Genomic DNA, 57,671 nt, shown 5'->3' on the forward strand with positions numbered 1-57,671 from the left:
TGCTCCATGACGCTGCACGTGCTGATGCCGTTACGCAACGCTCTCATTAACTAAAGACTAATAAAGTTAGCCTTCTTCAAGCACATGAGGACCCGCATAGTTATCAAAGCGTGAAAACTTACCTTGGTATGTTAACGCTACTCTGCCCGGTAATGGATTGCTCCATGACGCTGCACGTGCTGATGCCGTTACGCAACGCTCTCATTAACTAAAGACTAATAAAGTTAGCCTTCTTCAAGCACATGAGGACCCGCATAGTTATCAAAGCGTGAAAACTTACCTTGGAATGTTAACGGTACTCTACCAATTGGTCCATTACGTTGCTTACCAATAATAATTTCTGCCATGCCTTTAAATTCACTGTCATCGTGGTAAACCTCGTCACGATAAATAAACATAATTAAATCGGCATCTTGCTCAATTGAACCTGATTCACGTAAATCTGAGTTAATTGGGCGTTTGTCACTACGTTGCTCCAAACCACGGTTTAGCTGAGAAAGTGCCACTACTGGCACTTGTAACTCTTTCGCTAAGGCTTTTAATGAGCGCGATATTTCAGCAATTTCTAGCGTACGGTTATCTGAAAATTGTGGTGCGCGCATTAGTTGTAAGTAATCAATCATAATCATTGAAATACCACCATGGTCACGGTGAATACGTCTTGCTCTTGAGCGCACTTCTGTTGGCGTTAAGCCTGCCGCATCATCAATAAACATTTTACCATTTTCAATTAACAAGCCCATGGTTGACGATAAACGGGCCCAATCTTCATCGTCTAACTGTCCTGTTCTAATTTTAGTTTGGTCAATGCGCCCTAATGAAGCGAGCATTCTCATCATAATTTGATCGGCCGGCATTTCTAAACTGAAAATTAATGCTGGGTATTCTTGAGTCATGGCAGCGTGCTCTGCCAAGTTCATTGCAAATGTTGTTTTACCCATTGACGGACGTGCGGCAACAATAATTAAATCTGATTTTTGTAAACCTGCAGTCATCTTGTCTAAATCGGCAAAGCCACTAGGTACCCCAGTAACACCACCGGTGTCAGTTGAGCAAAGCTTTTCAATTCTATCAACGGTTTTTTCTAACACAGAATGCAGGCTTTCTGGCCCTTCTGATTTATTCGCGCGCTTTTCTGCGATGGCAAAAACTTTGGTTTCAGCAAAATCGAGTAAGTCAGCACTAGAGCGCCCTTGTGTGTCGTAGCCCGCTTCTGCTAATTCATTTGCCACACTGATCATTTCACGTGTTACCGCACGTTCGCGCACAATGTCTGCATAAGCGGTAATATTAGCCGCACTTGGCGTGTTTTTCATCATCTCGGCGAGATAAACAAAGCCCCCTGCGTCATCAAGCTTTTGGTCGTTTTCTAATGCTTCTGACAGTGTTATTAGATCAACGGGCTCGCCTAACTCAATAAGTGCGCCAATAGTTTCAAAGATAAGCCGGTGTGAGCGGCTATAAAAATCTCCCGCCACCGCTTTTTCTGACACGCGATCCCAGGTTTCATTATCAAGTAATAAGCCGCCAAGTACTGACTGCTCTGCTTCTAATGAATGTGGTGGGGTTTTTAATGCGTCAATTTGTTTATCTTTAATAAATTGCTTTTCTTTAGCAAACTTACCCGGCTTTCTCTCTGCCATTTATTGCGCCTTAACTTTTAAATATATAATGATTTTCTAGGGTGGTTAATGTAGCAGAAACGCCACAAAAAATAGAGCAATAAAGCGAAATTTTCGCTTTATAAAAAATACACGATGGGGAGAAATAAAAAAAGCGCCTTTCGGCGCTTTTTTCGATGCTGCTTTTCTTTATTAACCATAAAGAAGCTAAAAAAGTAATAATTACTTCTTAGTAAGTGCACCAAAACGTTTGTTGAATTTATCAACACGACCACCACTTTCAGCAGCTTTTTGCTTACCAGTGTAAAAAGGGTGACACTCTGAACATACGTCTAAATGCACGTCTTTGCCAGCAGTTGAACGAGTTGTAATAACATTGCCACAAGAACAAGTTGCTTTAAACTCAACATAATTAGGATGAATTCCGTCTTTCATGGGGACCTCTATATCTCTTACGAGAAATTGGGCGTATCGCCACTTAGCCATTTTTGTTATGTTAACTTAAAATGCCAAGCACCATACGGTGTAAAAAAATTAATGGTGGCGAATGATAAATGATCACCGTGCTGACTGCAAGTTAAAGTAAGGTGAAAAAAGACTTATTAATAAATGCTTTCTTTTGCGTTAATATAAGCTGTTAATTTTCATTACCTGTAATAAACCATTCGTGTCTGAGCAATATGTACAAGTAGCAGTGCCCGTTCCTATCCGTCAACTGTTCACTTACCAAGTACCTAAAGCAATGCAAATACCACCAATAAAAATTGGTGAGCGTGTTGCCGTGTCTTTTGGTGCCAGAAAAGTGATCGCTATTGTTATTACGGTAGATAAAACCTGCGATATAGAATCTAAAGTAAAACCTATTTCGCAACGCCTGCATGACAGCTTTCACTTAAGTGATGCTTTAGTGAACTACCTAAAACTGTGCGCTAAATATTACCACCACCCTATTGGTGATGTTTTTCAACAAGCATTACCAAAATTATTGCGCCAAGTAAAAAAGGTTAACTTACAACCACCAATGGTTTGGCAAGCAGTAGACATTGGTACTAATGAACAACAACAAACGCTAAACAAGGTTGAAAGCAAGGCTCCTAAGCAATTTGCGCTTTACCAACTTATTGCAAGAAATAAAGGGCTTAGCTGGGCTGAATTACGCACTTTACACTACAGCAAGGCACAGTTAAATGCCTTAGTTAGCAAAGCCTTAGTTAAGGAAGTTCAGCAGCAGCCGCGGCTATTTACCTGGCAAGATAATAACTTAACCGAGGAAAATAAACAGGTATTATCAACCGAGCAAGCTTTAGTTGTTGCCGCAATCAATCAGTCTTTAGAGCGCTTTGTTTGTCACTTAATTGAGGGGGTTACCGGCAGTGGCAAAACTGAAGTTTACCTACAGGCCATGGAAGGTGTATTAGCCAACAGCCAACAAGTACTGGTTATTGTGCCTGAAATAGGCTTAACACCACAAACCTTGCTGCGTTTTGAGCAGCGCTTTAATGTGCCTATTTGTTTGCATCATTCAAACCTTAATGACACTGAGCGCTTAGAAACATGGTTAAGTGCCCAGCAAGGTAATGCGGCTATTGTTATTGGTACACGATCTGCTATTTTTTCGCCCTTGCATAAGCTTGGCATGATCATTGTTGATGAAGAACACGACAGTTCTTTAAAACAGCAAGACACTTTTCGCTACCATGGTCGCGATATTGCTATTTTGCGTGCAAGGCAACTTAATATTCCAATTATTTTAGGCAGTGCTACCCCAAGCTTTGAGTCATTGCAAAATGCCTTGTCAGAAAAATACCAATATCACGAGTTACGTCAGCGAGCAGGTAAAAGCAGTAAAGCTAAAATAGCACTCATTGATGTTGCCCAACAGCAAATGGAGTTTGGCTTATCGGGTACGTTAAAGCATGAAATAAAACAAACACTTGCACGGGGCGAACAAGCCTTGATATTTTTGAATCGTCGGGGTTATGCACCTGCAATAAACTGTCAAGAATGCCATTGGCTTTGTGACTGTCAGCGTTGTGACAAACCTTATACGTATCATCAAAAGCAACAGTTATTGATTTGTCATCATTGTGGTAGCCAAAAGCGTGTGCCAAAACAGTGCCCAAGCTGTGGTAGTGTTCGCATTGCCCCTATTGGCCAAGGAACTGAGCAATTAGAGCAGCGCATCAGTGAGCTATTTCCTAAGGTTAGTGTGGTAAGAATAGACAGAGACAGTACACGTAAAAAGGGTGAGTTGGCTAAATTATTACAGGAAATAACCGACAAAAAACATCAATTACTTATTGGTACGCAAATGCTGGCTAAAGGCCACCATTTTCCTGATGTTACTTTAGTTGCCGTACTGAATGGCGACGGCGCTTTATTTAGTTTTGATTTTCGCGCCAGTGAACAAATGGCACAACTACTTATTCAAGTTGCGGGCCGTGCTGGCCGTGCGAGTAAACCAGGTAAAGTGTTAGTACAAACAAGCTACCCTGACCATCCGTTACTACAAGATTTAGTCCACAATGGCTATCAGCATTTTGCCCAACAAGCGTTAATTGAACGCCAACAAGCTTTGCTGCCGCCCTTTAGTTATCAAGCGCTATTTCGCGCCGAAGCAAATTATCCTAGCTACCCTGAAAAATTCTTGCGCTTGCTAACTGAAGTTGGCGTCAGGCATTGCCAATTTGCTGGCCCTGTTCCCGCCGCCATGGAGAAGAAAGCCGGTAAGTTTCGATATCATTTAATTTTACAGGCAAAGTCTAGAAAAGTTCTCCACCTTGGGGTTTTCCAATTATTAGCTTCCATCCCCAATAATGAATGGCTAAATAAGGTGCGCTGGAGTGTGGATATAGATCCAATAGACTTAAACTGGTAATTATACCTAACGCCTTAAAAATCTCATTGGCGTAGGCTTGTATTTAGAAATCACTTAAGTATAAAATAGCCTACGTTCTCCGCTTTTTCTCTGTAGTTCATGTCAAATCAAGATTATGTTGCTCGTTCGCGCAACAAAAAGAATAAAAATAGTCCTTATAAAAATAAATCTACCACGAAATCTTCGGTAAAACCTAAGATAGTTGTATTACTTATTATCTTATTAGTAGCTGCTTTTGCTTACGCTTTATGGTTTTTAAAAACAGATGAGGCCACTAAAGTGCCTATGCAAACGCCAGCCAAAGTGAGCGTAAAAAAAGAACAGACATTACCCACCCCACCAAAAGAAAAATGGACGTATGTCGAAAACTTAAAAACCAAAGAAATTGAAGTGGGTCAATACGAAGTTAAAAACGGCGGCCCTTATAAAATGCAATGTGGCTCGTTTAAAACTCGCACTCAAGCTGAATCGCTTAAAGCTTCAATCGCTTTTACGGGTTTAGAAAGTCAAATTCAAACTGCACAAGGGAAAAACAACACTTGGTATAAAGTTGTGCTAGGCCCTTATGAGCGAAAACGTGCTGCTGAGCAAGATAAACACAAATTACGTAATAATAGAATTAATGGCTGTCAAATTTGGCTTTGGCAGTAAATGGTATTATACACACTTCAGCCTTGAAAACTGATTCAATAACCCCAACTTTGTTTACAACATAATTAAATAAATTGGAGTTAACGTGACTACTATTGTTTCAGTAAGACGTAATGGAAAAGTAGCGATTGGTGGCGATGGCCAAGTATCGTTGGGCAACACCGTAATGAAGGGTAACGCTAAAAAAGTACGGCGCTTATACAACAATAAAGTATTGGCTGGTTTTGCTGGGGGTACTGCCGATGCTTTTACCTTGTTCGAACGCTTTGAAAGTAAACTAGAGCAGCACCAAGGCCACTTAACAAAAGCTGCAGTAGAATTAGCCAAAGACTGGCGCAGTGACCGTGCTTTAAGAAAGTTAGAAGCCTTATTGGCAGTGGCCGACGAAACAGCCTCGTTAATCATTACCGGTAATGGTGATGTAGTACAACCTGAACACGACTTAATTGCAATTGGTAGTGGCGGAAATTTTGCCCAATCTGCCGCAATTGCTCTACTGGAAAATACCGATTTAAGTGCCAAAGAAATTGTTGAGAAGTCTTTAACTATTGCGGGTGAAATTTGCGTATTTACCAACCTATCTCAAACGATAGATGAATTATAATACCCATTTTAATTGTTAATATTTTCTAACAAAGTATGTGCCTTAAATAAAAGTATGTTGCCGTAAATACAGTATACTTTCTACATAGATTACCGTCTTGCGCACCGACCAAGACGAAACGAGGATTAAAACATGTCAGATATGACTCCCCGCGAAATTGTCCATGAATTAGACACGCATATAATCGGCCAAAGTGAGGCTAAGCGTGCTGTTGCCATAGCCTTACGTAATCGTTGGCGCCGAATGCAACTGAACGAAGACTTACGCAATGAAGTAACACCCAAAAATATTTTAATGATAGGCCCAACAGGTGTGGGTAAAACAGAAGTTGCTCGTCGTTTAGCAAAGCTTGCACATGCTCCTTTTATTAAAGTGGAAGCAACAAAGTTCACCGAAGTAGGTTATGTTGGCAAAGAAGTAGAAAGCATTATTCGTGATCTTGCCGATATGGCAATAAAAATGGTGAAAGAAGACGAAATGAATCGCGTTCAGCATTTAGCTGAAGAAGCAGCAGAAGAGCGCATTTTAGATATTTTACTCCCCCCTGCCCGCGATAGTTATGGCAATATCGAAAAAGACAGCAGTGAAAATGAGAAAAGCAGCACACGCCAGATATTTCGCAAAAAATTACGCGAAGGTAAGCTAGACGACAAAGAAATTGAACTCGACTTAGCTGCACAACAAGTGGGTGTTGAAATTATGGCACCTCCTGGCATGGAAGACATGACTTCACAATTGCAAAGCATGTTTCAAAGTATGTCGAGTGATAAAAAAAGTAAGCGTAAGTTAAAAATTAAAGCCGCTTTAAAAGCACTTCAAGAGGAAGAAGCGTCTAAAATTATTAACCACGAAGACATTAAGCAAAAAGCCATTGATGCCGTTGAGCAAAAAGGTATTGTTTTTCTTGATGAAATTGACAAGATTTGTAAACGTGCCGACAGTAATAGCGGCGGCGATGTTTCGCGTGAAGGCGTACAGCGTGACTTACTGCCTTTAGTGGAAGGCTCTACCGTCAGTACAAAGCATGGCATGATTAAAACCGATCATATACTTTTTGTTGCTTCTGGCGCTTTTCAAATGTCTAAGCCATCTGACTTAATTCCTGAATTACAGGGGCGTTTACCGATTCGCGTTGAACTAAAGGCGCTAACAGCGGAAGACTTTGTGCGCATCTTAACCGAACCATTCGCTTCACTTACCGAGCAATATATCGCTTTACTCGCCACAGAAGGTGTTAAAATTGAGTTTAGTGATGACGGCATCAGTGCCATAGCGCACGCCGCGTGGCAAGTTAACGAAACAACCGAAAACATTGGTGCGCGTCGTTTACATACTATGATGGAGCGATTAACTGAAGCGTTATCTTTCAATGCGAATGAGCGTTCTGGGGAAACAATCCTTATTGATAAAAGCTATGTTAATAAAGTATTGAGTGATGTTGTTCAAAATGAAGATTTAAGCCGTTTTATTCTTTAACGACTTTTTTATTTATCTAACAATGTGGTTTACAGGCAGTTATGAATATTAAACGTTTTTTAATTAATACCCATAAAAAAAATATCACTATTGATTTTATCAAGGGTGAGTCTGCCTGTTTAACGTTTGAATATTTACGTGTTTTTACCCCAGCAGCTAACCGCTCATCAAAGCAGCAAGCATTAGTGACCCATAAAAAGGCGGTGATGTTAACTACGGTAGAAAGTGTTGGCAAACATGGTTATCGGTTTATTTTTGATGACGAACACAGTGCTATTTATTCTGCTGAATATCTTGCCTTATTAGCAGCAGAGCAGGCACAACGCTGGGCGCTCTATTTAGCTGAATTAAAGGCATCAGGACATTCCCGTGAGGCTATGATCAATATTACTCAACTATAAACTAATATTACTCAACTCGAAGTAACCCTACTTAACACCTACAGGGATAGCTAATCAAAGGTGTTTTCAATAAACTTTTTCATATTAATCACTAGTTAAATTTATTTTTTTTCTGGAAAACCCATGATAAAACGTTCATCTTATTTGCTGGTGCTCATTGTGTCTTTACTTGTATTAGCCATGGCCTTAATTGAAACTTACGAGCTATACAGTACTAAATTAGTTACGTTAGACGTTAGGCTAAAAGAGGTTTCTGGTATTGAATTCGACAAAGCCGGTAACTTATGGGCAATTAATGATGGTGGTAACTCCCCCCAAATACATCAGGTTCAAAGTGATGGTAAAATTAGTAAGTCAGTCACGATTACTAACGCAAGAAACTTAGATTGGGAAGACATGACCCAAGATGACTTTGGTCACTTCTTTATTGGCGATTTTGGCAATAATGAAAACATGCGCAAATGGCTTACCGTCTATAAGATAGAAAACCCAATTGACATTAAAGGCACGGAAACTGAAGCAGAAATAATTAAATTCACCTTCCCAGAACATCGCCACTTTCCGCCAAAAGCGTCAGAAAAGAACTTTGATTTAGAAGCCTTTGTTTTTTACAAGAGGCACTTATATTTATTTTCAAAAAACAGAACAAAACCGTTTGATGGTGACACCAACTTATATAAAATTGGCGATCACGCTGATAATTATCAAGCCAGTTTTATTAGCAACTTTAATACCTGTACCACACATCAAAAACTGTGCTGGATAACCTCAGCTGCATTAAGTCCAGACAGAACTAAGTTAGTACTATTAGACTCAGAGCGATTATGGCTATTTGAAAATTGGCAAGGTGATGACTTTTTCTCAGGTGATGCCTATAAAATTGATTTGGGCATAGTCACCCAAAAAGAAGCGGTAACTTTTTCTGACAATAATACCATTGTTTTTACCGATGAAGAGTTTTATGGCATAGGCCGAAACTCCTACATGATAAAACTCGACCAGGTTACCAAACATCATATACAAACGAGTGCCAGCAAAACTAAAAATGACTAAGTGCTAAATAGCGACTAAGCGAAAGTTATCATGACTCCCACTAAGTCGCTATAATCAAGGAGCTTAGGCTAAAGCTAGCCTAAGTTTTTATTTTTTTGCTTTTGTACTGCTTAGTTACTCGTGTTCAAAGTAAAATTTAGCGCGTTTATTATCATAGTGCCCTATTTCATCCATGGTGTGTGCATTATATAAACGACCGTTAATCATAGTGTAAGTCACTTTATCGCTATGACGTATGTCTTGGCTAATGTCACCTTCAACAACAATTAAGTCTGCTAATTTACCCACTTTAATTGAGCCCAGTTGTTCAGCTAATCCTAAGGTTTGTGCTGGTGCAATAGTCGCTGTTTTTAAGGCTTGTAATGGTGTCATTCCGCCTTGCGCCATCATCCACATTTCCCAGTGCATCGCTAAACCTTCACGTTGCCCATGACCACCCGCATTCACTTTAATGCCTAAATCTTGTAATTCTTTAGCACCTTTGGCGACATTAAAATGGTTATAATGATGCAAGGGCGCTTTAGGTCTGCGCATAGATCTAGGTTGTAAAAATTCGCTGGGTACATATTTGCTTAAGCGTGGATGTAACCAAACATCGGTTTGATCATACCAATAGTTTTCGCCCCAAATACCCCCATAAGCAACCACTAAGGTAGGTGTATATGCCATGTCGGAAGCTGACCATAACTGCTTTATGTCGTCGTAAACATTCGCAACAGGAATTGAGTGCTCTAAAGTTGTATGGCCATCAACTAGCATAGTTAAATTGTGTTGTAATAAAGAGCCGCCTTCAGGCACAACCAACATATTCAATTCACGTGCTGCTTGAATAAATTGTTGACGTTGGTTTCGTCTAGGTTGATTGTAACTTTTCACACTAAAAGCGCCTGCTTTTTTCAAGCGTTCTACATGAAATTTGGCATCTTCTAAACTGTCTACATGCGCAGTGTAACCTGCGGCATTCGCGCCATAAAGAATTTTGCCTGTTGAAAACAAACGCGCTGCCACAATTTTTCCTGCTTTTTGCATTTCGCTGGCAGCAAAAAATTCATTGGTGTTATTAGATGGATCATGGATACTGGTAACACCTAACGCTAAGCCGGCATAGTTTTTCCAGTTTTGCTGTGGAATAATTTGGTTGCTGCCTTGTGGACCATGGGCGTGCGCATCAATTAATCCAGGCATAATACTTTTACCCGTTATATCTATAACAAGTGCAGCCGCAGGTATACTAACCTTATTTTTTGTTCCTATGGCTTTAATGGTATTGTCTTCAACTAACACAACACCATTTTCAATCACTTGATCATTTTCCATGGTGATTATTTTACCCCCAACAAAAGCAATTAAACCCGATGGTTTATCAAGACTACTTTTATAACCTAGGTACGTTTGTATTATTTTAGTTTGGTCGGTATGGCTTAATGGTTGATCAAGCGCAGTACCGCTATTATCACCCTGTGCTAGGGCGAATAAGTCAGTAATATCTACTTGGTATAAATCAGCTCCTAAGCTCCAGTACAATTGGCTTGAGTCGCCATGCCAACTCAGCCCTTCCCCTGCACGAACTGATAGTTGCTTAACGGGCAGGTTGTCGCCTTTTGGCCCAATCGTTATTACATCACCTCGTTCTACAAATGGCGTTACAAACACTTTAAATCGTTCAGCAAAGGCGAGATATTGCCCATTAGGTGATACGCTATACTCAGTGGCAAACTCTCCTTGATATAGTATTTTTTCATTTGCACCGTCAATATTTATCGCTGCTAGCTTTGGCTTTGATCCCATGTCTCGTACTAAATAAAGTGTATCATTACGGCTACCAAAATGTGGTTTCTCTCCTTTTGTGGTAATTAAGGTCGCTTGACTTCCTTTACGCTCACCTTTAGCAGTTACCGCATAAATACCAGTAGCTAGATCCCACGTTGGTTTAGTAATATAACCGCCAGCGACTTTACGATACACAACCGTTTTACCGTCTGGTGAAAACGTGGGCTCTATATATTTCCCTGGTGTGGTTAATAACGCTTTGCTTTTACCACCTCGGCTTGAAATGACGCGAATTTGTCCTTGTTTTTCATCATGCCAAGTTGCATAAACTATTTTTTTGCCGTCACGAGAAAAGCTTGGGTTTAATTCAAAGTGATCTTTTTGTTTGGTTAATCGTTTAGGCTTACCTTGAGCTTTACCATTATCAATACTGCGTGTGTAAATATGCCCCATGGATTCAAAAACAACTTTTTTACCATCTGGCGATATTTCAACATCACGTAGCATTTTCACGGTAAAATTATCTTGGGGTAGCGTTTGCGTAAATTGCAGCGCTGATTGGATCTTTTTAATGGTTTTAACATGAAAATCAATCACTGATGATTTTTTAGTGGCTATATTTAAACGATTAATTTTTCCCCCGCTCCAAAAAACTAAACTATCACTGTTTGGTGTCCATGCCATATTAGGGTAAACCCCATGAATTGCCCAAGTTTCTTGTAAGTCGCGCTCTAAATTTTCATAAACTTTCGTTTTTTTGCCGCTGGCTAAATTATAGAGATAGAGATCAGATGAAAAATCGTCACGGCTAATAAAGGCAATATATTTACCGTCTGGTGAAGGCGTTGGGCGAATGGCGCCGCCTTTCCCACTGATAATGGTGGTAATTTCACCTGTTGCTAGCGCCAAACGCTTTATTTTATAGATACCTTTGACTGAGTCTTTTGAGTAATGAAAGGTTTTGCCTGGTGTTGCATCTTGAGAAAAATAAACATACTTACCATCAGCAGAATAAGCAGGTTCTCCTAAGTCTTTTTGCTCATTTGGCCTTTTGGTCAGCATAACGCCGCTGCCACCCGTTTTATGATAAAGCCATACTTCACCTGCACCCAAAGAGCGTGTGCTTGAGTAATGTTTACGCGCAATTAAATAATTACCGTCTGGAGACCATGCTGGACTATTTAGTAAGCGAAATTGCTCGGTTGAAACGGCTTTTTTATTACTGCCATCACGATTCATGATCCATAGATTATCGCCACCATCTTCATCTGACGTAAATGCGATGTACTTGCCGTTAGGACTAAAGCGTGGCTGCATTTGCCATGCTATATCTGTCATTAAAGGGGTTGCTGCGCCACCCGTTATTGGCATGGTATAAATATCACCCAACAGGTCAAACACTACGGTTTTGCCGTCTGGGCTGACATCAAGATTCATCCAGGTACCTGAGGTGACATCTATCGGGACATTTTCAAATTGACCTTGAGGAGCGTTTACTGACCATGTGGCCTTTTTGTCGGTTGACTCTATAGTTTGTGCATTAGCACTGACGATTATTATTGACATTGTTAACGCTATGCCAACAATAATAATTTTCTGTAAATATTGGTACATATTACAGCCCTTTTGTTGAGTTTTTTATAGGCCTAAACGCCTAACAAGGTAGTTAGCTAAGCGGCTGAGCATAAGAGAGTGTTCAAGCAACGCTTGATTGCATACAATATAATACAATCAAGCACTAAATGATAATTGTTAAATGACTAGTCACCATGTTGCTAGTAACCGTATTAATAGTCACTGTGTTGGTAGTCACTATGTATGCGAAACAAATATTATACTGAGGGAGGTCGTTTCGTTACCTATTTTTTAGGCTAAAGCTTTGAGTAATTTCTCATGAATGGCACCAAATGAGCCGTTGCTCATTACCACAATACTGTCACCAGGCTGTGCATAGTCGGTAATTTTAGCGACTAGCTGGTTAATATCTTCTTCGACAATACAAGGTTGCTGGCAATTAGCAATTAAATCACTAACCGACCATTTAAGTGCTTTGTCTTGAAAAATAAACACTTGATCGGCTTGCACTAAAGACTGCGGCAAGGTGTCTTTATGTACACCCGACTTCATCGTGTTTGAACGAGGCTCTAATACCGCAATTACTCGACCTTGCATTTTATTGCTATCAACCTGTGCTCTAACACCTGCTAACGTTTTAGCAATAGCGGTCGGGTGATGAGCAAAGTCATCATAAACCTTGACCTGATTAACGCTACCGCGTAATTCTAACCGGCGTTTAGTATTAATAAACTCGCCTAATGCTTCAATAGCAATGTGGCTAGGAACACCAGCATGGCGTGCTGCCGCTATCGCCATTAATGCATTATCAATATTAAAATCGCCAATTAATCCCCACGTCACTGTGCCTTGTACTACCCCCTTAAAAGTGACGATAAACTCGCTACCATCAGCCACTGTTTTCTTGGCTTGCCAACCTTGTGTGCTGACACTTTGCTCTGTTGGCGTCCAGCATCCCATGGCCAGGGTTTCGTTTATCGCGGTTTCATTTTGTGGCGATAAAATTAAACCATTACTAGGCACCATGCGAATAAGGTGGTGAAATTGTCGTTGAATGTCGGACAGATCATCAAATATATCACCATGATCAAACTCTAAGTTATTAATCACCAAGGTTCTAGGGCGGTAGTGAACAAACTTCGAGCGTTTATCAAAAAATGCTGTGTCGTACTCATCGGCTTCAATAACAAAGAAAGGGGCATTGCCTAGGCGCGCTGAACAATCAAAGTTCTGTGGTACTCCACCGATTAAAAAACCGGGTGATAATTGCGCATATTCTAAAATCCACGTGAGCATACTGCTGGTGGTAGTTTTTCCATGTGTGCCTGATACAGCAAGCACCCAGCAGTTCTTCAATACATTGTCTAGCAACCATTGCGGGCCTGAAACATAAGGAATATTACGATCAAGCATGTATTCCACCATCACATTGCCACGAGACATCGCATTACCAACAATCACTAAATCTGGTTCATCAGTGAAGTGCTCTGTGGTATACCCTTGCATTAATTCAATACCCAGTTGCTCTAACTGTGTACTCATAGGCGGATAAACTTGGGCATCACACCCTGTGACACGAAAACCAAGCTCTTTCGCTAATGCTGCAATACCACCCATAAAGGTGCCGCAAATACCAAGAATATGTAAGTGTTGAGTTTTATTTGTCATAAATAAGAAAAAATACTGAAATAAGGGGGAATATTATTTACCTTATACTATATACCGTATCAACTTATAACAAATAAAAACATCAGCGAATGAAAAGAAGTAATATAAAAGACAGGGTTTATGATCGGCTACTGAACATAATAGTAACTTATTCCGTATAATTGACAGCTGACATAAGAAAAACACAGCCAAACACAATCAACATTAGCTAAGGATATTATGGTTTCATCAACAAATAAAACGCTAACCATTACTTTTGAAAAGTGGCAAAAAAGCTGCCGGATTTCAACTTCGACACCACGAACCAAGGATAAAGCAAAAACATTGCTAGAAAACGGCGAAGACGCTGGCTTAATTTTACCTTATTCTTGCCGAGCAGGCATGTGTGGTCGCTGTAAGGCCAAGCTGATGAGTGGTGAAGTAAGACCGGTATCAACCGATGATACCGGCGGTTTAACCGAGCAAGAAAAACAAGCCGGCTATATTTTATGCTGTTCGACACTAGCCATAAGTGATGTTGTTATTAAACACAGCTAGTGGTGTAGACGCATGAAACCTAGAAAAATACCGTCAAACCTTGACGTAAGTCAACATAGCGCTGCTATTAAATAAGTAGCTCTTATAACTTGATTAGAATCAAGTTTTCAAGTCAAGCAGAGTGACAAAATTGTCCCTAGTAAGTACTCAATATAATGAACAATAACTAAATAGTACTTGTACCTATTTTTACTAAAATATAAAACTGGAATATTACCATGAAGATAACACATATTAATCGATGCACCCTCTCGTTACTTACTGCTGCCATTCTAGCAACGCCCGCTGTTTTTGCCGACAGCTCAAGCCATAGTCAAGGGGTTACAACAGCCTTAACGGCCAGTAAAGTAGACTTATCACTTCGTGCTCGCTATGAAGCGGTTGATCAAGACGGCATAGACAATAACGCCAGTGCATTAACACTAAAAAGTCGCCTTAGCATTAACACAGGGAACTACCATAACTTTTCTCTTGGGCTAGAAGTCGATAACGTTAGCGCCTTGATAGAAGATTACAATAATACCACCAATGGCAAGTCTCATTACCCGGTTGTTGCCGACCCTACGGGTACTGACGTAAACCAAGGCTATATAAAATATGCCAATGATGGCTTGAGTGTTATTGTTGGCCGACAAGGTATTTTACATAATAATCAACGTTTTGTTGGCGGTGTTGGCTGGCGTCAAAACGAACAAACTTACGACGGTGTACGTATACAATACCAAAAAAACGCCGTGGCTATAGATTACAGTTACCTTAATAATGTCAACAATATTGTTGGTAAAAATGATACTGGCGATTTCCACCTAGCTAATTTTGGCTACACAGTAAACAAACAACACAAGATTAGTGCATTTGCCTACATGTTAGACTTTAATCATGCGATAACAAATTCCAGCAGTACTTATGGCGCGTTATACAATGGCAAATTTGGCGCTGTTATTGTAAACGCAAGCGCAGCAAGCCAACGTGATTATGGTGACAATCCCAATAGCTATACCGCAACTTATTTAAATGCTGAAGTAGGATCTACCTTAGGCGCTGTTACTGTGTTAGCAGGTTATGAGTTACTAGGCAGTGATAATGGTGTCGCTTTTAATACACCACTGGCGACCAAGCACAAGTTTCAAGGTTGGGCTGATAAGTTTTTAGGCACCCCAGGTGATGGTGTTGAAGATATTTATGTCACCGTTAAAGGCGCTGTTTCTGGTGTTAAGCTTGCAGCGACCTTTCATAATTTAACCTCTGATGTAAACGGCATTGATTACGGTAATGAGCTCGATTTAGTGGCTAATTATCAAGTAAGCCAAAACTATGCAGTTTTAGCTAAATTTGCCGCTTATAGTGCAGACGAATATACAACCGACACAAACAAACTGTGGCTGCAGCTTGCCGCTAAATTTTAACTAAGATCGAATGCCTTAAATGGTATAACAACTCTAAACAGGCAGTACTAAGTGAGGCTTTATCATAATACTAATAGCCTCACTTTTTTACCGCGGGTATGAATACCCTCCAAACTATTACATTACTTAGCGTGACTTTCTCACTTCCAACTTCGACTCAAAACTATTAGAATAGCCTCGTTTTTTCTTGGTTAGGCTTATCAATTTTGTTATTAATGATCGACAACTACGACTCATTTACCTTTAATTTAGTCCATTACTTTCAAGCATTAGGCCAAGAAGTAAAGGTGTTTCGTCACGATGAAATTAGCACAGATGACATCATTCAACTTAATCCTGATTATTTAGTGATATCACCGGGACCTTGTGACCCCAATAATGCAGGAATATCGCTCGCTGTCGTTGAAAACTTTGCGGGAAAAGTTCCCTTACTTGGTGTTTGTTTAGGGCATCAGTGCATTGCCCAACATTATGGTGCTAATATCATAAAAGCCAAAAAGTTAATGCATGGCAAAACCAGTGTTATAGAACATAACGGCACGGGGTTATTTACCCAAATAAAACCGGCTTTACAGGTAACTCGCTACCATTCACTTATCGTTGAACAAGCTTCTTTACCAAGTGAGCTTGTTGTTACCGCTTGGAGTCTTGATGCACAAGGCAAACAAGAAGAAATTATGGCTTTGCAACACAAAACGCTTGCGGTTTGCAGCGTGCAATTTCACCCTGAGTCGGTATTAACTGAGCAAGGCCAAGCACTTTTGAAAAACTTTTTAACTATGTATCCTGCAAAACCTGAAAATAAGGTAAGATAACAATTCAAAACAGGTTAGCGCTGCCTAAATCATACGTTGCAACCTACAGCAAGAACACTATTACCCATTAATCTAAGTGATTACTCACTTTGTATAATTATTTACACCGTGCTTTTTAATAACAAGCCAATGACAATATAAACATAAGACTCTATGCAATTCTTTGATCATAATGACAAAATATCTAACATTTACCAACAAGCGATTAGCTTGTCTATCAGTAAAAGTTTTGCTGAGCAGCGTCATGGCAAAATTAATTTGGTCAACTTTCAAGGTGGTGAGCAACACAATAGCCGTAGAGAGTTATTATCTGTTGAGGTTAAAGCACGACAAGAAAAAATTGTAGCAGCCCATGGTGAAGAGCATTTTCGCCAACAAGTCATGGCTACATTCTTCGCCCGCGTTAATGAACAGGTCAATAAAAACTTTGATAACAAAGCTTATTTGTATAACGATATTTTAAGTATTGACGAAGTTGCTCCAACCATTTTAGAGCTACTGGCTTTGCGCGCAACCTCAGTCAATAAAATAAAACCATTAGCTACTTCACTTTCTTGGCTTGCTAGAGACTTAGTCGCTTTAGTCAACAAACCCCAATATAGAAAACGCGCCGACGTACAGGTTAATGATGCTAGCCTTGCGCTGAGCTACATAGGGTTAGACAATTTAAAGTTGGTGATGCCTACTTTTATTCTTAAACATTGGTTACCTATTAGCACCGCGCCTTTTAACTTAATGAAGCGAAAATTATGGAACGATAGCTTATCTATCGCATTAGCGGCAAATACTCTTGCTGAGCATGCTGGAGTTGATCGCTATGCAGCATTTACCACAGGTATGTTGTCTAATATCGGTAATCTTGCTATTACACGGTGCTACTTAACTACCTACAACCAAATGTACAAAGATGAACTTCGTGTAGCTTTTGACAAGAAAGATAAACGCTTACATGATATTTTAGTTAAAATAGAAAACCCACCTGAGCTGCTACTTGAGCAGCTTGTTTTACGCAGTAGTCAATTGTCGGCAGAATTAATTGAGCTAATGAACTTTGACCGCTTACCGATAACGCCAGCAATGTTTGATTTAGCTTTCACTGACAAGGTTGAAAAGATGTGCCCTATCGCACAACTTGTCACTAAAGCCAAAGCCTACCTTTGTTACCGTAACCTTGCTAAAAATAATTTGATCGATAGTGAGCAAAGCATAGCTTTATTTGAGTCGGCAAATTTAACCAAAGCGGAAATTTTATTACTGAGAAAAACCGATATTGACCATATTAAGCTAAAATTTAGCTAGCGATCCTTATTATCAGTAAATTTTTTTTGATTATTTATTAAAGTACCCTCGCATTCACTTTGTGTAAGTCAGCACGCCATAACAAACAAAACGCACTTTTTCGCATTTTATTTCATGGCTATAAATATTCATTATATATGAATAAAAAAAGACATCCCTTTATTTTTAATGACTTACAGCCAGATCTAACAAGACAGCATTCATTTTTCCTGTCATACTAATCTTCTGTTTTTACACATCTAGGTAAAAAATAAATTAACTTTTCACGCGGCTAATCTCGTACCAACAAATTAAGTTGCTTTAGCTATAGCGATAAATATTTATAAAGTTATATACTGAAAATGTATGAGAAAAAACAAACATAACCATCTAATTTTGAGGAATTTAAAATGTCTGAGCAGTTTTCTGTAAATCGTGAGTTATTTGATGAGGTAATGGTACCTAACTATGCACCTTCAGCGGTTATCCCCGTTCGCGGTCAAGGCTCTCGAGTGTGGGATCAACAAGATAATGAGTATGTTGATTTTGCAGGTGGTATCGCAGTAAATTGTTTAGGTCATTGTCACCCTGCGCTCGTTGCAGCAGTGCAAAAACAAAGCGAAAAGATTTGGCATTTATCGAATGTTATGACCAACGAGCCAGCATTACGTTTAGCGAAAAAGTTAATCGATAACACCTTTGCAGAGAAAGTATATTTTGCAAATTCAGGTGCGGAATCAAACGAGGCGGCATTAAAACTAGCACGCCGCTGGGCTATCGACCTATACGGCAATGATAAAACACAAATAATTGCTTTTAACCAAGGCTTCCACGGACGAACTTTTTTTACCGTCACTGTGGGTGGTCAAGCAGCATACTCTGATGGTTTTGGACCAAAACCTGCTGATATTGTTCACGCAGAATATAATAATTTAGACAGTGTAAAAGCGCTTATTTCAGATAAAACTTGCGCAATAATGATTGAACCACTTCAAGGTGAAGGCGGTGTTGTATCACCCACACCTGAGTTTATTAAAGGTGTTCGTCAATTATGTGATGAGCACAATGCCTTATTGATTTTCGATGAAGTGCAAACCGGTGCTGGGCGTTTAGGCTCGCTATACGCTTATATGGATTTAGGAGTAACGCCTGATATTTTAACTTCTGCGAAAGGTTTAGGCGGTGGCTTCCCCATTGCCGCTATGTTAACAACCACTGAAATTGCAAAGCATCTAAAAGTAGGTACGCATGGCAGCACCTATGGTGGTAACCCATTAGCCTGTGCTGTTGGTGAAGCTGTCATAGATATTATTAACACACCCGAAGTACTGAGTGGAGTAACAACCAAAGCACAATTATTGGTTGATGGTTTACAGGCTATTAATGTGAAATATGATGTTTTTTCAGAAATTCGTGGCAAAGGCTTATTAATTGGTGCTGTTTTAAATGAGAAATACCAAGGCAAAGCAAAAGACTTTTTAGTCGCTGCTATGGACCAAGGTTTAATGACATTAGTTGCTGGGGCGAACATTATACGTTTTGCGCCGTCATTAATTATTCCTGACGCAGATATAATTGATGGTTTAGCCCGCTTTGAAAAAGCAGTCGCTAAGGTCATTGCTTAAGTGAGTTTCAAGGTCAACGACAAATACTAGCTAAAACAATCACTTAAATACTAACTCCTAAATACGACGCTTGCTATCTGCTGTGCTGCTAGCAAGCTTCTTTTAACCTTCGAGAATGACTTATGGTTATCATCCGCCCTATTAAAATGACTGATTATAACGACTTATACCGCATCGCCGTTGAGTCTGGTTATGGCTTTACCTCGTTACCTGTCAATGAAAGCATTTTAAAACAGCGAATCGCTCATTCAGAAGCGTCTTTTAAAGCGCAAGTAACGCAAGCAGACAATCAAGGCTACTTGTTTGTGATGGAAGATACCGACACGGGCCAAGTGGTTGGCACAGCGGGCATAGAAGCCGCCGTCGGTTTAGATAATGCTTTTTATCACTATCATTTAGGTAAGGTGGTACATAATTCTCGTGAGCTAGGCATTCATAATACCGTTGAAACACTGTCACTGTGTAATGATTATTCTGGCGCCACTGAAATATGCTCGTTATTTTTGCAAGCAAGTCATAGAGAAAATAATAACGGCAAGTTTCTTTCCCGCTGCCGTTTTTTGTTTATGGCTGAGCACCCTGAGCGCTTTTCAGATTGTGTTATTGCTGAAATGCGAGGTGTTAGCGACGAAAACGGTAAATCGCCATTTTATGAATGGCTTGAAGCACACTTTTTGTCGATTGAATTTACCCAGGCAGACTACTTAACAGGGATTGGCAACAAAGGCTTTATTGCTGAGTTAATGCCCAAGTACCCTATTTATGTCAACCTACTCAGTAAAGCCGCACAAAAAGTGATTAATAAAGTACACAGCAACACAGTGCCTGCTTTACGACTACTCGAAGCCGAGGGTTTTTCTCGTCGTGGCTATGTTGACATTTTTGATGCTGGTCCTACGGTTGAGGCGGAGCGTAATCAAATAAAAGCAGTACGTGAGAGTAAAAAGTATAAAGTACTTATTGATGACAACTACGGTGAAGAAAGCAACCAAAAGTATATTATTTGCAACACTGAAATTGAAAACTTTAGAGCAGCACAAGTTACCTTAATACTACGCGAAATAGCCAACCAAGTTGTCATCACCAGTAGCATTGCGCAAGCATTACAAGTAGATAAAGGTGATTGGATTCGTCTATTACGTAATTAGTAGCTAATTAAAAATAGGAAAAAACATGTCAAATGTTCAATTTATTAATGGTCAATGGCAAGCGGGTTTAGGCCATGATTTCGCCTCACTAAACCCGGCCAAAAATGAAGTTGTCTGGCAAGGTAAAACCGCGTCTCCTGCCCAGGTTGACGCAGCCATTAGCAGTGCTCGCAAGGCATTTGAAACTTGGTCTGTCACCAGTTTTGATGACCGCGTTCGTCTTGTCACTCAGTTTGCTGAGCTACTGGATGAAAACAAAACAGCGCTCGCTAATACTATTGCCTTAGAAACTGGCAAGCCGCGTTGGGAAACCTTAGGGGAAGTAGCTGCCATGGTAGGCAAAATCAATATTTCTCTTAACGCTTACCATGAACGCACTGGCACAGTGGAAAACCCGATGCCGGGTGCTAAAGCCTTGATTCGCCATAAACCTCATGGCGTAGTCGCGGTATTTGGCCCTTATAACTTTCCAGGTCACTTGCCTAATGGCCATATTGTACCTGCGCTTATTGCCGGAAATACTGTGGTATTTAAACCAAGTGAATTAACACCAAAAGTTGCTGAAGAGGTGCTAAAAATTTGGCAGGCAGCTGGCCTACCTGCTGGAGTTATTAACCTAGTACAAGGGGAAGTAGAAACAGGTAAAGCATTAGCAAATAACAAGATGATTGACGGTCTATTCTTTACCGGCAGCTCTACTACCGGCCATTTACTGCATGAACAATTTGGCGGCCAACCGGGTAAAATTTTAGCCTTAGAGATGGGGGGCAACAACCCACTAATTGTTAAAGATATTAGTGACATTACCGCGGTTGTACACGATATTATTCAATCGGCTTTTGTTACCACAGGCCAACGTTGTACTTGTGCTCGCCGTTTGTTTATCGAACAGGGAGAACAAGGTGATGCCATACTAAGCAAACTTATTGAAGCAACTCAGGCATTAACGATTGGTTATTACGATGATAATGAGCAACCTTTCCTTGGTGCTATGATTTCTGAAAAAGCGGCGTTAGGTTTAGTTGCTGCGCAGCAAAAATTACTTGATTTAGGTGCAACATCATTACTTGAATTAAAACATTTAACCGCCAATACCGGCTTTGTGTCTCCAGGCATTATCGATGTAACCGATATTGTCGCACACGTGCCAGATGAAGAGTATTTTGGCCCGTTACTCAAAGTTTACCGCTATAGCGACTTTGATGAAGCCATTGATGAAAGTAATAACACGAGTTTTGGTTTATCTGCCGGTTTGTTAAGTGATAGTGCAGCACTGTATGATCACTTTTTTACGCGCATCAGAGCAGGTATTGTTAATTGGAACAAACCCATCACCGGTGCCAGCAGCGCTGCTCCTTTTGGTGGTATAGGTGCCAGTGGTAACCATAGAGCCAGTGCTTTTTATGCGGCAGATTACTGTGCATACCCTGTTGCTTCCGTTGAAGCAGAAAAAGTAAGTTTACCGGCCAACTTAAGCCCCGGTATTAAACTGTAGTAAGCACTTTATAATGAAACTTAACGATACTTATATTTTTGCCAAGAAAAGAGAAGATGGGGTACGCCCTTGCTTCTTTAAAAGTATCGACCAACTATAATTTTGGTGGTAGCGTCAGTTATCACCTTATTTTCTTAAGATTTTATTCAAGTTCTGATATAAGTTTTTAACTATCGTCACCCACTTAGCGTTTAATTTATATTTACACAAATAAAGTAAAGGAAGTAATGATGACAGCCCAAGTAACTCAACTTTTTGATAATATCTGGCAGCAATATATTGCAGTAACGCCCTCAGCCGAAGCGATTTACCAATTATTAGGTAAGGGAGAAAAGATCATTAACGATCATGTTGCCTACCGCACTTTTAATCTCGACAAGGTTAATTTAAATACACTTGCCAAACACTTACTCGCACTGGGTTATACCGAGTGTGGCCAGTACAACTTTGCGGCTAAAAAATTAACTGCCAAACATTTTGAACACAGTGATTCGACCATGCCTAAGGTTTTTATCAGTGAATTACGCGTTGAAGAGCTTAGTGAGGCAACACAAACTATTATTCATGCGCTGGTTAAACAGTTACCCGCAGATATCAGCGACCAAGAAAATTTTTTATACTCGGGCCGTCCATGGACGGTTAGCGCAACTGACTACCAAACTCTACTAGCAGAAAGTGAATATGCTGCTTGGCTTGCTGCATGGGGTTATCGAGCTAATCATTTTACGGTGAATATCAACCACCTTAAAGGCTACGATTGCATTACCGCCGTGAACGACACATTAAAGCAGGCTGGCTATAAGCTCAATAGCGCTGGCGGTGAAGTTAAAGGCAATAAAGCTGTCATGTTAGAGCAATCGTCAACACTTGCCGATAAAGCGCTAGTTAAATTTAGTGATACTAGCCTAGAAATTCCGAGCTGCTTCTACGAGTTCGCTAAACGTTATCCCAAACCGAACGGGGAGCTCTATACCGGTTTTGTAGAAGCCTCCGCTGACAAAATATTTGAAAGTACCAATGCGGTTTAACCGCTAATAAGCACATTATGCCGATGCCGTGTATACTCGTCTGTAGGGTGGTATTAGTCAATAAGGTAGCACAGCGCTAAATGTTTAATGCCCTACTCAGCGTTGCAATGGGGTTATGGTTGATTTATACAATGAAAAAATTGTACAGTGAGTGCTAATATCACAATAAAAGTTATTTAAGTATTATTATGGTTACAGATAATGAAGGTTACATTCATCTTATTGAGTATTTAACCGAGCATTTAAGTTTGTTCGAAAATACACACACCACTGATAGCAGTGCCGAAACGGTCATTGCTATTATTGAGGGTGAATTGAGCGAGCAAATTATTACTGTTTGTAGTCAAAACCAAGCACTAACTTTTAATCAACGTAATGCCATTATCCGTGAAGTCGATGCCATTGTTTATGATTTAGAGGAAGTGCTGTCTGGGGTAATAAATAACCCAGCGACAGAACAACAAAAAAGTTTTATTAAAGAGTTTGCTTCACTGATCAAAAACCTATTCGACAGTGAAGTGAATAAAATTCTATAAAGTATTGCACTAGCTATAAAGCCATTAACTATAGTGTTTTTTGGCTTTTTACTTTTATTTAATTTAGTTTAACGATACAACTTTTATTGTCCCCCATCACTAGTCACGACTATGCTTACTAGAGGGATGCAGGCGAAGAACTATACTTTTTTGAGTCATCTACCCGTAGGAATACCCCATCGATGGCTATAACGCCACCTATCACTGTTTAACGCCACAGTTGGCGCAAAAATTTTCGGAAGCGGCGACTTCTTTCCCGCAAGCTAGACAAAATTTATTCTTTTGTTGTCGAGTCGCCTGCCCACCACAGTCAGCGCAAAACTTTGCCCTTTCAGGTAATGATTTTTGGCAGTTACTACAGCTATTCTTCGCTTGACTAGCTTGGTTGAAAACTGTTTTATGGTGGGTGTCGGTATTACTCATCATATCAGCACTCATGTTCATCATTTGATGACCAATACCCATGCCAACGCCCATGCCAACACCGGCACCTGCAACATTACCTTCTGCTTCATTAGCAGCGGCTTTTTCGGCTACATCGAATGTTTTTACAGTATTGTAGTGCTCACCATAAAGTTCAAACTCTGCTCTTTTAGCCAACATTTCTTTTAAGTTAATAACACTTTCATCGTCTTGTGGGACATTAATAGAATTCAAATAAAAATTAACAATCTCAATACCAAAACGATTAAATTCATCACTAATCTCTTGTTTTAGTACTGCAGACATTTCATTTAACTGCGTACTAATCGTTAACACAGATATACCATCATTAACAATTTTAGCGGCGATAAAATCTTTTATACGACTCATTAAGTGGCCACGAAAGTAATCACATATTTGTTCCGCATCAAACGCGTCAACGGTGCCTACAAGCTCACTCACAAATTTTTTAGCATCATTAATTCGCATACCAAATTGCCCAAAAGCTCTGACAGGCACAAACACCTTGTAGACAGGATCTAAAATAGGAATCGGCTCTTGGGTTCCCCATTTCATCGCTAAATTTACCGCTGTATTAACAAAGTAAATTTCAGCGGCAAAAGGGGTTTCATTACCAAAAGGAATATTGACAATATGCTCAAGCAGTGGAATATTGGCGGTTTTTAAGGTATGACGCCCTGGTGCTAAAACATCAAGCGCTTTGCCATTTTTATAAAATACCGCTTGCTGTGCTTGGTTCACAATAACTTGCGTTCCCCACACTAAACCATCATGAGGCCAACGCCAGGCAAAGACATCATTCGGCCCTTCGTATTTGACTCGATCAATTATATTCATCTTTTATCCTAATGCTTAACAGGCGCTTGTTATACCTTGTTATCGGTTACTTAGGGGTGTATATCTTGTGCTAAAGTTTGTTTAGCTTCAAGGTATAATTTTGCACGCGTTTCTTTTATACGCATATCTATTTCTACCGCTAATATATTAAATTTTTTACCAAAAAGTAATAACAACTCATGCTCTTTGGCTGATATTTCATTGTCTATTAAACACATTTCAATCATTTTTATTAACCATGCAGAGGCTTCTAATGGCTCATCTGGTGCTAACATTTTTAGTTCGCCATTTTCAGCAGCGAGTATTATTTCATCTAGTACACGTGACGGAATTCTACGTTTTTTGACAAATTCATTTAATAACGTTATTTCTTTTGGATGTCTTTGGCCATCTGCCAGCAGTATTAGTACTAAACCCGATAGCAATGAAATGGGGTCAAATACCTTATCTGTAACTTTGTTTTTTCCTGCCTCAAGAGAAAAAGATTGCCCTTTTAACTCAACAATACGATTAATATGGGGTGTAAAATCCGTTAACACCCAGTCTAGCTCACCTTGATTAAATGGCATTTGGCAATATTGGCAACAATCTATTGACTGTTCAGCTTGCGGCGCACCACAGTGATTACAATGAAGAGAATGTAGCCCATGTTTATTGCTGCTTAAAGCGCCGCTTTTTCTCCTCAAGGTTAAATGATGCGCATAATAACCTACTGGATTGGTTTCCCCGCTGGTAAGAGAAACTTTCATAGCTTTCCATTTTACCAGTATATATACCTTGTCGTAGTCGGTGTTAGGGACTGTGCTATGTATACTCTTACCTGCACTTTTGGCTAACGGAAGTTGATGGTTTACTCGCTCGTCAATGTTGCCACCAAAGGCAACACTGCTTACTTCACAAAGGCCCAGATCAATATGGTCAAAATAAAAGCCATTTAGCTCGTTTTTTTCAAAATGATTAATATAATGAGCATCAGACACCGAACGCAATGGGGTAACACTTTGTGTTAACCAAGCTTTTTGTAAACGCCAAAATATAACACTTACCCTGTCTTCAATAACGGGTAAGTTAAATGCTGGGTCAGCGACCTGATAGGCAGCAACACCTCTGACCTGCCGTTTAGCATGTTGAAAACGCCATTCTTCTTCTTTTGTTATTTTCGCTAAAATCCAATCATATTCGCCTGAAGTCACTAACGAATCACACGCTTGGCATTGCTCAAATTTATTTAACAATAACGTTGAACCACAATTAGGACAAATACCTTCTAGTAACCCCGGCTTAGAGCGTGTTTGAACACCTGGTAACCGAATATAAGTCCAATATTCTACAGTGTAAGTAGGGGATGGGAGTTTTTTTGGTTTATTTTGCTTGCTACTAGGATTAGTGTGCAGAGTAACATGGCGAGCTTGACTAGAAATTTTAAAATGTAACGTCTCAAAGTATTTATCTGCTTCAATGCCAACAAGCGCACAATCATGGATAGCAACATCGACTAGTTTTCGATGACGCTGGTGTTTTTGTTGAATTGTAAATTGAATACTATAACGTTGAAAAATACCATCGGTAATAAAGGCCCTTACCGAAGACATGTCATGCTCAGACCATGCTTGTTTGATTTTATAAAAAGCCTCTTCAACACGCGTAACCATTTTATATTCATCAAAACTAGGGTCTAGGGCTTTAATATGGTCATACTGAACTTGTTGCTGTATTTTATTTTGCTTTTTTACCCCGCGAATTATTGTTTGATGAAAGCTTCTAATATCCTTTTGATTACTTTGTTGGTAAGTAAGGTAGATGAAAAGACCGATTAAGGTAATGATGGCAAAAGTAAGCATAAAATCCTTTTAATAAAATCTTAGTTTATCTAGGATACACGTTAAAGCTTGAATATTCTTCTACTTTTCTTGCTGTTTGTCAAAAAACACCAATTTCACTTGGGCTATTGAGTCAACTTAGAGCCGTGTTGTTGAAATAGCAAAGCGACTTTCTACTTTTAGAGAAACTTTTCTTTATTTTTTAATAGTAAACGAACCCTAAGAAAGTGTTAGAACAACTAAAAAATGTACGATTAGTTAAATTTTTCGGCTAGTTATTGACGAGCTTTGAAAGTATTTAGCTTGGCTTAACTATAATTTATTATTTTCATATATATAAAAACGAAAAAAACTGACCACTATGATCAGTGCTTTCATAATAAATTCTGTTTTTAGGTTAAGCTTGCTTCTTCAATTTACGAGAAGCTAACCCCATTAAACCTAAAGCAAATACAGCTAATGTAGAAGGCTCAGGTACTTCATTTACTGTATTATTATCAATTGATAAGTTGTCGATACTAAACCAACTCTCATTGATATTACTTCTGATTTCTAAATATCTTATATCTTCAAAATTTGCAGTTAACGTTTGAAAACTATGTGATAAATTTAAAGTATCAGAAGTGTGAAGTAAATCATCACTAGCAGAATATCCAAATAGCGTTATAGAAGAAGAGTTCCAAGAATAACCACTACCGAGAGTAGAGAAGGAACCACTTGTAAAGTCTCTAAGTTCGCCAAAGTCTATCCACAAGCTGTGAGGTGCATTCCAAGTCCAAGCATAACTAGAGCCGCTAACATTCCCCAATGACTCTCCTGTTACTGTATTACTTGTTGTTGCTGAAGCCCATCCAGTAGAGGCTGATATAAATGTTCTATTAGCTACACCTTCGCCCAAGCCATAACCCCAAGTAAAACCATTGTAAGTTCCATTTATACCTAAATTATCAAAATTATTTCTTGTTGTAAGGTCTTCGAAATCGACTATCAGCCCCGCATTAGCAAAATTACTAACAGCCAAAGCAAAACTTGCCAATACGCCTTTTAAAAATTTATTTGTCATTTGAGGTTTCCTTTTGATCACTTCCATTGAGGTTGGAAGGTATTTAATAAAGCGATAAACAAGTACTTTTCGGATATACCGCATGCAGTATGCCAACTAGGTAAGTCTAATAAAAAACAATAAGTTAGTGGTTTTCTATGATTTAAGATCAGTGCCTTTGTAAAATAACCTGACGCCAAAGTCGATTGTTCACTATGTTTGGTTTTGTTACGATACAGCGCGTCAATTAGTATTTTGTTAAGACTAAAAGACAACATATCCTCTGCGGTAAATCTTTTTCTAGTTAACCCAAGTCGTATCGCTGGAATTGAAGGTGTTGGTTTATAATTACCTGAGAAATTTTGATTAATTGTGCGCTCGTTGCTCATGCAATAGTTAAAGTACACGCGCGTAGTCTCAATTAATTTCCCATCCATTCAGGATTATAACCTGCATAGGCATTCCAACGTTTTGCGTTGTTGGCACTGGTAACGGGACGATCTAAAAAATTAATGTGTCTTTGAAGGTCGGCAAGCCGGCTAATTCTTCACCTAGGATTCCGTGAACGCGAAAAGCGCCTTTGCTCGATTTTTTGCCTTCAAGATTACTTTTGAGTTTGAAGAGATTACCTTTAGGTGTGGAATCTTCATATTCTGTGCAGGCTAGGTCGATAATTCGGTGATTGCCTTTGTGAGAACCTAAGCCTGTTGTTTCCGTATCTAAGAAGACATATTTCGTTATGATTACCACTCCTATTAGGCACTTTTATAGGAGGCTTTACTGGTTTTTCATAACTCATTGAAAAACGGTAATCGTACATTAGTTTGATTGGAGTGACGTTATTTACTTTCAAAGTTTTGACTCAAGCCCTTATTTTATAGCTCGATATAACGAAAAAAGAGCTACTATTTTTCGATAGTAGCTCTGAGTTGACTCAATAGCCCAATTTTTACCATTGGTGTTTTTTAAAGGGTTAGTAAAATAAGTTAAATTAATATTATTTCTTAAATCGACGTGATGCTAACCCTAGTAAACCTAAAGCAAAAATAGCCAGTGTAGATGGCTCTGGTACTGTACTTACTTCTATTCCTACATCTGCTGCATCGAAACTGAACAAGTGGGCTGCACCTGTTTTAAATGTGAAGCCAGATCCAAACCCAGAACGTTTAATCACTGTTTGTGTTGAATTAAGTGTAGGTGCTCCCCACGTCACGGTAGAGAACGCTGCTTGAACATCTGACAATGTTGTATTATATGTGCCTGCTGCCACATGACTTAAATTGTAACCAGTAAGAGCGGGCGCAAGATTAGAGCTCATTGAAACGAATAATGAAGTAATGTTCACACCGTTAACTGAGCCACTAATATTTTCTTGTGGACCACCGCCGCCCATTGCCAAAACATAAAATTTGTCATCACCGGCAGCCAACGTAAAATCGAGGGTAGATAAGCTTGCAATCTGCTCATTCCACGTATCATTGTTTTGATACATAAGATGATTAATACTAGTACTATTTCCACTAAATACAGCAAAGTCGTTGTCTACCACCATTGAAATATCAAAGTTCATCAGGGTAGCGGATGCCGAACCAATCGTCATAAACCCGATCAGTAATGTGGCGAGCGTCGTTTGTAAAAGTTTATACTGCTTTTTTGTATTCATTGTAATCCTAAACTTGGGAGTTAATAGTAAAAATAGTCATCTATGAACTTTAAAGCAAAAATCACACCAAACCTAAAATAGTAAGCAATTTCAATTTGATATTTTATTTTATTGGTATTTATCACTTGAATCTGTAAAAAGAACTGACAAAAACAACTCGTCAACCAGTTGATTTTGCAACATAATTTTAACAAAGGTACTAAGTTTGATGCCGAGGTAATGGGGATATAATAACCGACAAATCCGAATTAAAAAGCTCGCAGGAGAGATTTTATTGGTTATAAAAGATAAACTATCGTCATAAGTTAATTAACGATAATATTTATGGGCTATTTATTTACGGTGACCCTGCTTTGGGCCTTTTCATTTAGTTTAATTGGGGTTTATTTAGCAGGCCAAGTTGATGCGTGGTTTAGCGTTTTGCTACGTATTGCACTGGCAACCTTGGTTTTTTTACCCTTTTTAAAATTTAAAAAAACACCTAAACCCTTAGCAATAAAGCTTATGCTTATTGGTGCGATACAACTTGGCGCCATGTACAGTTTTTACTATCACGCCTTTTTATACATAACAGTACCCGAAGTGCTCTTGTTTACAATATTGACACCTATTTACATCACCCTGCTAAACGACGCACTTGAAAAGTATTTTAATCCACGCTTTTTGCTAATCGCCATTATCGCTGTTGCTGGTGCGCTAGCGATTCGCTATGAAAGTATTAATAGCAATTTTGTCATGGGCTTAGTGTTAGTACAAGCTGCCAATATTTGCTTTGCCACAGGACAAGTGACTTACAAACACTTAATGACTGACAGTAAGTTAGATCATAAAACAGTATTTGGCTGGTTTTTTATTGGTGCATTAATCGTCGCAACCGTCTGTTATATTTTATTTGGCAACACAAATCAGTTACCAAATACCCCCACTCAATGGGCTGTGCTTATTTACTTAGGTATTATTGCTTCGGGCTTAGGATATTTTGGCTGGAACAAAGGCGCAACCTTAGTTAATGTTGGCGCATTAGCAGCAATGAACAATGTGCTAATACCAGCAGGTATCCTGGTGAATGTACTAATATGGAATACTGAAGCCGACATTGTCAGGCTAAGTATTGGCGCTGGGATTATTTTAGCGGCTTTAGTACTTAACCAAATGAGCACGAAAAATGCCACAGAAAAAACTTTGCCTTCTGGTTAACCCAAGGCAGTACGAAAGCCCCTTGCTAACCCCCCCCCTTGCTGCAACTCCAGCTAAGGCGCTATTTATCAACGAGGAAGTCAACATTTTTGCATTCAAATAAGGCCAACTGCTTGGTCAGACACTATCGTGTTGAGTTTACTCTAAAGATAGTAAAGCTTTCACGGTGAGCTTTCTGTTACAATGACAGTCTATCGCATACACCATACCGAGACGACATGTCAGCATTTACTATTTTCCCACTTTTGGCATCAATTATTGATCGCCTTGCACTGAGAGGCTATAAAGTCCCTACACCGATCCAAAAGGCATGTATTCCCGCACTGATTAATGGTCATGACCTTCTGGGAATAGCACAAACTGGCACCGGTAAAACGGCGGCCTTCTCATTACCAATTATTAATAATTTTGCTCAAAATAAAATAGCCATAAAAGCGAAGAGCACACGTTCGCTTATACTCACTCCCACACGTGAGCTTGCTGCGCAAATAATGCAAAATATTGATGACTACGCTGACGGGTTAGCACTTAAAACTAAAGTGGTTTACGGCGGTGTAGGGAGACAAAGCCAAGTAGATGCAATTGCCCAAGGGCTTGATATTTTAGTGGCGACCCCAGGTCGGTTATTAGATTTAATTGAAACAGGTGATATAAACCTTAGTTCAGTAGAGGTATTTGTTTTAGATGAAGCTGATACCATGCTCGATATGGGCTTTTTTAACGATGTACAAACCATCATAGCGACATTATCTAAAAGCCGACAAACCCTTTTATTTTCAGCAACCATGCCTGCACAAATAGAAAAACTTGCCCAAGCGATACTAACATATCCCAAGAAAGTGCAAATTGAGGCGCAAACCGTCACGACTACCTTGGTTGAACAGTTCGTCTGTCAGCTTGAAAAAGCCAACAAACTTCCGTTACTGTTTAACATGCTAGAGAAGCCTGACTATGAAAAAGTGCTGATTTTTTGTAAAACAAAATATGGCGCTGATATTATTGTTAAAGCACTCGAGCAAGAATCAATTAGCGCTGCTAGCCTGCACAGTAATAAAACCCAAGCCGCTAGGGAAGAAGCGTTACAAAACTTTAAAGGGACTACATTACGGGTGTTAGTAGCGACAGATGTTGCTGCTCGCGGCATTGATGTAGACAATATTAGCTTAGTCATAAATTATAATTTGCCTGAAGATCCAAGAAATTATATTCACCGAATAGGCCGAACCGCACGTGCTGGGAAAACCGGCATCGCCATTTCATTTGTGGTAGAAAATGATGTAAGGCAACTAACTATTATTGAAAATAACCTAGGACAAGTGATTCCTGTTATCACAGCGCAGCCTTTTCATAAAGAATTTTCAACACCCCCTCAGCAGGAAAAAAAACAAACTAATAAAAAGGTGAAAAAGCACACGAAAGCCAGAAGAAAAAGGAAGTAATACCAGCAATAATCCGCAAAAAAGAAGAGATCCTTACCGCAAGTGTCTAACACACTAAAAATATTCATTTACCAGCGGCAAGCTTATTTGATGACTTAAAGGCCACTCATCCAGTCAAGCTGCTTATTCGCATGTCTTTTTCGCTCCATTAAATCGTGAATCAGCGGAGTTAATATTAATTCCATGGCAAAGCCCATTTTGCCACCTGGCACCACTAAGGTGTTAACTCTAGACATAAATGAACCTTCAATCATGCGTAAGTAGTATTGAAAATCTACATTTTTAACTTCACGAAAGCGGATAACAACAAAGCTTTCATCTAAGCTTGGAATGCCCTTGGCGCTAAAAGGGTTTGAAGTATCAACCGTAGGTACCCGTTGAAAATTAATATGAGTACGAGAAAATTGCGGTGTGATAAAAGAAATATAATCTTCCATGCTGCGTACAATACTTGCTGTAACCGCTTCGCGGCTGTGGCCTCGTTTTTTTGTATCACGGACAATTTTTTGAATCCATTCTAAATTGACAATAGGTACCATGCCAATAAGTAAATCTACATGTTTAGCCACATTATTCTCTGGGGTGACAACCGCACCGTGGAGCCCCTCGTAATATAAAAGATCTGTTCCCTCACCAAGCTCTTCCCAAGGCGTGAAAGTGCCAGGCATTTGATTATAAGGCACTGCTTCATCAAAGGTATGAAGGTAACGACGCATCATGCCACGCCCTGTTTCGCCGTAACGACAAAATAACTTTTCAAGTGCGCCAAAGTCATTGGCTAAGTCACCAAAATAACTAATGTTGGTATGCGTTTCTTTCGCTTTTCTCTTTTCTAAATCCATTTCTGGGCGTGAAAAGCGGTGAAAACTGTCGCCTTCGACTTTAACTGAATTAATATTCAAGCTTCGAAACATATGTTCAAAGGCAGCTGTTGTGGTTGAAGTACCAGCACCTGAGGAACCAGTGACAGCAATAATAGGGTTACGTGATGACATAAATACTAACTCAAATAATGATACCAAAAGCGCTACATAATTGAGCAATAGGTATAAGCTAAAAGAAAAATGGTAAGTTATTTTATACGGGGTATTAATGCGAACGTCAAGAAACAAAAAACCGAGCCTTGGCTCGGTTTTTACTTCATATAAAGCGACGCTTAAACAAATATTTAAGCTTCTGCTAATTCTTCAACTTCTTCAGCAACTTCTTCAACTGCTGGACGGTCTACTAATTCAATATAAGCCATAGGCGCTTTATCACCAGTACGGAAACCACATTTTAAAATGCGAGTGTAACCACCTGGACGCTCTTGGTAACGTGCACCAAGTTCGTTAAATAAAATTCCTACTACTTCTTTGTCTTGTGTACGAGCAAATGCTAAACGACGATTTGCAACACTGTCGGTTTTAGCCAATGTAATCAAAGGCTCTATAACGCGACGTAGTTCTTTAGCTTTAGCTACAGTCGTTTTGATAACGCCGTGCTTAACTAATGAGCTTGCCATATTACGGAACATCGCTTGGCGATGACTGCTATTACGGTTTAACTGGCGACCACTTTGACGATGACGCATGTGTTAATCCTTCTTAAAAAACTATTAAAAAAACGATGATCGAACTAGTCGTTGTCAACAATACTTTCAGGTGGCCAGTTTTCTAGGCGCATGCCTAGTGACAAACCACGCGACGCTAACACGTCTTTAATTTCAGTTAATGACTTCTTACCTAAATTAGGCGTTTTAAGAAGCTCAACTTCAGCACGTTGTACTAAATCACCAATGTATTGAATTGCTTCTGCTTTTAAACAGTTAGCTGAGCGAACAGTTAGCTCTAGATCATCAACAGGACGAAGTAAAATAGGGTCGAACAATGGTTTTTCTTCCACCTGCTCTACCTCTTTAATATCACGAAGTTCAACAAACGCATCAAGCTGTTCAGCAAGAATAGTTGAAGCACGACGGATAGCTTCTTCCGGATCCAATGTACCATTGGTTTCCATATCTAAAACTAATTTGTCTAAATCTGTACGTTGTTCAACACGTGCAGAATCAACATCATAAGCAATTCTAACTACAGGACTGAATGAGGCATCAACCAACAAACGACCAATAGCACGATCTTCTTCCTCGGCATCACGGCGCGCTGAAGCAGGTACATAACCACGACCCATTTCAATTTTAATGCGCATGCTGATAGAACCTTCACCGGTTAAAGTGCAGATAACATGTTCTGGGTTAGTAATAGTTACATCGCCATCATGTTGTATATCAGCTGCCGTTACAGGGCCTTCACCAGACTTAGTTAAAGTCAGAACGGCTTCATTTTTGCCTTCTAAAATAACAGCAAGCCCTTTAAGGTTTAACAATATTTCGATGATGTCTTCTTGAACACCTTCTTTACTACTGTACTCATGTAATACACCATCAATTTCTACTTCAGTTACAGCACAACCTGGCATTGAAGATAGAAGTATACGGCGTAACGCATTACCTAAAGTGTGACCAAAACCACGTTCTAATGGCTCTAAAGTTACCTTAGCTCTACGAGGATTGATATTTTCAATACCAACCATGCGTGGTCTAAGGAATTCGGTTACAGAACCCTGCATATATGTCCTCTCTTAAAGTGTAACTTAACTACTTAGAGTAAAGTTCAACAATTAACTGTTCATTTATTTCAGCAGATAAGTCTGTTCTATCAGGGATACGTTTGAATGTACCTTCAAGTTTTTTGTTATCAACTTCAACCCAAAGTGGTTTTTCACGCTGGTCGGCTAAATCTAAGGCAGCGATAATACGCGCTTGAGTTTTAGACTTCTCACGAACAGAAACCACATCTTCAGCTTTAACAGTGAAAGATGGAATATTTACTACAGCGCCGTTTACAAGGATAGCCTTGTGACTAACTAACTGACGAGCTTCAGCACGAGTGCTAGCATAGCCCATGCGGTAAACAACATTGTCTAAACGTGTTTCTAAAAGTACTAACAAGTTTTCACCTGTATTACCTTTTTGACGTGCTGCTTGCTTATAGTAATTACTGAATTGTTTTTCAAGAACGCCGAACATACGACGAACTTTTTGTTTTTCACGAAGTTGAACACCGTAGTCTGACAAACGACCGCGACGAGCGCCGTGTTGACCTGGTATTGTTTCGATTTTACATTTAGTGTCAATTGCTCTTACACCGCTTTTAAGGAATAAATCTGTTCCTTCGCGGCGGCTAAGTTTTAACTTAGGACCTAAATATCTAGCCATTTTCTTTCTCCAACTATCCTAAAAAAACGATTAAACGCGACGTTTCTTAGGAGGACGACAACCATTATGAGGAATAGGTGTAACGTCAGTAATGTTGGTGATTTTAAAACCAGCAGCATTTAAGGCACGGATAGCAGATTCACGACCTGGACCTGGACCTTTAACGAACACTTCAATATTCTTCAAGCCAAACTCTTTTGCAGTAGCGCCTGCGCGGTCTGCAGCTACTTGCGCAGCAAAAGGGGTAGATTTACGTGAACCACGGAAACCTGAACCACCTGCAGTCGCCCAAGATAATGCATTACCTTGACGGTCTGTAAGAGTCACGATTGTGTTGTTGAAAGAAGCATGGATATGAGCCATGCCATCAGCAACTTGTTTTTTTACGCGTTTACGCGTACGTACGGGTGTTTTAGCCATTGTCTAGTCCCTCTTACTTCTTAATTGGCTTACGAGGACCTTTACGGGTACGCGCATTTGTTTTAGTGCGTTGGCCACGTAGAGGAAGACTGCGACGGTGACGAATGCCACGGAAACAACCTAAGTCCATAAGACGTTTAATGTTCATTGAAACTTCACGGCGTAAATCACCTTCTACGGTAAATTTATCCACTTCAGCGCGTAGCAAATCAATTTTTGCTTCGTCTAATTCACTGATCTTCGTTGATTCTTCGATACCAGCTGCTGCACAAATAGCTTTCGCACGTGTAGCTCCAATACCGTAAATCGCAGTAATGGCGATTACTGCATGCTTACGATCAGGGATGTTAATGCCAGCGATACGGGCCACTAACACATCTCCTTTAAAAAATTAAAATTACATTGATTGGAAAGCCCGTTAGGATACCCAACCACTCTCTTTTTCGCAAATCGAAGCGGCATTATACAGAATTATCCGCACAATGCCACTGCTAAAAAGATCTCAGTCGTTATTACTGGTATTAGCAGCAGAAATAAGTTTGCTGCATATTAGCCAGAAATAAACTAACCTTGTCTTTGCTTGTGTTTTGGTTCAACACATAGAACGCGAATAACGCCCTTACGTTTAACCGTTTTACAGTTACGACATATCTTTTTTACGGATGCACGTACTTTCATTTTATACTCCGTTAACTATATTAGTTCGACCTAACGGCCGTAACCTTTTAAGTTTGCTTTTTTAAGTACATTATCATATTGATGAGACATCATATGCGTTTGTACCTGTGCCATAAAATCCATAATTACAACGACGATAATCAAGAGTGATGTCCCGCCAAAATAGAACTGTACGTCCCATGCTATAATCATAAATTGTGGAACCAAACAGACAAAGGTGATGTACAACGCACCCGCTAGGGTTAGACGTGTCATTACTTTATCTATATATTTGGATGTCTGTTCACCCGGACGAATCCCTGGAATGAATGCACCTGACTTTTTCAAGTTATCTGCTGTTTCACGCGGGTTGAAAACAAGCGCCGTGTAAAAGAAACAGAAAAATATAATTGCTGCGGCTAGCATCAATACATACAAAGGTTGCCCTGGCGACATGGCCTGAGATACCCCTTGTAAGAAATCAGCTACAGGGCCTTCACCTTGTCCGAACCAGCTCGCAAGCGTGCCAGGGAACAAAATAAGACTTGAGGCAAAGATAGGCGGTATTACACCCGCCATGTTCACTTTCAATGGTAAATGCGTGCTTTGTGCAGCGAAAACCTTACGGCCTTGCTGACGTTTTGCATAGTTAACAACAATACGTCGTTGACCACGTTCAACAAACACTACCAAATAAGTTACTGCAAATACCACAACGCCAATTAACAATAATACTAATAAGTGCAATTCACCTTGACGCGCCATCTCAGCTGTTTGACCAACAGCCGATGGCATGCCAGCAACAATACCCGCAAATATAATGATTGAAATACCATTACCGATACCACGTTCAGTAATTTGTTCACCTAACCACATTAAAAACATGGTGCCAGTAACCAAACTTACTACCGCAGTGAAATAGAAACTAAAGCCAGCATTAATAACTAAGCCTTGCATCATATCCGGTAAACTTCTTGCAATCGCTATTGACTGTACTGTTGCTAGAACTAATGTGCCGTAGCGTGTGTATTGACTAATTTTACGACGTCCAGCTTCACCTTCTTTCTTAAGCTCTGCAAACTTTGGACTAACCACTGTTAACAGTTGCATAATAATTGAGGCTGAGATGTACGGCATAATACCTAGAGCCAATACCGAGGCTCGCTCAAGTGCACCACCAGAGAACATGTTAAACATTTCTACAATGGTGCCCTTTTGTTGTTCAAAGAACTGAGCTAATACAGCGGCGTCAATACCAGGGATTGGTACAAATGATCCTAAACGTAGCACGACTAATGCTATGAATACGAACCACAATCTTTGTTTAAGCTCAGACAAACCGCCTGCGCCTTTGCTCCCCTTTGGAGAAGCGTCCAATCCTGGTTTAGCCATAATCTGTATTATTCCTCGATGTTACCACCGGCAGCTTCAATAGCTGCACGAGCACCTTTAGTTACGCCTAAACCGCGAACAGTGATCTTGCGAGTAATTTCGCCAGACAGCATAATTTTAGCTGTTTCAGTGTTACGGCTGATTAGACCAGAATCTTTCAACGTGTGAATATCAACAACATCGCCTTGGATAAGGTTTAATTCATGTAAACGAACTTCAGCGCGAACTAAAGATTTACGCGAGGTAAAACCAAACTTAGGTAAACGTTGTTTTAATGGCATTTGACCACCTTCAAAACCAGGACGTACACTACCGCCAGAACGAGACTTCTGACCTTTGTGACCACGACCACCCGTTTTTCCGATGCCAGAACCAATACCACGTCCACAGCGTTTTTTATCTTTGTTAGATCCCGGTGCAGGGGATAAAGTATTTAAATGCATTATTAATCCTCCACCTTAATCATATAATTAACCTTGTTAATCATACCACGTACAGAAGGAGTATCTTCTAACTCAACTGTATGATTAATACGACGTAGACCAAGGCCTTTTAATGTAGCTCTATGCTTCGGCAAACGACCGATAGAACTTTTTATTTGGGTTACTTTAACTGTTTTAGACATGTTCAATTATCCCATTATTTCTTCAACGCTAAGGCCACGCTTAGCTGCCATACCTTCTGGCGAATGCATATTCGTCAAGGCTGAAACAGTAGCGCGAACTACGTTGATTGGGTTAGTAGAACCGTATGTTTTAGACAATACGTTCTGAACGCCTGCAACTTCAAGTACTGCACGCATCGCGCCACCAGCGATGATACCTGTACCTTCAGCGGCTGGTTGCATGTAAACTTTAGAACCAGAATGACGCCCTTTGATAGAGTGCTGAAGAGTTGTACCCTTCAGATCAACGGTTACTATGTTACGGTGTGCTTTTTCCATTGCTTTTTGGATTGCAGCAGGCACTTCACGTGCTTTACCGTAGCCAAAACCAACACGACCATTACCGTCACCAACCACTGTTAATGCAGTAAAACTAAAAATGCGACCACCTTTAACCACTTTTGATACACGGTTAACGGCGATTAGCTTTTCAGCCATATCACTTTGTTGTGAGTTTTCTTGATTATGATTAGCCATTATCAACCCCTAAAACTGAAGACCAGCTTCGCGAGCTGCTTCTGCTAATGCTTTAACGCGACCATGGTAAAGGAAGCCTGAGCGGTCAAAAGCAACTTTAGAGATGCCTTTTGCTACAGCACGTTCAGCAATTGCTGTACCTACTGCAGTTGCTGCTGCAACATTACCTGTTTTTTCCAACTTAGAAGCTACTTCTTTGTCTAAAGTAGACGCAGAAACGATTACCTCAGAACCTGTAGGAGCAATAAGTTGCGCGTAAATATGACGAGGAGTACGGAATACAACTAAACGATTCGCACCCAACTCGCTGATTTTTGCACGCGCGCGTTTAGCACGGCGCAAACGAGATGTTTTCTTATCCATAGTATTACCCTACTTCTTCTTAGCTTCTTTACGACGAATATTCTCATCAGAATAACGAATACCTTTACCTTTATATGGCTCAGGTTTACGGTATGCACGAATGTTCGCTGCGGCTTGACCAACTAAATGCTTATCACAACCTTTCAGTATGATTTCAGTTTGGTTAGGGGTTTCACAAGTAATTCCTTCTGGAATTGTGTGTTTAACTGGGTGTGAAAAACCTAAAGATAAATCTAAAGACTTACCTGCAGCTTTGGCACGGTAACCAACACCTTGTAAAATTAATTTCTTTTCAAAGCCTTTACTAACACCTTCAACCATATTATTGATTAAAGCGCGTACAGTACCGGCTTGGGCCCATGCATTTTTATGATCACAAGCGACTGTGGTGATAAGTTGGTTTTCTTCTTGAGAAACCGACACATAACCGTGGATCGAGTGTGACAATTCACCTACTGGACCTTTAACTGTAATATCTTGACCTGATAACGTAATGGTAACGCCAGCAGGAACATCTACAGGTGCTTTTGCAACACGAGACATCTTATTCTCCTTACTCTACGAAACCAATAACTTCACCACCAATACCCGCAGAGCGAGCGGCGCGATCCGTCATCAAACCTTTAGAAGTTGAAATTATCGCAATACCCATGCCTGCAAGAACTTTAGGAAGCTCATGGCAGTTTTTGTATACACGAAGACCAGGACGTGAAACACGTTTGATCACTTCAATTACTTCTTTACCTTCAAAATACTTCAATGTTACTGCTAGCTCAGGCTTTACATCACCTGTTACTGAGTAATCTGAAATATAGCCTTCTTCTTTAAGCAAGTTAGCAATTGCTACTTTAACTTTTGAAGATGGCATTTTTACTGCAACCTTTGCTGCAGATTGACCGTTGCGGATGCGTGTAAACATGTCCGCGATAGGATCAGTCATCATAACCATTTACTCCCGTGAATTACCAACTAGCTTTCTTAAGACCTGGAACTTCACCACGCATTGTTGCTTCGCGCAACTTAATACGGCTTAAGCCGAATTTACGTAAGAAACCATGTGGGCGACCAGTAACATTACAACGATTACGTTGACGGCTACGTGATGAATCACGAGGTAAACTTTGAAGTTTCAATACGGCATCCCAACGATCTTCCTCAGAAGAGTTTACGCTTGAGATGATTTCTTTTAACGCACGACGCTTTTCAGCGTACTGAGCTACTAGTTTAGTACGTTTTGCTTCACGAGCTTTCATTGACGCTTTAGCCATAACTCTATACCTTCTTCTTGAACGGGAAACCAAAGGCAGACAATAATGCATGTCCTTCTTTGTTGTCTTTCGCGCTAGTAGTAATAGTGATATCTAAACCGCGAATTTTATCAATTTTATCATAATTGATTTCAGGGAAGATAATTTGCTCACGAACGCCCATGCTGTAGTTGCCATGGCCATCAAATGACTTAGGGTTTAACCCACGGAAGTCACGGATACGTGGAATAGAAATAGAGATTAAACGCTCTAAAAATTCCCACATACGCTCGCCGCGTAAAGTTACTTTTGCACCAATAGGATAACCTTCACGGATTTTAAAGCCCGCAACTGATTTACGTGCTACTGTCGTGACCGGTTTTTGTCCTGAGATTGCAGTAAGATCATTCGTGGCATGCTCTAACACTTTCTTATCAGAAATTGCTTCGCCAACACCCATGTTTAGGGTGATCTTTTCAATCCGAGGGACTTGCATGACACTTTTATAACCGAATTGCTTTTGCAAATCGCTTACAATTGTATCTTTGTAAAAATCATGCAGTTTCGCCATCGTTTACTCCAATTTAAATTAATTCGTTATCAGATTTAAAGAAACGTACTTTTTTACCGTCTTCAAATCTAAAACCAACGCGATCAGCCTTGCCCGTTTTTGGGTTAAGGATTGCTACGTTAGATACCTGTAAAGGTGCTTCTTTTTCAACAATGCCACCAGGCTGCTGTAACTGAGGTACAGGCTTAGTGTGCTTTTTGATTAAATTTACGCCTTCTACGAATACTTTGCCGCTTTCAACAAGAACTTTAGTAACTTTACCAGTTTTGCCCTTGTCTTTACCTGCAAGTATAACTACTTCATCATCACGACGAATCTTAGATGCCATTATCGTGACTCCTTAAAGTACTTCTGGTGCTAATGATACGATCTTCATAAATTTCTCATTACGAAGTTCACGTGTCACTGGCCCGAAAATACGAGTACCAATTGGTTGTAAGCTTGCATTAAGCATTACAGCCGCGTTTTCATCGAAACGGATAGCAGAACCATCTGTACGACGAACACCCTTCTTAGTGCGCACCACTACCGCAGTATGAACATCACCTTTTTTTACTTTACCGCGAGGACTTGCTTCCTTTACGGCAACTTTGATGATATCACCAATGCGTGCATAGCGACGGTGCGAGCCACCAAGAACCTTTATACATTGAACACGCTTAGCGCCACTGTTATCAGCAACATTCAGCTGTGATTGCATTTGGATCATTGATTTTTGCTCCGCTGTTATCTTTTAACTTAACCGTTTTTCTAAATAAGTATATATAAGAAAAATAATATAAATCATTAAGATAAATTAAAATTCAAGGCCAGAAATTTGACCCGTCACTGCCTTAAAAAGACTTCCCAAATGCTGAAAATATTGGTAAAAACCAACTATTCAAATTGAATGGGCGCGAGATTATACCACCGCTAATTTCAAAGTGATAGTTTAATTAACTAAAAAATAAACAATTCTCATCGCTTGCTTATTTATCTATAAGTAAGGCTAACTAAATATTTATAGTTATCACGCATGATAGCTATTGACGAACAGGTCTAAAACTTGCTAAATATGCCTGTTCAAAAAATAAAGCCCATCTATATTGAATAAATATAATGACTAAAGGAATATAACAAGAAACGATCAACTGTAAATTAGAGATCTTTTATATTTTGATAACATACCAGTAACGTATTGATAAATAATGTTAATATTATTATTTGTCATTTAATTAATTACAAGCATTGATTTTTACTAAATGCGATACAATATAGACCTGATATTTTAGGCCTATATTAAATAAGTAACGTCGTTATTGATATTGGCAATTACAACCAAGAAAACAGTTAATAACTATTATCTATTAAAAAATAGTAACCGAACAATCTTGGTCTTTGTAGTATTAGGAGATTCAGCATGCCAACAGGTAAACATAAAGCATTAGGTATTTTAGCATTAGCAGGCGTTGAGCCTTATCAGGAAAAAGCTGATGAAGAATACATGGGTGAACCCCAACAAACACACTTTAAAAAGATTTTAGATGCGTGGCGCATTCAGCTTCGTGAAGAAGTAGACCGCACCGTCACCCATATGCAAGACGAAGCTGCAAACTTCCCTGACCCCGTTGATAGAGCCGCTCAAGAAGAAGAATTTAGTCTTGAATTACGTACTCGAGATCGAGAACGTAAACTAATCAAAAAGATTGAGAAAACCCTACAACTAATTGAAGAAGACGATTTTGGTTTTTGTCAATCTTGTGGTATTGAAATAGGTATTCGCCGCTTAGAAGCAAGACCAACTGCAGACCTTTGCATTGAATGTAAAACGCTAGCCGAAATAAAAGAACGTCAAATGGCCGGCTAAAGTAAAGGTTTTCAGTATAATATGTTAGACCCCAAGCGACCTAGCGCACTATCGCAAGATAGCTACCGTGGTCGCTTTGCTCCCTCCCCTTCAGGCTTACTCCACTTTGGCTCCTTAATTGCTGCCCTTGCCAGCTTTTTAGATGCAAAAGCCACTATTGATTTAAAGAATAACCAAGGCAAATGGTTAGTACGAATTGAAGATATTGACCCACCCCGCGAACAACCTGGCGCCAGTACTGCTATTTTGTCTACGCTTGAGGCATTTGGGTTATATTGGGACGAAGCTGTTTTATACCAAAGCGAGCAAACTGAATATTATCAACATATACTTGATACACTACAGCAACAACAGCTGAGCTACTATTGTCAATGCACACGCCAAGACATAAAAGCCTTAGGCGGCATATATCAAGGGCATTGCCGGCACCTAAATAAACCAGCAATAAATAATGCTACCCGTTTAATCAATCATTATGGTGTACATCAATTTAACGATATTTTTCAAGGTAAGGTTTACTGTAATAAAGCCTTAGCCGAAGAAGACTTTATTATTCATCGCAAAGATAAACTTTTTGCTTACCAACTTGCCGTGGTGCATGATGATATTTATCAAAATATATCTCATGTTATTCGTGGGTGTGATTTACTTGAGCCAACAGCTCGGCAATTAACCCTATATGCCACGCTCAATAAAAAAGCACCGCAATATGGGCATATTCCTTTGGCAACTACCAAACCTGGCTTTAAACTAAGTAAACAAAATAAAGCGACACCCATCAATAATAATACTCCGCAACCAGCATTAGTTGCAGCCCTTCAGTTTTTAGGGCAAGCACCTGACGTTGATTTACTGCACGAACCGGTAGATACTATTATACAATGGGCCATCAAGCACTGGCAGAGAAACCAAGTGCCCAAGGTGCCTGAAATAGATATTACTGAAAATTCATCGACAACAGCCACACTCAACCAACAGTGATCACTAAGTAATAAAATTAAGCAGTAAACAAAGCTATCAATGGACCACTATGAACATAAACTTTGCTGATTTTAGCGCTAACCAGCGTTATCACCTAATGACACAAACCATTATCCCACGCCCTATAGCCTGGGCGTTAACTGACTCAGGTAATGATTCTTTTAACCTCGCTCCTTTTTCATACTTTACCGCCGTATCAAGTGCGCCGGCACTCCTTATGTTATCAGTTGGGAAAAAGCCTAACGGTGATGATAAAGACACCTTGGTCAATATTCTCAACAATAAAAAGATCGTCATTCACATTGCTTCAACACAACAGGCGGAGTTAGTCACGCAAACATCACAAACTTTAGCTCATGGCCAATCAGAGCTGACAAGTGCTGGTATAGCGACAACGGCTTTTAACAATTTTGCACTGCCAAGATTAACACAATGTGATATTGCCTATGGCTGTGAACTATATGAAATTAAAGAATTAGGTGATCTACCCCAGCGTTTAATTTTTGTTGAGGTTAAACAAGTTTATATTAATGACAAGGTCGTTGAGATTGATAGCAAACAGCGTATCAAAGTACACGCCAACAAAGTACAGCCCTTAGCGCGTCTTGGTGGTAATGAATATGCTACAATTGGCAAGCCATTTACTATTACCCGGCCCAAGTAGTGCTACTTTAATCTACATGCATGCCTACATCATTCAATCGCAGCACTAGTGTATACACAGTATAAATGGCAAAATACAAAACACGCCTATCGTGCGTGAGAATGCGATAAATTAAAAGGAAACAAAATGACTAAAACAGTAGTAATTACCGGCGCGAACCGAGGTATTGGCCTTGCCATGGCAAGAATCTATCAATCTCGCGGTGATATCGTTTATGCTTTATGCAGAAAAAGCTCTGCTGAACTAAATGCGCTTAAAGTAAATATTGTCGAAGGTGTTGATATAGCAACGGAGTCAGGTATTCAAAAGGCATTGTTGGTGCTCAAAGACCACAAAATTGACTTATTAATTAACAACGCTGGCATTCTCCGTGATGAAAGCTTAAGTCAATTCAACCAAGACACAATTACAGAGCAGTTTATGGTTAATGCTTTAGCTCCTCTTGCGTTTACTCAAGCACTTTTGTCAAATTTTACTGCTGGTAGCAAAATTGCTTTTATTACCTCAAGAATGGGCTCGGTAACCGATAACACCTCTGGTGGACGTTATGGTTATAGAATGTCAAAAGCAGCATTAAATATCGGTGCTGTATCTTTGGCACATGACTTAAAATACGACCAAGTCGCCGTAGGTATCTATCACCCCGGCTATGTTAAAACTGACATGGTCAATACCCGAGGTAGTACCAGTAATGGCGATATTAGTGCTGATACTTCAGCCCAAAGACTCATCGGCTTGATGGATGACTTAACCCTACAAGATTCTGGAGTGTTTAAACACGCTAATGGTGAAATATTACCTTGGTAAACAGCGTTAATAGATAAGCAAGGTTTCAACTTAACACCCATTTTTTGCTGTTTCATTGTAGGCAGTAACATTCAATGTTCTGTTGAGAAAATTCGGTTGGTGCGAATTTTTCCTTGCTTTTTTTTAATGGTAATGAATACTCTACCAAGTTAGCTTAGCTTAAGCCAAGTACTGAACACAGTAGCGTTACAATTAACCAGTTTACTGGTGGGGCATCTCACAATAAAAAACGCTGCTTTTTCATTCTCTTTTTTCGTGGATTGTTATATCATTGCACTTATCTAATCAGATAACTTTCCATCTGTTTTTCTACTCATAATAAAAGGTTTGCGATTATCAAACGCGTCATTAATTTATGTAAAAAGGTTTTTGCTAAAAATAGCAGTAAAAAGAAAACCGTTACTAACCCAGTTACCACACTTGAACAACCTATTGTACTCACACGCGAACAGCACCCAGTATCACGCCAATTAATAAGCCCCAATGCCCTTAAAGTTCTACACCGCTTGAACAAAGGCGGCTTTGACGCTTACCTTGTTGGTGGTGGTGTCCGAGATATTTTGCTCGGGCTAGCACCTAAAGACTTTGACATTGCAACAAATGCAACGCCAGATGAAATAAAAGCCTTATTTAGAAATTGTCGTTTAATTGGTCGGCGATTTCGTCTAGCCCATATTGTTTTTGGCCGCGAAATTATTGAAGTCGCCACTTTCCGTGGACATCATGAAAGCGAAAATACTAAAAATAAAAGCGATACCAAAATATCAAAACAAAATAAAGATGGCATGCTCTTGCGTGACAATATTTACGGTACTATCGATGAAGATGCACAGCGCCGAGATTTCACAATAAATGCCCTGTATTACTCCAGCAAAGATTTTAAAGTTATTGATTTTGCTAACGGCGTAAAAGATATCGCCGACAAAAAAATTAGGTTAATTGGCGACCCTGAAACGCGTTATCGGGAAGATCCCGTGCGTATGCTGCGTGCAATTCGTTTTGCCACTAAACTTAACATGCAGATAGCCCAAGAAACACGCCAACCTATTACAACACTTGCTCCTTTAATGGCAAATATACCTGCGGCCAGAATGTTTGAAGAGTTTTTAAAAATGTTTATATCAGGCAAAGCTGTGGCTAATTTTGAACAACTACGTAACTACCATTTATTCAAATTTTTCTTCCCTATTGTTGATCAAGCCTTAGAAGATCCAAACAATTGTCATGAGCAACTTGAACGTTTTATTATTCAAGCACTAAGTAATACTGATGCACGTATTAATAACAACCAACGCGTGACTCCCGCTTTCTTATTTGCCGCTATGCTATGGTATCCGTTACAAAACTGTATTAAGCAAATTAATCTCAGTCGCCAACTTTCACCACAAGATGCTTTTTTTGCCGCTTTAAGTGAAATTATGCCAAAGCAACAAGCGAGCATTGCCATACCTAAACGTTTTCAAGGTGTGATGAAAGATATTTGGATTTTACAAGACAAATTGGCGCGCCGAGAAGGAAGAAAAGCTTTTAAAACATTTGACCACCCTAAATTTAGAGCCGGCTATGATTTTCTATTATTACGTGCCGAGACTGAAACAGCTAATCAGCATTTAGCGGAGCTAGCCAAATGGTGGACTGACTTTCAAAACGTTTCTCAAGAAGGCCGCGAGCAAATGGTTAAAAACATTAAATATGCTCCTGGGAATAAGCGTCGCACCCCAAGAAAGCGCCGCAAACCTTCACATAAACCTGCAGTGTAATAAGTACGAAAATGACAACGTCACCCATAATTGCTTATATTGGTTTAGGGAGTAATTTATCTAACCCGATAGCACAAGTAAAAAATGCGATTAAAGCCATTGAAGATATAGCCTTGAGTAACGTAATCGCGGTTTCATCTTTATACCTGAGTAAACCAATGGGTCCTCAGGATCAAGATGATTATATTAACGCCGTTTTAGCGCTTGAAACATCACTACCTGCCATCAAACTCTTAGATAACTTACAGGCTATTGAAAGTGACTTTGGCAGAGTACGCAAAGCAAACCGGTGGGGGGCGCGTATTTTAGATCTCGATATCCTATTGTTTGGTAATGAAACAATTAATTTACCGCGTTTGACTGTGCCTCATTATGGTATGACCAAAAGAGAGTTTGTTTTAATTCCCCTTGCTGAAATTAACCCTACCTTAACACTTCCTGATGGCCAAAGTGTAACGCTTTTATGCCAAAACATTGCAATCAACGCCATGGTCAAGCTAAGTTAGCTAAACAGGTTATTGCAGTACAAAAATATTTGTGCGACAGTAGCGCAACCGAGTAATTACTCAAATTAATACCAGAACCTGAACTCGGCTTAAGATGCTTTTAATTACTTGAAATAATTATTAAGCCGAGTTCAGGTTTCAATACTAAACCCAACCCTTAACTCAACACATGAATTGATAACTGTATGGCTAAAATAACGACTTCCACCTTGTTAAAAATGAAGCAACAAGGCGAAAAAATATCAACCATAACCGCCTATGATGCAAGTTTTGCTAAGCTATTCGACCAAGCTGGCATTCATGCGGTACTCATTGGCGATTCTTTAGGTATGGTATTACAAGGGCAAAGCGACACCTTGCCTGTTACTATTGTTGATATGGCTTACCACACACAATGTGTCAGCCGAGGTGTCGAAGACACCCTGATTATTGCTGATTTACCTTTTATGACTTATGCCACCACAGAGCAAGCACTGACTAATGCAACAAAGTTAATGCAATCTGGTGCTAATATGGTAAAAATGGAAGGCGGTCATTGGTTAACTGCGACTATAAAAGCCTTAGTTGAACGCGGAATTCCCGTTTGTGCTCACTTAGGTTTGACCCCTCAATCAGTCAATGTATTTGGCGGTTTCAAAGTACAAGGACGCGCAGAAGCACAAGCACAAAACATGATAGCTGATGCACAAGCACTAGAAGCTGCTGGCGCACAATTATTAGTTTTGGAATGTATCCCTGCTTCGCTGGGCAAAGCCATAACTGAAGCAGTATCCATTCCAACTATTGGTATAGGAGCCGGAAAAGATACTGATGGGCAGATACTGGTCATGCACGATGCTTTAGGTGTTTCTTGCAGTTATATGCCTAAGTTTTCTCGTAACTTTATTAAAGAAACCGGCGATATTAAAAAAGCAATTGAGCTATACATTAGTGAAGTTTCTCAAGGTAACTTCCCCGGTGAAGAGCATGTGTTTAAGTAACAACACGCTCTATTCTCACTAGCACCCAAGAAAAACTATTAGATGGGCTTGTTGTATTTAAAAATAAAAAACAACAAGCCTACTAGGTAAGAGAAAACCATGAACACAGTTGAAAGCATTAAAGCGTTACGGGAACAAGTAAAGGCATGGCGTATGCAAGGCTTAACCATAGCCTTTGTCCCCACTATGGGCAATTTGCATGAGGGGCACTTAGCCTTAGTTAAAGCTGCGCACCGCCATGCAGACAAAGTAATTGTAAGTATTTTTGTTAACCCAATGCAGTTTGGTTTAAGTGAAGATATTGATAACTACCCAAGAACCCTGGCGCAAGACAAAGAAAGTTTATTACAAGTCAACACTGATTTACTATTTACGCCAACCGCAAGCATTATTTACCCAAAAGGGTTCAACGATAATAGTTACGTAGAAGTACCTAATATTTCAAGCTTGTACTGTGGTGCGAGTCGCCCTGGACATTTTCGTGGTGTTGCAACCGTTGTTTGTAAGTTATTTAACCTAGTACAACCTGACGTCGCCTGCTTTGGCTCAAAAGATTATCAACAACTTCAGGTGATTAAAACCATGGTTGAAGACTTATCTATGCCTGTTGAGATTATTCCTGTTGAAATAATTCGTGAAACATCAGGCTTAGCGATGAGCTCACGGAATGGCTATTTAACACCGGAAGAATTAGCACTCGCACCGATATTATACAAAACCTTACAATGGTTAAGTGAACAACTACGTATGAGCCATCAAGCTAGAGACTATGCTGCGCTAGTGATGCAGGCAAGTGAAAAGCTCGACACTGCTGGCTTAAAAACAGACTATATAAATTTATGCCATGCACAAACACTCGCACCAGCGGCGCCTAACGATAAAGAAATTGTTATTTTAGCTGCAGCCTACTTGGGTAAAGCAAGACTTATTGATAATTTACCGGTAAATTTATAATACTCATTATTAATTTATTTTAACAAATTCTATGCTATAAAGTATTTATGTTGAATAAAATATTACTTTTTAGCTTTTTATATTTGTTTCTTTATCCTGCCAATACTGCGCAGCAAGTTGATGCTATACCTAATAGCACCGCTATCAATGTGGTGCTTGTTTCCTCATCAACACAAACTGATCCTTTTTGGTCACAAGTCAGCACAATAGCCCAAGCCAGCGCGAATGATTTAAACATAAACTTAAAAATTCACTATAACGCGAGCAATCGTATATTACTTGATGAATTAATAGACTCCATTATCCTTGCTGATAATAAACCCGACTATATTATCTTTATCCCATTTGGTGGCAATATAGAAAAAATATTTACCAAGCTTGAACAAGCCAAAATAGCGTTTGTTACCCTAGAGAGAACATACGAGCAACGCGCTTATGTAGAAAAAATTGGTGAGCCCTTAGGTAAGTTTAAATTTTGGGTTGGGGAAGTTTTTTTTGATAATATTAAAGCCAGCGAACTACTAACGCAAACATTATTAAATCATGCCAAGGTAAAACTTAATAAACCGGCACAGAGCTTAGTCGCGTTTGGCATTAATGGTGATTCTTACTCCGGCTCAGAACAAAGAACTGAAGGCTTTTTAAATTTTTCAAAACAACACGCTATTGACGTTAAACAGGTTGTTTACACTAAGTGGCATCAAGAAATTGCCAAAGAAAAGTTTTTAAAACTCGTTGAACGTTATAGTCATGCCGATATCATTTGGTGTGCCTCTGATAGTAATGCACTTGGTGCATTAGCCGGAGTTAATGAATTACAACTACAACCCAACAAAGATGTTGTCATTGGTGGCTTTGATTGGTCAATAGCGGGTTTACAGCAAATACAGAAAAAGCAGCTAACCGCCTCTATGGGTGGCCATATATTTCAAGGGGCAAGAGCCTTAATAAAAATATTTGATTACCACCATGGCATAGACAACTTTAATCGAGCTAGTCATTTTAAAGGGTATTTACTAGAGGTCATTGATATTGACAATATAGATAAATACCAGCCGCTAACAGAGAAAAACAACTGGGAAGATGTTAATTTTACAATTTTTTCCTTTGCCAAACAAAGCAAGCCAAAAGAATTTAATACGCTCAATATTTTAAGCGCACTGCAAAAACAGTAAGCTGTTATTTGGTTAGCTTCAGCGTTTGCTCTGCTATTTTAAACAATTTAGGCAAAAAAACCTCGCTTTCTTGTGCTAATAAACATTGTTCAGCAAGTATATCATGTAGGTTTTCTTTACTGGTTAACGGATTAGCTAATACCACCCGAAAAACAATCACCTTTTCACCACCATATCGTGCTACTTGGATACGAGTGCGCGATACAAAGGAGTTACCATCTTCTCGTTGACGCTTTTGAATAAACCGAGCCAACTCTCCTAAAATAACATTTACTTCTGACTGTTGTTGCTTAGTTGCTTGATATAAAAAACATTGCACCTTTTTAGGCACATAACGATAAGTCAATAAACATAATTCAGGCTTGGTAATTAATTCAAAGTCCTTATGTTGCTCGATAAGCTCAGCAAAATATTCTGCTTTTTCAATCGCTTGGTTAATCAACATTTCATAACCTGGCCGGCTAATAATATGCAAGCTAGCATAGACTAACATTGCCATCCCAGAACGAGAGCCTTCTAAGGTACTACTGCCTAAGTCTTTTGAGCCTTTGCGTAAAATATACTCGGCATGATGTTTAATGTTTGTGACCGAAGTGGGGTCTTTGAATAAAACAATACCTGCCCCCATAGGTACATACATTTGTTTGTGTGCATCAATGGTGACAGAGTCTGCACGCCCTATGCCGTCGAGTAAATATTTATGTTTATTAGACAATAATGTTGCTCCTCCCCAGGCGGCATCAACATGAAAATGACACTGATATTGTTTAGCAATGTCTGCCATTTTATTAAGCGGGTCAACATTGCCAGTTTCTGTGGTGCCAGCTACGCCTACAATGGCTAACACTTTAATATTGTTTTGTTGTAATTCTTGACATTTTTGCGCTAATTTTTGCGTGTTTATTTTATTATTTTCATCGGTTTCAATGGCAATAACATTGTCTTGACCAATACCAAGAATGTCAGCAGACTTCTTTAATGAATAATGGCCACGCTCTGAAACAAGAATAACCAGGCCTTGGTAGCCATAGTGTTGTAAGGCAGAGAACAAGCCCGCACGTGAAACCCCCTTAAACCTACCATCTGCCTTTAACAACTTATTACGAGCTACCCAAAGTGCAGTAATATTAGCCACTGTACCACCAGAGCAAAATGCCCCTAAAGAGTGTTCAGGGCTGTGCATCCAAGCCTGATAAAAGCTTTCTGCTTCTTGGTATACTAAATTGTGCATCATGCCAACAACTTGACGCTCAAGGGGAGTAAAAGCTTTTGAGGTCTCTACTTTCACTAAATTCTGATTAAGGCCAACCATCAGTTTAGATAAAGGGAGGATAAAGGCGGGTAATGCCGAAGTCATATGACCAATGAAAGTAGGGCTAGCAGTGTGTACGGATTGTGAGACTAACTTATCTAATAAGTGGCGCATATGATCAGAAACAAACTCAGGCTGCTCAGGTATTCGCGAGCAAACAAAGTCTTGTTCAATGTCTGTTAATGCATTTTTGCTAGCAACAATATGATTATTCAAAAAACCAATCAGGTTCTGAGACATTTCTTGTTCAATGCCCCCTAAAGTAGAATCAGGTTTTTCCGCAAGGGTAAAAATCCGATGTAGCGCTTCAGGTGTTGCTTGGGCTTTACGCTTAGCCGTCGTCATACGAGTTCATTCAAAGGTAGAGTCAATTAAGCAATGAACTTTAATAAAAAAACAGTCAAATGTCTTCTATTATTAAAATAAAGACAGTGAATAATGAAGATTAGTCAACAAATACGCTCACGCTATTCAGTACTGTACCTTTGGCTGCGCGTATTATCATCACCGTAAAGTGACGATTGCTTAAGTTGGTTTGTTACAAGCTGCTATTACACACTAAGAAGCCAATAAGCTTAGCTGCCAACAGTTTTGCCCACTGGCTTGGTATTTCGCTTCAAAAGGCGTTAGTGGTTGCGCTTCAATAGCAACTTTAGTGATATTACCGACTAAGTTCACCTGTTTAGCCGCTTGCTGAAACTCTTGTAAATATAGCAACCAGTTGCTACGTAAAATAATTTCTTCACCTAAAGAGATCAACGTTGGGAACACAGCGCTTCCATGCCAACGACGTTGTAAATGCTTTGATTTAGGCCACGGGTTAGGATACAAAATATAGTGTGTAATCAGCGGCCAATTGGCACTTTTTACTAGCCGGTAAAAGTCATTTAAATCAGCCCTAACCAAATGAAAGTTATCCATTTGGAAGCCATCTTCTGCAGAAAAGCCTTCCACCTTCCGATCGATACGACTGGCTGACTTATCGACCCCAATCACTAAAGTATCTGGGTGCATTTTTGCCAATAAACGTGTGCTTTGCCCAACACCACAGCAAGAGTCAAGGATTATCTTGCCATTTGGCTTGTTAGCGATAAACGCCTGTACACGCTGATTAACTTCATTAAATGCGTTTTGTGTATGCACTTGGTAGGGTTTTTGAAAGGGATGTAATAAATGCCTCTGCACCACTTCGTCAAGCTTTTCATGTATACCCTGTTGATTGGTGATGATTGTTTTAGAATCACCTGTTGGGGTATCTGCATGTAAGTGAGCATTGGTAGTGATTTGAGTATTTTTTTTCATAAAAATCATCGCCGTTAACTGCGCAGGCCAATGCCTTTATTAATAAGGGTCATAGCAATAGTAAATAAGCTAATAATAAAGCAACCAATGACCACAAACGCTGTCACTATGCTCACATCCGATATACCTAAAAAACCGTACCGAAAAGCATTTACCATGTAAACAATTGGATTGGCCTGAGAAACGCCTTGCCAAAAATCTGGTAATAAGCTGATAGAATAAAACACTCCCCCAAGGTAGGTTAAAGGGGTTAAAATAAAGGTAGGAATTATTGATATATCGTCAAAAGATCGTGCAAAAATAGCATTAATCAAACCACCCAAAGCAAAGGTTGCAGATGTTAATGACACGGTAGCAATAATCACCCAAATATTATGTATTTGTATATCAACAAAAAGTAATGAAACGAGTGTAACAATAATACCCACTAACATCCCCCTGGCCATGCCACCTCCAACATAGCCAGCAACAATAACCCAGTTTGGCACAGGAGCAACCAACATTTCTTCAACGTTACGCTGCCATTTTGCACTAAAAAATGATGACGCCACATTAGAATATGAATTAGTAATTACACTCATCATAATTAAGCCTGGTACAATAAAAGACATGTAACCAAAACCGTCCATTTCACCAATACGTGAACCTATTAATGAGCCAAAAATCACAAAATAAAGGCTAATTGTAATTGCAGGTGGTACTAACGTTTGCACCCAAATTCGCATAAAGCGTTGAATTTCTTTATTTAAGATACTTTTTAAGGCAATCGTATTGTTCATCTTATTTGCTCACTTTTCCTGATTCAACGTTCGATTTGTTCGTGGGGGTATTGCTCGTAATTAAGTTAACAAAAAGTGCTTCTAAACGATTACTTTTATTACGCATACTTAACACTTCAACGCCTTGAGTAGATAATTGCTCAAACACTGAATTTAAGTTTTGTGTTTTTTGCAAGTCAACCTCTAAGGTGTGATCATCAATCACACGAAAATTTATATCTGTTAAAGTTATGTTTCCTGTAAATGGGGACAGGTCTAAAACAAAAGTTTCACCGTCTAGCTGTGCTAATAAACCTTTCATGCTGGTATTTTCTACAATTTCACCGCCGTCAATGATTGCAATATTACGGCAAAGGCTTTCAGCTTCTTCTAAGTAGTGGGTGGTTAAAATAATGGTAATGCCTTGCTTGTTTAAGGTTTGTAAGAAATCCCACATGCCGCGACGTATTTCTATATCAACACCCGCTGTTGGCTCGTCTAAAATAAGCATTTGTGGCTCATGCATGAGTGCACGTGCAATCATTAACCGGCGTTTCATACCACCCGATAACTCACGCGCTGGCGCATTACGCTTGTCCCATAGCGAAAGTTGCTTTAAGTACTTTTCAGCTCGTACTATTGCTGTTTTTTTGTCAACACCATAATAACCAGCCTGATTGACCAAAATATTCATTAAGGGTTCAAACTGACTAAAGTTAAACTCTTGTGGCACTAGCCCAATATAAGATTTTGCTTTTTCTAAGTCAGTATCAATATCATAACCGTAAACTTTTACTTGTCCGCGTGTTTTATTCACCAAGGAGGTTATGACACCTATTGTGGTAGATTTACCGGCACCATTAGGGCCAAGTAATGCAAAAAAATCACCTTGTTTAACAGTTAAATTAATACCTTTAAGGGCTTGAAAGCCACCTTTGTAGGTTTTAGCAAGAGCACTGATCTCTAAAGCGTTAGTTTGTAAGGTATTGGCGGCTACTGCACTAGTCATAAATTTACCTTAGATGTTGATAAATAAAAAGGAGCTGGGTAATCGATATGGTGCTATTAATTATAATTTCAACCAGCGTAGGAATCTATTGAAAAATAACTGTTATAATACCATTAATTACTACTCATACATCTTTCGATGTGACTTATGACTAAAAAATCACTCGCAATTCGCGAAAAAACTATTTTTGACGGTATATTCACCAAATACTGCTTGAAATCTGTATTCAAATTATGGTTTAACTTATCTGGTTGGAAATTATGCGCCATCCCCCCTGAAGGGGCAGGCGTAACAATTGCTGCACCTCACACCTCAAACTGGGACTTTATCTACGCCCTTGGTGCCGCTATATTGCAAGATGTTAAAATATACTTTTCGATTAAAAACAGTTTATGTAAAGTCCCTGTTTTAGGTACGTGGCTAATGTGGTTAGGTGCAATCCCCATTGATCGCTCCTCACAAGGACAAGTAGAGCAAATCAAGGCTTTTATTGAATCACAAAAAGCTAGCTCAACAGTAAACCAGCGAATATTTTTTCTTTTTACGCCAGAAGGCACACGTGGCGCAGTAAAAAAGTGGCGTACAGGTTTTTATCATCTCGCCCTAGCATGCAACTTACCCATATTTCTTGCCAAAGTAGACTACCAAAGTAAAGAAACGGGTGTGTTTCACACATTCACATTAACGGGAAATAAACACAATGATATTGAAGCCATGCAAGCTTCTTATAATACGGTTCATGGCAAGTTTCCTAACGACCAATATCCTCCCTACACTGGTGCGCTTCCCATTGTTTCTGAAACGGAAATTGCTATTATTCGCGCGCTCTACGCTGTAAAGGGAGTCGCGACTGCAGTCGAAATAAGCGCCAAAGCCAAGCTGGCTCAGCTCTCAAGCAATATGCTGACTCTGTTAATTGAGAAAGGTTTATTAGAGAAAAGCCGTGAGCCTAATAAGGCAAATGAAAGCACTTATCAGCTCACGATTGCTGGCAAAGGTTATTTTTTACACTTAGCACCAGCAATGACTCCTTAGCAAGTTAGAGACAAACCTTTACAATCAGTGGGCACCTACTGCTTAACAAACACAACACTGGATAAAGCAGGTACTCTAAAGCCTGTTTGGTTTGTTGTGCTTTGTTTTACTATGGCGTCGACACTATTTTTTTGTATCGAGTGAAGTTGATAACTACTCGCTTGTGGGTAGGCAAAGGTTTGTGCTTGGGCGCTGGTATTAAAAATAACAACCACGCTGTTAAGCTTATCATCAACTGAATCGCCTTGGGTATCATCCAATTTCATCACTAACAAACCCAATTGTTCATTGTTGGTATTTAAAAAGCTCACTTTGTCGATTATATCCTTTGCCGTTGTTAACCTAAATAAGGGAGAACTCATGCGTATTGCTAGCATTTCTTTAAATACTTTTGCGCTAAATTTAATGTGTTTTTCCTGCACATGATCACGGCCTTGATGCCCTTTAAGTACCGCTTTAATCAATGGCCAATTATCTTGATCTTTATCTGCTGGGGGTAAGCCGACATTGTAATAATTATTTTGCTTACTAAAGTCGACACGATTAAACCAGTCGCCATAATCATAACTGTCGCGCAGAAAAGACTTTGAGCGCATAAACTCACTCCCCATATGCAAAAATGGAATGCCTTGGGCGAACAGTGTGAACGACAAACTTTGTAAATGCATTCTCACCCTGTCATTGGTGCTAACATCAAAGGGTAAACGATATTGACTGTTATCCCACAACGTTTGGTTGTCATGCTTGGAAACATAGTTAATGGTTTCGGCGGGATCTAACGCATAACCTGTGGGTTGATCGCCATAAGGAATGTGTTTACCTAATAACACTTCCCCCTTAATGACCTTTAATGGAAAATGCGCTAAGTTACCCGCTAAACCAACGCGCAATTGGTCCATACGTAAATCATAGTCAGCACGGCCTTGTTCAATATTCCCGTTAGCTTGAGTGCCCTTAACCTGTTTTTCATTCGGTAAAATAAATAAGCCATTACCAAGCCCTTGTGTATCCCGCGTGTTATTGCCGCCACCACGCACGGCATCGCGTAATCTATCACTGTAGGTGCCAATGTCAGTGCCACCAAGCTCTAATTGGCTTGCTTGGACAAAGCGCTGGTTATTAGCAACCTCGCCAAAATTCCAACCTTCACCATAAAAATAAGTATCGGGGTCTACTGCACGTACCGCTGCTCGCGCAGCTAACATAGACGCTTTCGTTTGATGCCCCATTAAGTCAAAACGAAAACCATCTATTTTATAGTCTCGTGCCCAAGTAACAAGTGAGTCTGTCATCAATTTTGCCATCATTACACGCTCTGTTGCTGTATTGCCACAGGTGTAACAAGTAGACTGCTCAACTTCACCGGTAATCACATTAAGACGGTGATAGTAATTAGGCACAATTTTATCTAGTACTGATTTTTCGTTTAAACCAAATTGATAGGTATGGTTATAAACTACATCCATAATAACGCGAAAGCCTAAATTGTGAATGCTTTGCACCATTTCTCTAAATTCAACTAAACGG

At 39.6% G+C, this 57,671-nt stretch carries 59 protein-coding genes (1 of these 59 only partly in view); 27 read left to right on the plus strand and 32 right to left on the minus strand.

All coding sequences use genetic code 11. The features are described 5' to 3' along the window. Positions 1-224 precede the first annotated feature (224 nt). Positions 225-1,643: a replicative DNA helicase gene (dnaB, locus tag AC0UA9_RS06480; RefSeq protein ID WP_475658577.1), complete on the minus strand. Its 1,419-nt coding sequence runs from the start codon at positions 1,641-1,643 to the stop codon at positions 225-227. A 201-nt stretch (positions 1,644-1,844) separates the two neighbouring features. Then, the gene (gene rpmE, locus AC0UA9_RS06485) at positions 1,845-2,057 is read right to left on the minus strand and encodes a 50S ribosomal protein L31 (RefSeq protein WP_475658579.1); all 213 of its coding nucleotides are present in this window, start codon (positions 2,055-2,057) and stop codon (positions 1,845-1,847) included. Positions 2,058-2,289: 232 nt separating this feature from the next. Between rpmE and priA the strand changes: the two genes are divergently transcribed. From priA to AC0UA9_RS06515, 6 genes are all read left to right on the plus strand, one after another. Beyond that, complete coding sequence (gene priA / locus AC0UA9_RS06490) at positions 2,290-4,500, plus strand: primosomal protein N' (RefSeq protein WP_475658583.1); 2,211 nt, start codon at positions 2,290-2,292, stop codon at positions 4,498-4,500. A 99-nt stretch (positions 4,501-4,599) separates the two neighbouring features. Then, on the plus strand, positions 4,600-5,151 hold the full coding sequence (locus tag AC0UA9_RS06495) for an SPOR domain-containing protein (RefSeq protein ID WP_475658587.1): 552 nt from the start codon (positions 4,600-4,602) through the stop codon (positions 5,149-5,151). A gap of 85 nt (positions 5,152-5,236) precedes the next feature. Next, the gene (gene hslV, locus AC0UA9_RS06500; protein ID WP_475658591.1) at positions 5,237-5,755 is read left to right on the plus strand and encodes an ATP-dependent protease subunit HslV; all 519 of its coding nucleotides are present in this window, start codon (positions 5,237-5,239) and stop codon (positions 5,753-5,755) included. Between the two features lie 132 nt (positions 5,756-5,887). Then, positions 5,888-7,231: an HslU--HslV peptidase ATPase subunit gene (gene hslU / locus AC0UA9_RS06505; protein ID WP_475658595.1), complete on the plus strand. Its 1,344-nt coding sequence runs from the start codon at positions 5,888-5,890 to the stop codon at positions 7,229-7,231. A gap of 41 nt (positions 7,232-7,272) precedes the next feature. Next, on the plus strand, positions 7,273-7,632 hold the full coding sequence (locus AC0UA9_RS06510; RefSeq protein ID WP_475658598.1) for a gamma-butyrobetaine hydroxylase family protein: 360 nt from the start codon (positions 7,273-7,275) through the stop codon (positions 7,630-7,632). 123 nt (positions 7,633-7,755) lie between these two features. Beyond that, entirely contained in the window at positions 7,756-8,685 is a 930-nt protein-coding gene (locus AC0UA9_RS06515; protein WP_475658603.1) for a hypothetical protein, read from the plus strand. 114 nt (positions 8,686-8,799) lie between these two features. Here AC0UA9_RS06515 and AC0UA9_RS06520 read toward each other — a convergent pair whose 3' ends face one another. Both AC0UA9_RS06520 and mpl read right to left on the minus strand, forming a co-directional pair. After that, a complete protein-coding gene (locus AC0UA9_RS06520) occupies positions 8,800-12,069 on the minus strand; it encodes an amidohydrolase family protein (RefSeq protein ID WP_475658606.1) in 3,270 nt (1,089 codons plus the stop codon). 252 nt (positions 12,070-12,321) lie between these two features. Then, positions 12,322-13,698, minus strand: a complete 1,377-nt coding sequence (gene mpl, locus AC0UA9_RS06525) for a UDP-N-acetylmuramate:L-alanyl-gamma-D-glutamyl-meso-diaminopimelate ligase (RefSeq protein WP_475658610.1) — start codon at positions 13,696-13,698, stop codon at positions 12,322-12,324. 219 nt (positions 13,699-13,917) lie between these two features. Between mpl and AC0UA9_RS06530 the strand changes: the two genes are divergently transcribed. From AC0UA9_RS06530 to AC0UA9_RS06570, 9 genes are all read left to right on the plus strand, one after another. After that, positions 13,918-14,235 carry a 2Fe-2S iron-sulfur cluster-binding protein gene (locus AC0UA9_RS06530; protein WP_475658612.1) on the plus strand — a complete coding sequence of 106 codons (318 nt, stop codon included), beginning with the start codon at positions 13,918-13,920 and terminating at the stop codon, positions 14,233-14,235. A gap of 218 nt (positions 14,236-14,453) precedes the next feature. Then, a complete protein-coding gene (locus tag AC0UA9_RS06535) occupies positions 14,454-15,641 on the plus strand; it encodes an alginate export family protein (RefSeq protein ID WP_475658616.1) in 1,188 nt (395 codons plus the stop codon). A gap of 206 nt (positions 15,642-15,847) precedes the next feature. Beyond that, positions 15,848-16,456 (plus strand): anthranilate synthase component II, encoded by a 609-nt coding sequence (locus tag AC0UA9_RS06540; protein WP_475658620.1) that lies wholly within the window; start codon positions 15,848-15,850, stop codon positions 16,454-16,456. A gap of 153 nt (positions 16,457-16,609) precedes the next feature. Further along, the gene (locus AC0UA9_RS06545; protein WP_475658622.1) at positions 16,610-17,755 is read left to right on the plus strand and encodes an HDOD domain-containing protein; all 1,146 of its coding nucleotides are present in this window, start codon (positions 16,610-16,612) and stop codon (positions 17,753-17,755) included. A 389-nt stretch (positions 17,756-18,144) separates the two neighbouring features. Continuing rightward, positions 18,145-19,359, plus strand: coding sequence for an aspartate aminotransferase family protein (locus AC0UA9_RS06550; protein WP_475658626.1), 1,215 nt, complete (start codon positions 18,145-18,147; stop codon positions 19,357-19,359). A 122-nt stretch (positions 19,360-19,481) separates the two neighbouring features. Then, positions 19,482-20,507 (plus strand): arginine N-succinyltransferase, encoded by a 1,026-nt coding sequence (astA, locus tag AC0UA9_RS06555; RefSeq protein WP_475658628.1) that lies wholly within the window; start codon positions 19,482-19,484, stop codon positions 20,505-20,507. Positions 20,508-20,532: 25 nt separating this feature from the next. After that, complete coding sequence (gene astD, locus AC0UA9_RS06560; protein ID WP_475658630.1) at positions 20,533-22,002, plus strand: succinylglutamate-semialdehyde dehydrogenase; 1,470 nt, start codon at positions 20,533-20,535, stop codon at positions 22,000-22,002. 230 nt (positions 22,003-22,232) lie between these two features. Continuing rightward, positions 22,233-23,030: a 2-oxoadipate dioxygenase/decarboxylase family protein gene (locus AC0UA9_RS06565; RefSeq protein WP_475658634.1), complete on the plus strand. Its 798-nt coding sequence runs from the start codon at positions 22,233-22,235 to the stop codon at positions 23,028-23,030. A 188-nt stretch (positions 23,031-23,218) separates the two neighbouring features. Then, on the plus strand, positions 23,219-23,566 hold the full coding sequence (locus AC0UA9_RS06570; RefSeq protein WP_475658636.1) for a DUF3802 family protein: 348 nt from the start codon (positions 23,219-23,221) through the stop codon (positions 23,564-23,566). A gap of 201 nt (positions 23,567-23,767) precedes the next feature. Here the strand turns inward: AC0UA9_RS06570 and AC0UA9_RS06575 are convergent, their stop codons facing one another. The 5 genes from AC0UA9_RS06575 to AC0UA9_RS06595 all read right to left on the minus strand — a co-directional run bounded on the left by AC0UA9_RS06575 (position 23,768) and on the right by AC0UA9_RS06595 (position 29,372). Continuing rightward, positions 23,768-24,847 (minus strand): SPFH domain-containing protein, encoded by a 1,080-nt coding sequence (locus AC0UA9_RS06575; protein WP_475658639.1) that lies wholly within the window; start codon positions 24,845-24,847, stop codon positions 23,768-23,770. Between the two features lie 50 nt (positions 24,848-24,897). Continuing rightward, positions 24,898-26,688 (minus strand): TIM44-like domain-containing protein, encoded by a 1,791-nt coding sequence (locus tag AC0UA9_RS06580; RefSeq protein ID WP_475658641.1) that lies wholly within the window; start codon positions 26,686-26,688, stop codon positions 24,898-24,900. 376 nt (positions 26,689-27,064) lie between these two features. Next, entirely contained in the window at positions 27,065-27,730 is a 666-nt protein-coding gene (locus AC0UA9_RS06585) for a PEP-CTERM sorting domain-containing protein (protein WP_475658645.1), read from the minus strand. A 480-nt stretch (positions 27,731-28,210) separates the two neighbouring features. Further along, the gene (locus tag AC0UA9_RS06590; RefSeq protein ID WP_475658647.1) at positions 28,211-28,459 is read right to left on the minus strand and encodes an exonuclease domain-containing protein; all 249 of its coding nucleotides are present in this window, start codon (positions 28,457-28,459) and stop codon (positions 28,211-28,213) included. Between the two features lie 247 nt (positions 28,460-28,706). Then, complete coding sequence (locus AC0UA9_RS06595; RefSeq protein WP_475658650.1) at positions 28,707-29,372, minus strand: PEP-CTERM sorting domain-containing protein; 666 nt, start codon at positions 29,370-29,372, stop codon at positions 28,707-28,709. Between the two features lie 324 nt (positions 29,373-29,696). Between AC0UA9_RS06595 and AC0UA9_RS06600 the strand changes: the two genes are divergently transcribed. Together AC0UA9_RS06600 and AC0UA9_RS06605 are read left to right on the plus strand one after the other, a co-directional pair. Beyond that, positions 29,697-30,569 carry a DMT family transporter gene (locus AC0UA9_RS06600; RefSeq protein WP_475658653.1) on the plus strand — a complete coding sequence of 291 codons (873 nt, stop codon included), beginning with the start codon at positions 29,697-29,699 and terminating at the stop codon, positions 30,567-30,569. Positions 30,570-30,787: 218 nt separating this feature from the next. Continuing rightward, positions 30,788-32,008: a DEAD/DEAH box helicase gene (locus AC0UA9_RS06605; protein ID WP_475658655.1), complete on the plus strand. Its 1,221-nt coding sequence runs from the start codon at positions 30,788-30,790 to the stop codon at positions 32,006-32,008. A gap of 95 nt (positions 32,009-32,103) precedes the next feature. Here the strand turns inward: AC0UA9_RS06605 and AC0UA9_RS06610 are convergent, their stop codons facing one another. The 18 genes from AC0UA9_RS06610 to rplN form a co-directional block, all read right to left on the minus strand. Next, a complete protein-coding gene (locus AC0UA9_RS06610) occupies positions 32,104-33,003 on the minus strand; it encodes a phosphoribulokinase (RefSeq protein ID WP_475658657.1) in 900 nt (299 codons plus the stop codon). 173 nt (positions 33,004-33,176) lie between these two features. Further along, positions 33,177-33,581, minus strand: a complete 405-nt coding sequence (gene rplQ / locus AC0UA9_RS06615; RefSeq protein WP_475658659.1) for a 50S ribosomal protein L17 — start codon at positions 33,579-33,581, stop codon at positions 33,177-33,179. 44 nt (positions 33,582-33,625) lie between these two features. Then, the gene (locus AC0UA9_RS06620; RefSeq protein WP_475658662.1) at positions 33,626-34,615 is read right to left on the minus strand and encodes a DNA-directed RNA polymerase subunit alpha; all 990 of its coding nucleotides are present in this window, start codon (positions 34,613-34,615) and stop codon (positions 33,626-33,628) included. Positions 34,616-34,643: 28 nt separating this feature from the next. After that, the gene (rpsD, locus tag AC0UA9_RS06625; RefSeq protein ID WP_475658665.1) at positions 34,644-35,264 is read right to left on the minus strand and encodes a 30S ribosomal protein S4; all 621 of its coding nucleotides are present in this window, start codon (positions 35,262-35,264) and stop codon (positions 34,644-34,646) included. Positions 35,265-35,294: 30 nt separating this feature from the next. Continuing rightward, positions 35,295-35,684, minus strand: coding sequence for a 30S ribosomal protein S11 (gene rpsK, locus AC0UA9_RS06630; RefSeq protein WP_159817719.1), 390 nt, complete (start codon positions 35,682-35,684; stop codon positions 35,295-35,297). Positions 35,685-35,697: 13 nt separating this feature from the next. Continuing rightward, positions 35,698-36,054, minus strand: coding sequence for a 30S ribosomal protein S13 (gene rpsM / locus AC0UA9_RS06635; RefSeq protein WP_159817717.1), 357 nt, complete (start codon positions 36,052-36,054; stop codon positions 35,698-35,700). 194 nt (positions 36,055-36,248) lie between these two features. After that, positions 36,249-36,362, minus strand: coding sequence for a 50S ribosomal protein L36 (gene rpmJ / locus AC0UA9_RS06640; protein ID WP_118056057.1), 114 nt, complete (start codon positions 36,360-36,362; stop codon positions 36,249-36,251). Between the two features lie 30 nt (positions 36,363-36,392). Further along, entirely contained in the window at positions 36,393-37,733 is a 1,341-nt protein-coding gene (gene secY / locus AC0UA9_RS06645; RefSeq protein ID WP_475658668.1) for a preprotein translocase subunit SecY, read from the minus strand. A gap of 8 nt (positions 37,734-37,741) precedes the next feature. After that, on the minus strand, positions 37,742-38,176 hold the full coding sequence (gene rplO, locus AC0UA9_RS06650) for a 50S ribosomal protein L15 (RefSeq protein ID WP_475658670.1): 435 nt from the start codon (positions 38,174-38,176) through the stop codon (positions 37,742-37,744). A gap of 2 nt (positions 38,177-38,178) precedes the next feature. Further along, the gene (gene rpmD, locus AC0UA9_RS06655) at positions 38,179-38,358 is read right to left on the minus strand and encodes a 50S ribosomal protein L30 (protein ID WP_475658674.1); all 180 of its coding nucleotides are present in this window, start codon (positions 38,356-38,358) and stop codon (positions 38,179-38,181) included. 6 nt (positions 38,359-38,364) lie between these two features. Further along, positions 38,365-38,874, minus strand: coding sequence for a 30S ribosomal protein S5 (gene rpsE / locus AC0UA9_RS06660; RefSeq protein WP_475658677.1), 510 nt, complete (start codon positions 38,872-38,874; stop codon positions 38,365-38,367). A 9-nt stretch (positions 38,875-38,883) separates the two neighbouring features. Next, positions 38,884-39,237, minus strand: coding sequence for a 50S ribosomal protein L18 (gene rplR / locus AC0UA9_RS06665; protein ID WP_475658681.1), 354 nt, complete (start codon positions 39,235-39,237; stop codon positions 38,884-38,886). Positions 39,238-39,246: 9 nt separating this feature from the next. Next, positions 39,247-39,780 carry a 50S ribosomal protein L6 gene (gene rplF / locus AC0UA9_RS06670; protein ID WP_475658685.1) on the minus strand — a complete coding sequence of 178 codons (534 nt, stop codon included), beginning with the start codon at positions 39,778-39,780 and terminating at the stop codon, positions 39,247-39,249. 10 nt (positions 39,781-39,790) lie between these two features. Continuing rightward, positions 39,791-40,180 (minus strand): 30S ribosomal protein S8, encoded by a 390-nt coding sequence (gene rpsH / locus AC0UA9_RS06675; RefSeq protein WP_475658686.1) that lies wholly within the window; start codon positions 40,178-40,180, stop codon positions 39,791-39,793. A gap of 19 nt (positions 40,181-40,199) precedes the next feature. Further along, a complete protein-coding gene (gene rpsN / locus AC0UA9_RS06680; RefSeq protein ID WP_475658689.1) occupies positions 40,200-40,505 on the minus strand; it encodes a 30S ribosomal protein S14 in 306 nt (101 codons plus the stop codon). 4 nt (positions 40,506-40,509) lie between these two features. Beyond that, entirely contained in the window at positions 40,510-41,055 is a 546-nt protein-coding gene (gene rplE, locus AC0UA9_RS06685) for a 50S ribosomal protein L5 (protein WP_475658692.1), read from the minus strand. Positions 41,056-41,068: 13 nt separating this feature from the next. Further along, positions 41,069-41,383 (minus strand): 50S ribosomal protein L24, encoded by a 315-nt coding sequence (rplX, locus tag AC0UA9_RS06690; protein ID WP_475658695.1) that lies wholly within the window; start codon positions 41,381-41,383, stop codon positions 41,069-41,071. 12 nt (positions 41,384-41,395) lie between these two features. Continuing rightward, on the minus strand, positions 41,396-41,764 hold the full coding sequence (gene rplN, locus AC0UA9_RS06695) for a 50S ribosomal protein L14 (RefSeq protein ID WP_159817695.1): 369 nt from the start codon (positions 41,762-41,764) through the stop codon (positions 41,396-41,398). Between the two features lie 690 nt (positions 41,765-42,454). Between rplN and dksA the strand changes: the two genes are divergently transcribed. From dksA to AC0UA9_RS06740, 9 genes are all read left to right on the plus strand, one after another. Further along, positions 42,455-42,901: an RNA polymerase-binding protein DksA gene (gene dksA, locus AC0UA9_RS06700; protein WP_475658698.1), complete on the plus strand. Its 447-nt coding sequence runs from the start codon at positions 42,455-42,457 to the stop codon at positions 42,899-42,901. Between the two features lie 21 nt (positions 42,902-42,922). Beyond that, the gene (gluQRS, locus tag AC0UA9_RS06705) at positions 42,923-43,882 is read left to right on the plus strand and encodes a tRNA glutamyl-Q(34) synthetase GluQRS (RefSeq protein WP_475658700.1); all 960 of its coding nucleotides are present in this window, start codon (positions 42,923-42,925) and stop codon (positions 43,880-43,882) included. 49 nt (positions 43,883-43,931) lie between these two features. Beyond that, positions 43,932-44,546 carry a flavin reductase family protein gene (locus tag AC0UA9_RS06710; RefSeq protein WP_475658702.1) on the plus strand — a complete coding sequence of 205 codons (615 nt, stop codon included), beginning with the start codon at positions 43,932-43,934 and terminating at the stop codon, positions 44,544-44,546. Positions 44,547-44,672: 126 nt separating this feature from the next. Next, positions 44,673-45,353, plus strand: a complete 681-nt coding sequence (locus AC0UA9_RS06715) for an SDR family oxidoreductase (protein WP_475658706.1) — start codon at positions 44,673-44,675, stop codon at positions 45,351-45,353. A 431-nt stretch (positions 45,354-45,784) separates the two neighbouring features. Continuing rightward, positions 45,785-47,113, plus strand: coding sequence for a polynucleotide adenylyltransferase PcnB (pcnB, locus tag AC0UA9_RS06720; RefSeq protein WP_475658839.1), 1,329 nt, complete (start codon positions 45,785-45,787; stop codon positions 47,111-47,113). 11 nt (positions 47,114-47,124) lie between these two features. Continuing rightward, positions 47,125-47,619: a 2-amino-4-hydroxy-6-hydroxymethyldihydropteridine diphosphokinase gene (folK, locus tag AC0UA9_RS06725; protein WP_475658709.1), complete on the plus strand. Its 495-nt coding sequence runs from the start codon at positions 47,125-47,127 to the stop codon at positions 47,617-47,619. 185 nt (positions 47,620-47,804) lie between these two features. Then, entirely contained in the window at positions 47,805-48,599 is a 795-nt protein-coding gene (gene panB, locus AC0UA9_RS06730) for a 3-methyl-2-oxobutanoate hydroxymethyltransferase (protein WP_475658712.1), read from the plus strand. Between the two features lie 99 nt (positions 48,600-48,698). Continuing rightward, on the plus strand, positions 48,699-49,553 hold the full coding sequence (gene panC / locus AC0UA9_RS06735) for a pantoate--beta-alanine ligase (RefSeq protein ID WP_475658715.1): 855 nt from the start codon (positions 48,699-48,701) through the stop codon (positions 49,551-49,553). Between the two features lie 47 nt (positions 49,554-49,600). After that, positions 49,601-50,728, plus strand: a complete 1,128-nt coding sequence (locus AC0UA9_RS06740; protein WP_475658718.1) for an ABC transporter substrate-binding protein — start codon at positions 49,601-49,603, stop codon at positions 50,726-50,728. Between the two features lie 4 nt (positions 50,729-50,732). On the opposite strand, the gene panP is transcribed toward AC0UA9_RS06740, so the two are convergent. The 4 genes from panP to AC0UA9_RS06760 all read right to left on the minus strand — a co-directional run bounded on the left by panP (position 50,733) and on the right by AC0UA9_RS06760 (position 55,109). Further along, the gene (gene panP, locus AC0UA9_RS06745; protein WP_475658720.1) at positions 50,733-52,385 is read right to left on the minus strand and encodes a pyridoxal-dependent aspartate 1-decarboxylase PanP; all 1,653 of its coding nucleotides are present in this window, start codon (positions 52,383-52,385) and stop codon (positions 50,733-50,735) included. 213 nt (positions 52,386-52,598) lie between these two features. Next, a complete protein-coding gene (trmB, locus tag AC0UA9_RS06750; protein WP_475658723.1) occupies positions 52,599-53,342 on the minus strand; it encodes a tRNA (guanine(46)-N(7))-methyltransferase TrmB in 744 nt (247 codons plus the stop codon). Between the two features lie 14 nt (positions 53,343-53,356). Continuing rightward, positions 53,357-54,121, minus strand: a complete 765-nt coding sequence (locus AC0UA9_RS06755; RefSeq protein ID WP_475658726.1) for an ABC transporter permease — start codon at positions 54,119-54,121, stop codon at positions 53,357-53,359. 1 nt (position 54,122) lies between these two features. Further along, a complete protein-coding gene (locus AC0UA9_RS06760; protein WP_475658728.1) occupies positions 54,123-55,109 on the minus strand; it encodes an ABC transporter ATP-binding protein in 987 nt (328 codons plus the stop codon). 147 nt (positions 55,110-55,256) lie between these two features. Between AC0UA9_RS06760 and AC0UA9_RS06765 the strand changes: the two genes are divergently transcribed. Continuing rightward, on the plus strand, positions 55,257-56,144 hold the full coding sequence (locus AC0UA9_RS06765) for a 1-acyl-sn-glycerol-3-phosphate acyltransferase (protein WP_475658730.1): 888 nt from the start codon (positions 55,257-55,259) through the stop codon (positions 56,142-56,144). Positions 56,145-56,179: 35 nt separating this feature from the next. On the opposite strand, the gene pulA is transcribed toward AC0UA9_RS06765, so the two are convergent. Beyond that, positions 56,180-57,671 carry the 3' portion of a pullulanase-type alpha-1,6-glucosidase gene (gene pulA / locus AC0UA9_RS06770; protein WP_475658732.1) on the minus strand. The gene runs 1,382 nt beyond the window's last position, so 1,492 of the gene's 2,874 nt are visible here — the last part of the coding sequence; its start codon lies beyond the right edge, outside the window — the gene reads right to left on this strand; it ends in the stop codon at positions 56,180-56,182.

It is taken from the genome of Colwellia sp. F1 (assembly GCF_056238625.1).

Excerpts from the sequence above, each read along its gene's own strand:
- dnaB (WP_475658577.1), bottom strand. The coding sequence starts at position 1,643 with ATGGCAGAGAGAAAGCCGGGTAAGTTTGCTAAAGAAAAGCAATTTATT.
- rpmE (WP_475658579.1), bottom strand. The coding sequence starts at position 2,057 with ATGAAAGACGGAATTCATCCTAATTATGTTGAGTTTAAAGCAACTTGT.
- AC0UA9_RS06495 (WP_475658587.1), top strand. The coding sequence starts at position 4,600 with ATGTCAAATCAAGATTATGTTGCTCGTTCGCGCAACAAAAAGAATAAA.
- hslU (WP_475658595.1), top strand. The coding sequence starts at position 5,888 with ATGTCAGATATGACTCCCCGCGAAATTGTCCATGAATTAGACACGCAT.
- AC0UA9_RS06510 (WP_475658598.1), top strand. The coding sequence starts at position 7,273 with ATGAATATTAAACGTTTTTTAATTAATACCCATAAAAAAAATATCACT.
- AC0UA9_RS06515 (WP_475658603.1), top strand. The coding sequence starts at position 7,756 with ATGATAAAACGTTCATCTTATTTGCTGGTGCTCATTGTGTCTTTACTT.
- AC0UA9_RS06520 (WP_475658606.1), bottom strand. The coding sequence starts at position 12,069 with ATGTACCAATATTTACAGAAAATTATTATTGTTGGCATAGCGTTAACA.
- mpl (WP_475658610.1), bottom strand. The coding sequence starts at position 13,698 with ATGACAAATAAAACTCAACACTTACATATTCTTGGTATTTGCGGCACC.
- AC0UA9_RS06530 (WP_475658612.1), top strand. The coding sequence starts at position 13,918 with ATGGTTTCATCAACAAATAAAACGCTAACCATTACTTTTGAAAAGTGG.
- AC0UA9_RS06535 (WP_475658616.1), top strand. The coding sequence starts at position 14,454 with ATGAAGATAACACATATTAATCGATGCACCCTCTCGTTACTTACTGCT.
- AC0UA9_RS06545 (WP_475658622.1), top strand. The coding sequence starts at position 16,610 with ATGCAATTCTTTGATCATAATGACAAAATATCTAACATTTACCAACAA.
- AC0UA9_RS06550 (WP_475658626.1), top strand. The coding sequence starts at position 18,145 with ATGTCTGAGCAGTTTTCTGTAAATCGTGAGTTATTTGATGAGGTAATG.
- astA (WP_475658628.1), top strand. The coding sequence starts at position 19,482 with ATGGTTATCATCCGCCCTATTAAAATGACTGATTATAACGACTTATAC.
- astD (WP_475658630.1), top strand. The coding sequence starts at position 20,533 with ATGTCAAATGTTCAATTTATTAATGGTCAATGGCAAGCGGGTTTAGGC.
- AC0UA9_RS06565 (WP_475658634.1), top strand. The coding sequence starts at position 22,233 with ATGACAGCCCAAGTAACTCAACTTTTTGATAATATCTGGCAGCAATAT.
- AC0UA9_RS06570 (WP_475658636.1), top strand. The coding sequence starts at position 23,219 with ATGGTTACAGATAATGAAGGTTACATTCATCTTATTGAGTATTTAACC.
- AC0UA9_RS06575 (WP_475658639.1), bottom strand. The coding sequence starts at position 24,847 with ATGAATATAATTGATCGAGTCAAATACGAAGGGCCGAATGATGTCTTT.
- AC0UA9_RS06580 (WP_475658641.1), bottom strand. The coding sequence starts at position 26,688 with ATGCTTACTTTTGCCATCATTACCTTAATCGGTCTTTTCATCTACCTT.
- AC0UA9_RS06585 (WP_475658645.1), bottom strand. The coding sequence starts at position 27,730 with ATGACAAATAAATTTTTAAAAGGCGTATTGGCAAGTTTTGCTTTGGCT.
- AC0UA9_RS06595 (WP_475658650.1), bottom strand. The coding sequence starts at position 29,372 with ATGAATACAAAAAAGCAGTATAAACTTTTACAAACGACGCTCGCCACA.
- AC0UA9_RS06600 (WP_475658653.1), top strand. The coding sequence starts at position 29,697 with ATGGGCTATTTATTTACGGTGACCCTGCTTTGGGCCTTTTCATTTAGT.
- AC0UA9_RS06605 (WP_475658655.1), top strand. The coding sequence starts at position 30,788 with ATGTCAGCATTTACTATTTTCCCACTTTTGGCATCAATTATTGATCGC.
- AC0UA9_RS06610 (WP_475658657.1), bottom strand. The coding sequence starts at position 33,003 with ATGTCATCACGTAACCCTATTATTGCTGTCACTGGTTCCTCAGGTGCT.
- rplQ (WP_475658659.1), bottom strand. The coding sequence starts at position 33,581 with ATGCGTCATCGTCAAAGTGGTCGCCAGTTAAACCGTAATAGCAGTCAT.
- AC0UA9_RS06620 (WP_475658662.1), bottom strand. The coding sequence starts at position 34,615 with ATGCAGGGTTCTGTAACCGAATTCCTTAGACCACGCATGGTTGGTATT.
- rpsD (WP_475658665.1), bottom strand. The coding sequence starts at position 35,264 with ATGGCTAGATATTTAGGTCCTAAGTTAAAACTTAGCCGCCGCGAAGGA.
- rpsK (WP_159817719.1), bottom strand. The coding sequence starts at position 35,684 with ATGGCTAAAACACCCGTACGTACGCGTAAACGCGTAAAAAAACAAGTT.
- rpmJ (WP_118056057.1), bottom strand. The coding sequence starts at position 36,362 with ATGAAAGTACGTGCATCCGTAAAAAAGATATGTCGTAACTGTAAAACG.
- secY (WP_475658668.1), bottom strand. The coding sequence starts at position 37,733 with ATGGCTAAACCAGGATTGGACGCTTCTCCAAAGGGGAGCAAAGGCGCA.
- rplO (WP_475658670.1), bottom strand. The coding sequence starts at position 38,176 with ATGCATTTAAATACTTTATCCCCTGCACCGGGATCTAACAAAGATAAA.
- rpmD (WP_475658674.1), bottom strand. The coding sequence starts at position 38,358 with ATGTCTAAAACAGTTAAAGTAACCCAAATAAAAAGTTCTATCGGTCGT.
- rpsE (WP_475658677.1), bottom strand. The coding sequence starts at position 38,874 with ATGGCTAATCATAATCAAGAAAACTCACAACAAAGTGATATGGCTGAA.
- rplR (WP_475658681.1), bottom strand. The coding sequence starts at position 39,237 with ATGGATAAGAAAACATCTCGTTTGCGCCGTGCTAAACGCGCGCGTGCA.
- rplF (WP_475658685.1), bottom strand. The coding sequence starts at position 39,780 with ATGTCTCGTGTTGCAAAAGCACCTGTAGATGTTCCTGCTGGCGTTACC.
- rpsH (WP_475658686.1), bottom strand. The coding sequence starts at position 40,180 with ATGATGACTGATCCTATCGCGGACATGTTTACACGCATCCGCAACGGT.
- rpsN (WP_475658689.1), bottom strand. The coding sequence starts at position 40,505 with ATGGCTAAAGCGTCAATGAAAGCTCGTGAAGCAAAACGTACTAAACTA.
- rplE (WP_475658692.1), bottom strand. The coding sequence starts at position 41,055 with ATGGCGAAACTGCATGATTTTTACAAAGATACAATTGTAAGCGATTTG.
- rplX (WP_475658695.1), bottom strand. The coding sequence starts at position 41,383 with ATGGCATCTAAGATTCGTCGTGATGATGAAGTAGTTATACTTGCAGGT.
- rplN (WP_159817695.1), bottom strand. The coding sequence starts at position 41,764 with ATGATCCAAATGCAATCACAGCTGAATGTTGCTGATAACAGTGGCGCT.
- dksA (WP_475658698.1), top strand. The coding sequence starts at position 42,455 with ATGCCAACAGGTAAACATAAAGCATTAGGTATTTTAGCATTAGCAGGC.
- gluQRS (WP_475658700.1), top strand. The coding sequence starts at position 42,923 with ATGTTAGACCCCAAGCGACCTAGCGCACTATCGCAAGATAGCTACCGT.
- AC0UA9_RS06710 (WP_475658702.1), top strand. The coding sequence starts at position 43,932 with ATGAACATAAACTTTGCTGATTTTAGCGCTAACCAGCGTTATCACCTA.
- AC0UA9_RS06715 (WP_475658706.1), top strand. The coding sequence starts at position 44,673 with ATGACTAAAACAGTAGTAATTACCGGCGCGAACCGAGGTATTGGCCTT.
- folK (WP_475658709.1), top strand. The coding sequence starts at position 47,125 with ATGACAACGTCACCCATAATTGCTTATATTGGTTTAGGGAGTAATTTA.
- panB (WP_475658712.1), top strand. The coding sequence starts at position 47,805 with ATGGCTAAAATAACGACTTCCACCTTGTTAAAAATGAAGCAACAAGGC.
- panC (WP_475658715.1), top strand. The coding sequence starts at position 48,699 with ATGAACACAGTTGAAAGCATTAAAGCGTTACGGGAACAAGTAAAGGCA.
- AC0UA9_RS06740 (WP_475658718.1), top strand. The coding sequence starts at position 49,601 with ATGTTGAATAAAATATTACTTTTTAGCTTTTTATATTTGTTTCTTTAT.
- panP (WP_475658720.1), bottom strand. The coding sequence starts at position 52,385 with ATGACGACGGCTAAGCGTAAAGCCCAAGCAACACCTGAAGCGCTACAT.
- trmB (WP_475658723.1), bottom strand. The coding sequence starts at position 53,342 with ATGAAAAAAAATACTCAAATCACTACCAATGCTCACTTACATGCAGAT.
- AC0UA9_RS06755 (WP_475658726.1), bottom strand. The coding sequence starts at position 54,121 with ATGAACAATACGATTGCCTTAAAAAGTATCTTAAATAAAGAAATTCAA.
- AC0UA9_RS06760 (WP_475658728.1), bottom strand. The coding sequence starts at position 55,109 with ATGACTAGTGCAGTAGCCGCCAATACCTTACAAACTAACGCTTTAGAG.
- AC0UA9_RS06765 (WP_475658730.1), top strand. The coding sequence starts at position 55,257 with ATGACTAAAAAATCACTCGCAATTCGCGAAAAAACTATTTTTGACGGT.